55 protein-coding genes and 1 tRNA gene (2 of these 56 only partly in view) are annotated in these 56,525 nt (G+C 65.9%); 13 read left to right on the top strand and 43 right to left on the bottom strand.

The features are described 5' to 3' along the window. The 6 genes from FHY50_RS12350 to FHY50_RS12375 all read right to left on the bottom strand — a co-directional run. Window positions 1–1,134, bottom strand: partial view of an MFS transporter gene (locus tag FHY50_RS12350; RefSeq protein WP_243846643.1) — the 5' portion only. It extends 483 nt beyond the left edge of the window; only the first 1,134 of its 1,617 coding nucleotides appear in the window; its start codon is at window positions 1,132–1,134; its stop codon lies beyond the left edge, outside the window. Window positions 1,135–1,197: 63 nt separating this feature from the next. After that, window positions 1,198–2,106, bottom strand: coding sequence for a sulfite exporter TauE/SafE family protein (locus FHY50_RS12355; RefSeq protein ID WP_140231237.1), 909 nt, complete (start codon window positions 2,104–2,106; stop codon window positions 1,198–1,200). Between the two features lie 48 nt (window positions 2,107–2,154). After that, window positions 2,155–4,749, bottom strand: a complete 2,595-nt coding sequence (metH, locus tag FHY50_RS12360) for a methionine synthase (protein ID WP_140231238.1) — start codon at window positions 4,747–4,749, stop codon at window positions 2,155–2,157. 37 nt (window positions 4,750–4,786) lie between these two features. Further along, entirely contained in the window at window positions 4,787–5,833 is a 1,047-nt protein-coding gene (locus tag FHY50_RS12365; protein ID WP_140231239.1) for a homocysteine S-methyltransferase family protein, read from the bottom strand. A 12-nt stretch (window positions 5,834–5,845) separates the two neighbouring features. Then, a complete protein-coding gene (gene metF / locus FHY50_RS12370; RefSeq protein WP_140231240.1) occupies window positions 5,846–6,814 on the bottom strand; it encodes a methylenetetrahydrofolate reductase [NAD(P)H] in 969 nt (322 codons plus the stop codon). Continuing rightward, window positions 6,811–7,794, bottom strand: a complete 984-nt coding sequence (locus FHY50_RS12375) for an ArsR/SmtB family transcription factor (protein WP_140231241.1) — start codon at window positions 7,792–7,794, stop codon at window positions 6,811–6,813. Before FHY50_RS12375 ends, metF begins: the two co-directional genes overlap by 4 nt. 149 nt (window positions 7,795–7,943) lie before the next feature. Between FHY50_RS12375 and FHY50_RS12380 the strand changes: the two genes are divergently transcribed. Then, a complete protein-coding gene (locus FHY50_RS12380; RefSeq protein WP_140231242.1) occupies window positions 7,944–8,255 on the top strand; it encodes a hypothetical protein in 312 nt (103 codons plus the stop codon). 74 nt (window positions 8,256–8,329) lie between these two features. Then, window positions 8,330–8,506: a hypothetical protein gene (locus tag FHY50_RS14255; protein ID WP_166745441.1), complete on the top strand. Its 177-nt coding sequence runs from the start codon at window positions 8,330–8,332 to the stop codon at window positions 8,504–8,506. A gap of 6 nt (window positions 8,507–8,512) precedes the next feature. On the opposite strand, the gene nadA is transcribed toward FHY50_RS14255, so the two are convergent. From nadA to leuC, 13 genes are all read right to left on the bottom strand, one after another. Continuing rightward, window positions 8,513–9,523, bottom strand: coding sequence for a quinolinate synthase NadA (gene nadA / locus FHY50_RS12385; RefSeq protein WP_140231243.1), 1,011 nt, complete (start codon window positions 9,521–9,523; stop codon window positions 8,513–8,515). A 54-nt stretch (window positions 9,524–9,577) separates the two neighbouring features. Further along, on the bottom strand, window positions 9,578–10,282 hold the full coding sequence (locus tag FHY50_RS12390) for a DUF4230 domain-containing protein (RefSeq protein WP_140231244.1): 705 nt from the start codon (window positions 10,280–10,282) through the stop codon (window positions 9,578–9,580). Further along, window positions 10,279–11,139: an MBL fold metallo-hydrolase gene (locus tag FHY50_RS12395; protein ID WP_180345149.1), complete on the bottom strand. Its 861-nt coding sequence runs from the start codon at window positions 11,137–11,139 to the stop codon at window positions 10,279–10,281. Before FHY50_RS12395 ends, FHY50_RS12390 begins: the two co-directional genes overlap by 4 nt. A gap of 127 nt (window positions 11,140–11,266) precedes the next feature. Then, window positions 11,267–12,736, bottom strand: a complete 1,470-nt coding sequence (locus tag FHY50_RS12400; RefSeq protein ID WP_140231245.1) for a M56 family metallopeptidase — start codon at window positions 12,734–12,736, stop codon at window positions 11,267–11,269. Then, window positions 12,733–13,101, bottom strand: a complete 369-nt coding sequence (locus tag FHY50_RS12405; protein WP_140231246.1) for a BlaI/MecI/CopY family transcriptional regulator — start codon at window positions 13,099–13,101, stop codon at window positions 12,733–12,735. The genes FHY50_RS12400 and FHY50_RS12405 overlap by 4 nt, the downstream gene beginning before the upstream one ends. Before the next feature lie 264 nt (window positions 13,102–13,365). After that, window positions 13,366–14,667, bottom strand: coding sequence for a glycosyltransferase (locus FHY50_RS12410; protein WP_244935367.1), 1,302 nt, complete (start codon window positions 14,665–14,667; stop codon window positions 13,366–13,368). A 28-nt stretch (window positions 14,668–14,695) separates the two neighbouring features. Beyond that, window positions 14,696–15,025, bottom strand: coding sequence for a Grx4 family monothiol glutaredoxin (gene grxD, locus FHY50_RS12415; RefSeq protein ID WP_140231247.1), 330 nt, complete (start codon window positions 15,023–15,025; stop codon window positions 14,696–14,698). Between the two features lie 5 nt (window positions 15,026–15,030). Next, window positions 15,031–15,285 (bottom strand): BolA/IbaG family iron-sulfur metabolism protein, encoded by a 255-nt coding sequence (locus tag FHY50_RS12420; RefSeq protein WP_140231248.1) that lies wholly within the window; start codon window positions 15,283–15,285, stop codon window positions 15,031–15,033. Between the two features lie 4 nt (window positions 15,286–15,289). Further along, window positions 15,290–15,613 (bottom strand): DUF1476 domain-containing protein, encoded by a 324-nt coding sequence (locus FHY50_RS12425; protein WP_140231249.1) that lies wholly within the window; start codon window positions 15,611–15,613, stop codon window positions 15,290–15,292. 67 nt (window positions 15,614–15,680) lie between these two features. After that, a complete protein-coding gene (locus FHY50_RS12430) occupies window positions 15,681–16,682 on the bottom strand; it encodes an NADPH:quinone oxidoreductase family protein (RefSeq protein ID WP_180345150.1) in 1,002 nt (333 codons plus the stop codon). Beyond that, window positions 16,645–17,274, bottom strand: a complete 630-nt coding sequence (gene leuD, locus FHY50_RS12435; protein ID WP_140231250.1) for a 3-isopropylmalate dehydratase small subunit — start codon at window positions 17,272–17,274, stop codon at window positions 16,645–16,647. Before leuD ends, FHY50_RS12430 begins: the two co-directional genes overlap by 38 nt. Next, a complete protein-coding gene (locus FHY50_RS12440) occupies window positions 17,274–18,098 on the bottom strand; it encodes an N-acyl homoserine lactonase family protein (protein ID WP_140231251.1) in 825 nt (274 codons plus the stop codon). The genes leuD and FHY50_RS12440 overlap by 1 nt, the downstream gene beginning before the upstream one ends. A gap of 176 nt (window positions 18,099–18,274) precedes the next feature. Further along, complete coding sequence (leuC, locus tag FHY50_RS12445) at window positions 18,275–19,714, bottom strand: 3-isopropylmalate dehydratase large subunit (RefSeq protein ID WP_140231252.1); 1,440 nt, start codon at window positions 19,712–19,714, stop codon at window positions 18,275–18,277. A gap of 209 nt (window positions 19,715–19,923) precedes the next feature. On the opposite strand from leuC, the gene uxaC reads away from it, so the two are divergent. Then, complete coding sequence (uxaC, locus tag FHY50_RS12450; RefSeq protein ID WP_140231253.1) at window positions 19,924–21,372, top strand: glucuronate isomerase; 1,449 nt, start codon at window positions 19,924–19,926, stop codon at window positions 21,370–21,372. Next, window positions 21,369–22,805 (top strand): mannitol dehydrogenase family protein, encoded by a 1,437-nt coding sequence (locus FHY50_RS12455; protein ID WP_166745442.1) that lies wholly within the window; start codon window positions 21,369–21,371, stop codon window positions 22,803–22,805. Before uxaC ends, FHY50_RS12455 begins: the two co-directional genes overlap by 4 nt. A 6-nt stretch (window positions 22,806–22,811) precedes the next feature. On the opposite strand, the gene FHY50_RS12460 is transcribed toward FHY50_RS12455, so the two are convergent. The 5 genes from FHY50_RS12460 to dapB all read right to left on the bottom strand — a co-directional run bounded on the left by FHY50_RS12460 (window position 22,812) and on the right by dapB (window position 25,958). Then, window positions 22,812–23,873 carry a LacI family DNA-binding transcriptional regulator gene (locus FHY50_RS12460; protein WP_244935368.1) on the bottom strand — a complete coding sequence of 354 codons (1,062 nt, stop codon included), beginning with the start codon at window positions 23,871–23,873 and terminating at the stop codon, window positions 22,812–22,814. 176 nt (window positions 23,874–24,049) lie between these two features. Continuing rightward, window positions 24,050–24,126 (bottom strand) — tRNA-Arg (locus FHY50_RS12465). 44 nt (window positions 24,127–24,170) lie between these two features. Then, window positions 24,171–24,551: a hypothetical protein gene (locus FHY50_RS12470; RefSeq protein ID WP_140231255.1), complete on the bottom strand. Its 381-nt coding sequence runs from the start codon at window positions 24,549–24,551 to the stop codon at window positions 24,171–24,173. Between the two features lie 4 nt (window positions 24,552–24,555). Further along, the gene (gene nth, locus FHY50_RS12475; protein ID WP_140231256.1) at window positions 24,556–25,233 is read right to left on the bottom strand and encodes an endonuclease III; all 678 of its coding nucleotides are present in this window, start codon (window positions 25,231–25,233) and stop codon (window positions 24,556–24,558) included. Continuing rightward, window positions 25,230–25,958 (bottom strand): 4-hydroxy-tetrahydrodipicolinate reductase, encoded by a 729-nt coding sequence (dapB, locus tag FHY50_RS12480; RefSeq protein ID WP_140231257.1) that lies wholly within the window; start codon window positions 25,956–25,958, stop codon window positions 25,230–25,232. The genes nth and dapB overlap by 4 nt, the downstream gene beginning before the upstream one ends. A 230-nt stretch (window positions 25,959–26,188) precedes the next feature. On the opposite strand from dapB, the gene FHY50_RS12485 reads away from it, so the two are divergent. After that, the gene (locus FHY50_RS12485) at window positions 26,189–28,474 is read left to right on the top strand and encodes a glycoside hydrolase family 3 N-terminal domain-containing protein (RefSeq protein ID WP_140231258.1); all 2,286 of its coding nucleotides are present in this window, start codon (window positions 26,189–26,191) and stop codon (window positions 28,472–28,474) included. Between the two features lie 6 nt (window positions 28,475–28,480). Here the strand turns inward: FHY50_RS12485 and FHY50_RS12490 are convergent, their stop codons facing one another. From FHY50_RS12490 to FHY50_RS12505, 4 genes are all read right to left on the bottom strand, one after another. Then, complete coding sequence (locus tag FHY50_RS12490) at window positions 28,481–30,307, bottom strand: family 43 glycosylhydrolase (RefSeq protein ID WP_244935369.1); 1,827 nt, start codon at window positions 30,305–30,307, stop codon at window positions 28,481–28,483. Between the two features lie 25 nt (window positions 30,308–30,332). Continuing rightward, window positions 30,333–31,013 (bottom strand): DUF6445 family protein, encoded by a 681-nt coding sequence (locus tag FHY50_RS12495; protein ID WP_140231259.1) that lies wholly within the window; start codon window positions 31,011–31,013, stop codon window positions 30,333–30,335. Window positions 31,014–31,064: 51 nt separating this feature from the next. After that, complete coding sequence (locus tag FHY50_RS12500) at window positions 31,065–34,004, bottom strand: TonB-dependent receptor (RefSeq protein ID WP_243846644.1); 2,940 nt, start codon at window positions 34,002–34,004, stop codon at window positions 31,065–31,067. A gap of 285 nt (window positions 34,005–34,289) precedes the next feature. Beyond that, entirely contained in the window at window positions 34,290–35,849 is a 1,560-nt protein-coding gene (locus FHY50_RS12505; RefSeq protein ID WP_140231261.1) for a tryptophan halogenase family protein, read from the bottom strand. A gap of 91 nt (window positions 35,850–35,940) precedes the next feature. Between FHY50_RS12505 and FHY50_RS12510 the strand changes: the two genes are divergently transcribed. The 3 genes from FHY50_RS12510 to FHY50_RS12520 all read left to right on the top strand — a co-directional run bounded on the left by FHY50_RS12510 (window position 35,941) and on the right by FHY50_RS12520 (window position 37,570). Beyond that, window positions 35,941–36,645: an NAD-dependent deacylase gene (locus tag FHY50_RS12510; RefSeq protein WP_140231262.1), complete on the top strand. Its 705-nt coding sequence runs from the start codon at window positions 35,941–35,943 to the stop codon at window positions 36,643–36,645. Window positions 36,646–36,726: 81 nt separating this feature from the next. Beyond that, entirely contained in the window at window positions 36,727–37,083 is a 357-nt protein-coding gene (locus tag FHY50_RS12515) for an ArsR/SmtB family transcription factor (RefSeq protein ID WP_140231263.1), read from the top strand. Next, window positions 37,067–37,570 carry an SRPBCC family protein gene (locus FHY50_RS12520; RefSeq protein WP_140231264.1) on the top strand — a complete coding sequence of 168 codons (504 nt, stop codon included), beginning with the start codon at window positions 37,067–37,069 and terminating at the stop codon, window positions 37,568–37,570. The genes FHY50_RS12515 and FHY50_RS12520 overlap by 17 nt, the downstream gene beginning before the upstream one ends. Window positions 37,571–37,864: 294 nt before the next feature. Here FHY50_RS12520 and FHY50_RS12525 read toward each other — a convergent pair whose 3' ends face one another. The 4 genes from FHY50_RS12525 to FHY50_RS12540 form a co-directional block, all read right to left on the bottom strand. Further along, a complete protein-coding gene (locus FHY50_RS12525) occupies window positions 37,865–39,139 on the bottom strand; it encodes a HEPN/Toprim-associated domain-containing protein (RefSeq protein WP_140231265.1) in 1,275 nt (424 codons plus the stop codon). Beyond that, window positions 39,139–39,696, bottom strand: a complete 558-nt coding sequence (locus tag FHY50_RS12530) for a hypothetical protein (protein ID WP_208402846.1) — start codon at window positions 39,694–39,696, stop codon at window positions 39,139–39,141. The genes FHY50_RS12525 and FHY50_RS12530 overlap by 1 nt, the downstream gene beginning before the upstream one ends. 405 nt (window positions 39,697–40,101) lie before the next feature. Further along, on the bottom strand, window positions 40,102–41,160 hold the full coding sequence (locus FHY50_RS12535) for a ribonucleotide-diphosphate reductase subunit beta (RefSeq protein ID WP_140231266.1): 1,059 nt from the start codon (window positions 41,158–41,160) through the stop codon (window positions 40,102–40,104). 51 nt (window positions 41,161–41,211) lie between these two features. Next, window positions 41,212–41,412 (bottom strand): hypothetical protein, encoded by a 201-nt coding sequence (locus FHY50_RS12540; RefSeq protein WP_140231267.1) that lies wholly within the window; start codon window positions 41,410–41,412, stop codon window positions 41,212–41,214. Window positions 41,413–41,468: 56 nt separating this feature from the next. On the opposite strand from FHY50_RS12540, the gene FHY50_RS12545 reads away from it, so the two are divergent. Further along, entirely contained in the window at window positions 41,469–41,744 is a 276-nt protein-coding gene (locus FHY50_RS12545) for a DUF2171 domain-containing protein (RefSeq protein ID WP_140231268.1), read from the top strand. A 44-nt stretch (window positions 41,745–41,788) separates the two neighbouring features. Here the strand turns inward: FHY50_RS12545 and FHY50_RS12550 are convergent, their stop codons facing one another. After that, the gene (locus FHY50_RS12550; RefSeq protein ID WP_243846645.1) at window positions 41,789–43,666 is read right to left on the bottom strand and encodes a ribonucleoside-diphosphate reductase subunit alpha; all 1,878 of its coding nucleotides are present in this window, start codon (window positions 43,664–43,666) and stop codon (window positions 41,789–41,791) included. Window positions 43,667–44,160: 494 nt separating this feature from the next. On the opposite strand from FHY50_RS12550, the gene FHY50_RS12555 reads away from it, so the two are divergent. Further along, window positions 44,161–45,762, top strand: a complete 1,602-nt coding sequence (locus FHY50_RS12555) for an amidase (RefSeq protein ID WP_140231270.1) — start codon at window positions 44,161–44,163, stop codon at window positions 45,760–45,762. A gap of 55 nt (window positions 45,763–45,817) precedes the next feature. On the opposite strand, the gene FHY50_RS12560 is transcribed toward FHY50_RS12555, so the two are convergent. The 4 genes from FHY50_RS12560 to FHY50_RS12575 all read right to left on the bottom strand — a co-directional run bounded on the left by FHY50_RS12560 (window position 45,818) and on the right by FHY50_RS12575 (window position 49,037). After that, window positions 45,818–46,207 (bottom strand): DUF4345 domain-containing protein, encoded by a 390-nt coding sequence (locus FHY50_RS12560; protein WP_140231271.1) that lies wholly within the window; start codon window positions 46,205–46,207, stop codon window positions 45,818–45,820. After that, entirely contained in the window at window positions 46,204–46,671 is a 468-nt protein-coding gene (locus FHY50_RS12565; protein WP_140231272.1) for a DUF2721 domain-containing protein, read from the bottom strand. Before FHY50_RS12565 ends, FHY50_RS12560 begins: the two co-directional genes overlap by 4 nt. A gap of 90 nt (window positions 46,672–46,761) precedes the next feature. Then, window positions 46,762–47,937 (bottom strand): acetyl-CoA C-acetyltransferase, encoded by a 1,176-nt coding sequence (locus FHY50_RS12570; RefSeq protein WP_140231273.1) that lies wholly within the window; start codon window positions 47,935–47,937, stop codon window positions 46,762–46,764. Then, window positions 47,934–49,037 carry an alpha/beta hydrolase gene (locus FHY50_RS12575; protein ID WP_243846646.1) on the bottom strand — a complete coding sequence of 368 codons (1,104 nt, stop codon included), beginning with the start codon at window positions 49,035–49,037 and terminating at the stop codon, window positions 47,934–47,936. Before FHY50_RS12575 ends, FHY50_RS12570 begins: the two co-directional genes overlap by 4 nt. A 13-nt stretch (window positions 49,038–49,050) precedes the next feature. On the opposite strand from FHY50_RS12575, the gene phaR reads away from it, so the two are divergent. Continuing rightward, window positions 49,051–49,605: a polyhydroxyalkanoate synthesis repressor PhaR gene (gene phaR, locus FHY50_RS12580; RefSeq protein ID WP_140231274.1), complete on the top strand. Its 555-nt coding sequence runs from the start codon at window positions 49,051–49,053 to the stop codon at window positions 49,603–49,605. Window positions 49,606–49,660: 55 nt separating this feature from the next. On the opposite strand, the gene FHY50_RS12585 is transcribed toward phaR, so the two are convergent. The 6 genes from FHY50_RS12585 to FHY50_RS12610 form a co-directional block, all read right to left on the bottom strand. Next, window positions 49,661–49,912 carry an ATP synthase F1 subunit epsilon gene (locus tag FHY50_RS12585; RefSeq protein ID WP_140231275.1) on the bottom strand — a complete coding sequence of 84 codons (252 nt, stop codon included), beginning with the start codon at window positions 49,910–49,912 and terminating at the stop codon, window positions 49,661–49,663. Window positions 49,913–49,959: 47 nt separating this feature from the next. Continuing rightward, on the bottom strand, window positions 49,960–51,435 hold the full coding sequence (gene atpD, locus FHY50_RS12590) for a F0F1 ATP synthase subunit beta (protein WP_140231276.1): 1,476 nt from the start codon (window positions 51,433–51,435) through the stop codon (window positions 49,960–49,962). Between the two features lie 4 nt (window positions 51,436–51,439). Next, window positions 51,440–52,030 (bottom strand): hypothetical protein, encoded by a 591-nt coding sequence (locus FHY50_RS12595; RefSeq protein WP_140231277.1) that lies wholly within the window; start codon window positions 52,028–52,030, stop codon window positions 51,440–51,442. Next, complete coding sequence (locus FHY50_RS12600; protein ID WP_140231278.1) at window positions 52,030–52,920, bottom strand: F0F1 ATP synthase subunit gamma; 891 nt, start codon at window positions 52,918–52,920, stop codon at window positions 52,030–52,032. Before FHY50_RS12600 ends, FHY50_RS12595 begins: the two co-directional genes overlap by 1 nt. 138 nt (window positions 52,921–53,058) lie before the next feature. After that, on the bottom strand, window positions 53,059–54,588 hold the full coding sequence (gene atpA, locus FHY50_RS12605; protein ID WP_140231279.1) for a F0F1 ATP synthase subunit alpha: 1,530 nt from the start codon (window positions 54,586–54,588) through the stop codon (window positions 53,059–53,061). 11 nt (window positions 54,589–54,599) lie between these two features. Then, entirely contained in the window at window positions 54,600–55,184 is a 585-nt protein-coding gene (locus FHY50_RS12610; protein WP_244935370.1) for a F0F1 ATP synthase subunit delta, read from the bottom strand. Window positions 55,185–55,380: 196 nt separating this feature from the next. On the opposite strand from FHY50_RS12610, the gene FHY50_RS12615 reads away from it, so the two are divergent. Continuing rightward, window positions 55,381–56,319, top strand: a complete 939-nt coding sequence (locus FHY50_RS12615) for a hypothetical protein (RefSeq protein WP_140231280.1) — start codon at window positions 55,381–55,383, stop codon at window positions 56,317–56,319. A gap of 49 nt (window positions 56,320–56,368) precedes the next feature. Next, window positions 56,369–56,525, top strand: the 5' end (the start) of a protein-coding gene (ada, locus tag FHY50_RS12620; RefSeq protein WP_140231281.1) for a bifunctional DNA-binding transcriptional regulator/O6-methylguanine-DNA methyltransferase Ada. The gene runs 881 nt beyond the window's last position; only the first 157 of its 1,038 coding nucleotides appear in the window; the start codon lies at window positions 56,369–56,371; the stop codon falls past the right edge of the window.

Below are 56,525 nucleotides of genomic sequence, written 5' to 3' on the forward strand. Positions count from 1 at the left end.
CCCGTCGCTCTGGCGTGCGGCGAACGGTTCATAGCTGCACGCCGGTCCCGCCACGACGACCGGCGCACGGCGCGCCGATTCGGCGAGGCCAGGATTCGCTGCCGAACCGATCAGCCAGAATAGCGGGAACAGCAGCAGCAGCGTCAGGAAATAGCCCAGCACGATCGGCGGCTTGCGGCCGACCCTGTCCGACAGCCTGCCGAACAGCACGAACCAGATCAGCCCCATCAGCGCCCCGCCTCCGGTAAGCAGCTGCGCGGTGGTCTCCTCCACACGCATCGGCCCCTGCAGGAACGACAGCACCGAGAACATCGCGGTGTACCAGATCACCGTCAGTCCGCCGGCGATGCCGAACAGCGCCACCAGCAGCCGTTTCCAGTTGCCCGGATAGGTAAAGCTCTCGACGAAGGGGTTGCCGGCGGTCTGGCCTGCCGCCTTCATCGCCTTGAACACCGGGCTCTCGCTTAGCTTCAGCCGCATCCACAAGGACACGGCGAGCAAGATGATCGAGAACAGGAATGGAAACCGCCATCCCCAGTCCTGCCAGGCCGCGTCCGACATCGCTCCCTTGGTCGCCAGGACGACCGCGAGGCTCAGGATAAACCCGCCCGCCACGCTCGCCTGGATGAAGCTGGTGTGGAAGCCGCGCCGGGCGGGCGGCGAATGTTCGGCGACATAGATCGCCGCGCCGCCATATTCGCCGCCGAGCGCGAGGCCCTGCAGGATGCGCAGCGCGATGATGAGCGCGGGCGCAGCCACGCCGATCGCTGCCGCCGACGGCACCAGCCCGACGCCGGCGGTCGCGACTCCCATCAGCGTGATCGTGACGAGAAAGGTGTATTTACGCCCGAGCTTGTCGCCGAGATAGCCGAACAGGATCGCGCCGAGCGGCCGGAACCCGAACCCGACCGCGAACCCGGCCCAGGCGAGCAGCGCCTGCATGACTTCGGACCCGGCCGGAAAGAAGGTGCGCCCGATGATCCCGGATGCCGCCAGCGTGCCGTAGATGAAGAAGTCGTACCATTCGAACACCGTGCCCAGCGACGACGCGGTGATGACGAGGCGCATGTCCTTGGACGAAGGTTCGGCTGCCGGCGGGCCGTCAGTGTCGGTGATCGCGTCGATACTCGCCATTGCCCCTCCCAAGGCATTGTTTCCCTGTTGGTGTAGCCGCTGGGTCTGGCGCGGCAAGCCGCCTTACCGGTTGACCCAGATCAGATAGCAGCTCGATAGCACGATCCACGCGCCGTCGAGCGTCTTGAGCCGCAGCGATCCCAACCACAGCGCGATCGGGCGCGCGATGAACCCGCCGACCAGCGCGCCCGGCGCGGCGAGCGCGACGACTTCCCACGGCACCGTCCCCGCCTCGATATGCCAGACGGCGCCCATCAGGCACGACAGCGCCGACAGCACGGTGGCGGCGCCGGTCGACAGCAGGATCGGATAATGGCGGATGAACAGATAGAGCGCGACCATCTCGCCGATACCGACCGAGAACAGCGCGGTGATGAACCCGCCCACCGGTGCCATCGCCAGCAGCACGATCAGGTCGATGCGCTTGAGGCTGGGCTGTTCGGGCAGCTTGCGGTTTACCGTCCATGCCGTCGCGATCAGGGTCAGTCCCAGCAGGATCGAGAACGCCTTGAACGCGATCAGCACGTTGTGCGGCGCGAAATGGGCGAGACGCTGCGTCGCGAGCATCACGGGCGCCGAGATCGCGATCACCGCGCCGACGATCGTCCAGAAATCACGGATGCGGACGCGGACATGGTGGTCGTCGGCGGGCGGCAGCTGGGCGTGGACGCGCAATCCCCAGCGCAGCGACCCCATCGACATGCCGAAGCACTGGATCAGGAAGCTCGACGCGGTGATCGCGACCGGCGCGAGCGCGATCACGCCTTCGATGCGCAGGATGTTGAAGACAGGAATGAACACCACGCCGCCGCCCGTGCCCGACGTATTGGCGATGGTGGCGCCGAGCACGCCGATCGCGGGCATGAACCAGATCCGGCGCAGGACATCGCCGTCGATCGGCGCGAATGCCCATAATGCCGCATACATCGCCGCGAAACAGGCGATTCCTGCCCAGAATATCCGACCCGCCATCACCTGCCCCCCGCTGTGCCGCTACGCGCCGGGACGGGGTTGGGCAAGTCAGTCGAGATTGGGCCGCAGCCAGCGTTCGGCCTGCGCCACATCGACGCCGCGACGCCCCGCATATTCCTCCAGCTGGTCGCGCCCGATCCGCGCCACTCCGAAATAGGCAGCGTCCGGATGGCCGAAATAGAAACCGGACACCGCCGATGTCGGCCACATCGCGAAACTTTCGGTCAGCGTGAGGCCAGTATTGGTTTCGGCATCTAGCAGCTCGAACAGCATCGGCTTGGCACTGTGGTCGGGGCAGGCGGGATAGCCGGGCGCGGGGCGGATGCCGCGATACTGCTCGCGGATCAGCGCCTCGTTGGTCAGCTGCTCGCCCGCGGCATAGCCCCACAGCTCGGTGCGCACATGGCGGTGCAGCGCTTCGGCGAACGCCTCGGCAAAGCGGTCGGCGAGCGCCTTGAGCAGAATATCCTGATAATCGTCATGTTGCGCCTTGAACCGGGCGATATGGTCGTCGATGCCGTGAATGCCGACCGCGAACCCACCGATCCAATCGCCCGCGGGATCGACGAAGTCGGCCAGGCACATGTTGGCGCGCCCCTCACGCTTGGCGATCTGCTGGCGCAGGAAGGGGAAGCGCGTGGTTGCGCCGTCGGCATCGACAACCACGTCGTCGCCGTCGCGCCGGCACGACCACAGCCCGGCGACCCCGCGTGCGGTCAGCCACTTTTCGGCGATGATCGTGTCGAGCATCGCCTGAGCATCGGCGAACAGCGACCGCGCGCTCTCACCGACCACGTCGTCGTCGAGGATCGCGGGATAATTGCCCGCCAGCTCCCATGAGCGGAAGAACGGCGTCCAGTCGATCAGCTCGCGAAGCTCGGCCAGGTCCCAGTCGTCGAACACGTGCAGTCCCGGCTGCTTCGGCGCGTCGGGCTTGAGCGCGAAGTCGGCCGCGAAGCCGTTGGCGCGCGCCGCCTCGATCGGGATCAGTTCGCTCTGGCCCTTGTTCGCGCGCGCGATCCGCACCGCTTCATATTCGTCAGCGATCTTGCTCACATACGCGTCGCGCTGGGTATCGCTGACCAGCGTCGTCGCCACCCCGACCGCGCGGCTGGCATCGAGCACGTGGACGATCGGACCGTCATAGGCGGGCGAGATGCGCAGCGCGGTGTGGACCTTCGACGTCGTCGCGCCGCCGATCAGCAGCGGCATCGTCATCTTCGCGCGCTTCATCTCCTCGGCGACCGTCACCATCTCGTCGAGGCTGGGGGTGATGAGGCCCGACAGCCCGATCATGTCGGCGTCATTCTCGTTCGCCGCGGCGATGATCTTCGACCACGGCACCATCACGCCCAGATCGACCACCTCGAACCCGTTGCACTGGAGCACGACGCCGACGATGTTCTTGCCGATGTCATGGACGTCGCCCTTGACGGTCGCCATGATGACCTTGCCCTTGCCCTTGGCGCCCGGCTCCTTGGCGGCCTCGATATAGGGGAGAAGGTGCGCGACTGCCTTCTTCATCACCCGCGCCGACTTGACGACCTGCGGCAGGAACATCTTGCCGCTGCCGAACAGGTCGCCGACGACGTTCATGCCGTCCATCAACGGGCCCTCGATCACCTCGATCGGGCGCGCATATTGCAGCCGGGCTTCCTCGGTATCCTCGACGACATGCAGGTCGATGCCCTTGACCAGCGCGTGTTCCAGCCGCTTGGTCACGTCCCATCCGCGCCATTCGGCCGCGGCCTTTTCCGCGACGACATCGGTGCCCTTGAACGTCTCGGCAAGCGCGATCAGGCGTTCGGTCGCGTCGGGATCGCGGTTGAGGATGACGTCCTCGCATGCGGTGCGCAGCTTGGCGTCGATCTGGTCGTAGATGTCGAGCTGCCCGGCATTGACGATCGCCATGTCGAGCCCGGCGGGGATCGCGTGATACAGGAAGACGCTGTGCATCGCCTTGCGCACCGGCTCGTTGCCGCGAAAGCTGAACGACAGGTTCGATAGCCCGCCCGAGATATGGACGTGCGGGCAGCGTGCCTTGATCTCCCGGCACGCTTCGATGAAGTCCACCCCGTAATTATTGTGCTCCTCGATCCCGGTCGCGACCGCGAAGATGTTGGGATCGAAGATGATGTCCTCGGGCGGAAAGCCGATGCCGACGAGCAACTTGTAGGCGCGTTCGCAGATTTCGACCTTGCGCGCCTGGGTGTCGGCCTGGCCAACCTCGTCGAACGCCATCACCACGACGGCGGCGCCATAGGCCATGCACTTGCGCGCCTGTTCGAGGAACTGGTCCTCGCCTTCCTTCATGCTGATCGAATTGACGATCGGCTTGCCCGACACGCATTTCAGCCCGGCCTCGATCACCGACCATTTCGAGCTGTCGACCATCACCGGCACCCGCGCGATGTCGGGTTCGGCCTGGATCAGCTTGAGAAAGGTCGTCATCGCGTGATGCGCGTCGAGCAGCCCTTCGTCCATGTTGACGTCGATCACCTGCGCACCGCTCTCTACCTGCTGGCGGGCGACCTCGACCGCGGCGGCATAGTCGTCGGCCATCACCAGCTTCTTGAAGCGGGCCGATCCGGTGACGTTGGTGCGCTCGCCGATATTGACGAACTGGGCGGTAGTCTGATTCACTAGGATTCCGTTCGTGGTAAGTAAGGTGGATGGGGCGTCACGCCGCCATCGTGAACGGCTCCAGCCCGGCCAGTCGCGTTACCACCGGCGGCTTTGGCAGCGCCCGCGGCGGCAATCCGCGCACGGCATCGGCGATCGCCTTGATATGCGCCGGCGTCGAACCGCAACAGCCGCCGAGGATGTTGATCTGTCCTGCATCCGCCCATTCCTTGACCAGTCCGGCGGTCGTCGCCGGCATCTCGTCATATTCGCCCAGTTCGTTGGGAAGGCCTGCGTTGGGATAGACCATGATCAGCGTATCTGCCGCAGCCGACAGCGTGCGCACATGCGGACGCAGCTGTTCCGCGCCGAACGAGCAATTGAGCCCGATCGTCAGCGGCCGGGCGTGACGCACCGCGCACCAGAACGCCTCGACCGTGTGCCCCGACAGGTTGCGCCCCGACAGATCGGTCAGCGTCATCGACAACATGATCGGCACGTCGCGGCCAAGATCATCTGCGGCCTCGATCGCGGCCATGATCCCGGCCTTGGCATTCAGGGTGTCGAACACCGTCTCGATCAGGATGAAGTCGGCGCCGCCCTCTAGCAGCGCGTCGATCTGTTCGCGGTACACGTCCTTGAGCGTATCGAAGTCGATCTCGCGAAACCCGGGATCGTTGACGTCGGGCGACAGCGACAGCGTCTTATTGGTCGGCCCGATCGCACCGGCGACGAAGCGCGGGCGCCCATCCTTCGCCGCATATTCGTCGGCGCAACCGCGCGCGATCCGCGCCGATGCGATGTTGATCTCGCGCACCAGGCCCTCCGCGCCGTAATCGGCTTGGCTGATCTTGTTGGCGCTGAAGGTGTTGGTCGATACGATGTCGGACCCCGCATCCAGATAGGCGCGGGTGATCGCTTCCGGCACCTCCGGCTTCGTCAGCGCGAGGATGTCGTTATTGCCCTTCTGGTCATGGCCCAGGCCAAGATCGCCGGCATAGTCGGCCTCAGACAGCTTCCAGTTCTGGATTTCGGTCCCGAACGCGCCGTCGGTGACGAGGATGCGCTGGGCTGCCTGGGCGAGCAGATGTTCGCGTGGGGTCATCTTAGAAAATCCTCAGGCCGCCACGCGCCCTGCCGCCGCCTTGGGCCGCAGCCCCAGCATATGGCAGATCGCGTAGCTCAGTTCGGCGCGGTTAAGCGTGTAGAAGTGAAGGTGCCGGACGCCGCCCGCATACAGCTTGCGGCTGAGTTCGGCGGCCAGCGTCGCCGCGACCAGCTGGCGGGCGGCGGGAAGCGCATCGAGACCCTCGAACAGCCGCCCCATCCAGTCCGGAACGTCGGTGCCGCACAGCTTCGACATGCGCTGGACTGCGGCGAAATTGGTCACGGGCATGATGCCGGGGACGAGATCGGCGTCGATCCCGGCAGCGGCGGCCGCGTCGCGGAAGCGAAAGAACGTCTCGGGCTCGAAGAAAAACTGCGTGATCGCGCGGGTCGCCCCGGCGTCGATCTTGGCCTTGAGGTTGTCGAGGTCGGTGGTCACGTCGCCCGAATCGGGGTGGCATTCGGGATAGGCGGCGACCGAGATCTCGAACGGGTGCAGCCTTCGCAGCCCCGCGACCAGCGCGGCGGCGTTGGCATAGCCGTCGGCATGCGCCTCGAACCTCGCGCCAGGCGTCGGCATGTCGCCGCGCAACGCGACGATGTGGCGCACGCCTGCGGCCCAATATTCCTCCGCCACCGCATCGATCTCGCTGCGGGTCGCCTCGACGCAGGTCAGATGCGCCGCGGCCGAAATTGCGGTCTCGCGCGCGATCCGGGCCACGGTGGCGTGGGTGCGCTCGCGCGTCGAGCCGCCCGCGCCGTACGTGACCGACACGAAGCTCGGCTCGAGCGGCTCCAGCATCCGCACCGCGTCCCACAGGGTCGCTTCCATCTTCTCGGTCTTGGGCGGAAAATATTCGAACGACACGCGGCAATCGCCTGCGACGTCGGCGAACAACGGCGCGGCGAGCGCCACGGCGCTGTCGTCGTCGGGTCGCACGCGCCGCGCCTCTTCGAGCTGTCCCAGCGATAGCGTCATGCCGCCTGTACCTCCAGCTTGGGCGGCGCGCTGCTGCGCGCCAGCCATAGTTTCACCGTCAGTTCGCCGCCTTCGAGCGTGTCGATCGACACCGGGGCGAGATTGTGCTGGTCGAACCAGCCCTGAATCTGGTCGTCCGAGAAGCCCAGCCGCGCATGTGCGTTCCGGCTGCGCAATTCCTCGCGCTCATGCGGCGCGAAATCGGCGATCAGCAGCCGTCCGCCGGGTCGCAGCACGCGTGCCGCCTCGGCGATCGCGGCGCCGGGCTGCTGCGCGAAATGCAGGACATGGTGCAGGATCGCGACATCGGCAGCGCCGCTTCCCATCGGCAGCGCGTAGAGATCTGCCTGGCGCAACTCGGCATGCGTCAATCCCTGTTCGGCGAGCTTGGCGCGCGCCAGCCGCAGCATTTCCGAACTGCGATCGATCCCCAGCGCGCGGGTCGCGCGCGGTGCGAATAATTCCAGCATCCGGCCGGTGCCGGTACCGATGTCGATCAATTGCGCGATCGGCTGGCCGCCGATCACCCGCAGCATCGCCTGTTCGACTTCGCTCTCGGCGATATGCAGCGACCGGATCGCATCCCATTCGTCGGCGTGCTGCTGAAACCAGTCGGCCGCAGCCGCGGCGCGATCGGCGCGCACAGCCGACAGCCGGGCGGTATCTGCGGTCGCCCAGGGATCGGGTGCATCGGCCTGCCAGCGATCGAGCGCCGCCAGCACCGGCTCAACGCGATCGGGCACGCCGAGCGCCACGAACACCCAGCTGCCTTCCTTGCGGCGCTCGGCAAGGCCGGCATCGCACAGGATCTTGACGTGACGGCTCACCCGCGGCTGGCTCTGACCCAACACCTGCGCGAGTTCACCGACCGAAAGCTCCATCGACCGCAGCAACGCGACGATGCGCAGGCGCGTCGCATCCGCAAGCGCGCTGAAGATCTCGGTCGCATCAGAGGGGGCGGTGGATGTCGAGGACTGCATTGGATCAAGATATAAAGATATCTTTATATGAGGTCAATGCGATTGCCATGCGTCGCAAATATGCTTGCGCTACCGGGTTTGATGACTAGCTTCTCGGGTCGCGTCGGCATTGGCCGGCGTGTGTGGATTAACGGGGTGAAGGAAACATCATGAAGAAATCAATCCTGCTGCCGTTCGCCGTCGCCGCCGCGTTCGGCCTCGCTGCCTGCTCGGAGAATGCGCAGAACGAGACCGGTGAAGCCGCCGACGCGATCGCTGCCGACACCAACGCCGCGGTCAGCGAAGCCGCCTCCGACGTCGAAGCCGCGACCGACAGCGCGCTTGGCGAGGCCGAGCAGGCCGCCGACCAGCTCGGCCAGTCGACCGAGAATGCGGTCGAGGGCACCGATGAGGCCGTCGGCGGCGCGATGCAGGAAGCGGGTCAGGAACTGCAGGAAGGCGGCCGCGACGTCGCCGACTGATTTTCCTCTACCCTAGCGCAGCGGGTCGCCTTCCGGCATGGAAGCGCGGCCCGTTGTCGTTTCAGGACCCCGTCATGCGCCTCACGCCGATCCTCGCCGTCCTCTTGCTTGCGGGATGCGGCTCCGACGACGAACTCGCGCCGGGCGGCGTGACCGAAAGCGAGGCCCGCGTGCTCAACGATGCCGCCGCGATGCTCGACGCCAATGCGACCATGCCCGAGGCGGTCGGAATCGAAAATGTGGCGGACTGAGCGGCGTCAGCTTCCGCCGATCGCCAGCGGTCCGAGATCGCCCAGGCCCACCGTTCCGCCCGCCATCGCCAGCATCCGATCAAGCGACGTGCGCGCCTTGAGACGCAGTCCCTCCTCGATCTCGATGCGCGGTTCGAGGTCGCGTAGCGCCACGTACAGCTTTTCGATCGTGTTGAGCGCCATGTACGGACAGATGTTGCAGTTGCAGTTGCCGTCGGCGCCCGGCGCGCCGATGAAGTTCTTTTCCGGCACCGCCTTTTCCATCTGGTGGATGATATGCGGTTCGGTCGCGACGATCATCGTGTCGCCGGGAAAGCTCTTGGCGAAATCAAGGATTCCGCTGGTCGAGCCGACATAATCGGCGTGGTCGAGCACGTGCGGCGGGCATTCGGGATGCGCGGCCACCGGCGCGCCGGGATGCTGCGCCTTGAGCTTCAACAGCTCGGTTTCGCTGAACGCCTCATGGACGATGCACACGCCGGGCCACAGCAGCATGTCGCGGCCCATCTTGCGGTTGATATATCCGCCGAGATGCTTGTCGGGGCCGAAGATGATCTTCTGGTCATGCGGGATCTGGCTGAGGATCTTCTCGGCCGACGACGATGTGACGATGATGTCCGACAGCGCCTTCACCGCCGCCGAGCAGTTGATGTAGGTCAGCGCGATGTGGTCCGGATGCTGCGCGCGGAACGCGGCGAACTGGTCGGGCGGGCAGCTGTCCTCGAGGCTGCAGCCGGCGTCCATGTCGGGCAGCACGACGATCTTGTCGGGCGACAGGATCTTGGCGGTCTCCGCCATGAAGCGCACGCCGCAGAACGCAATGACGTCGGCATCGGTTTCCGCCGCCTTGCGGCTGAGGTCGAGGCTGTCTCCGACGAAATCGGCAAGGTCCTGGATTTCGGGCTTCTGGTAGTAATGCGCCAGGATGACGGCGTTGCGCTCGGTGCGCAACCGATCGATCTCCGCGAGGAGGTCGATGCCCGAAAGGCTGCCGCCGATGCCACCACGTGCGTCCATATACCTGTTCCCTACGATCGTCTTGCCGCTAGATAGCGATCCTGGCCCGCGTTGCTAGCGCGCGTTGCCGACCACGTCCGCCGGCGCGCGCGACACGTCCCAGCGTTCGCGGCTGCGCGACGGGCGCTCGGCGGGAAACGTCACCACCACCCGCGCGTCGCCATAACCGAGCGTGCCCAGCGGTGCGCCCAGCAGCGAGGCCAGCGCGCGCCGCCCGTTCTCGCGCGCCTGCGCCAGGCGCTGGGGTGAGGCGGCTTCCGACCGCGCCTTGGCCTGCGCCGCCTGTGAGGTGCGCTGGCTCAGCTGCTCGCCCGCCTCGCGCGTGACGAACACGCCCTTGGTGCGCACCAATGTGCGCGCGCTTTCGTCGACATTGGGCTTCGCCACGGTGACGTCGGGCGCGTTGACGATCAGCGTGCGCGACGCTTCGACCCATTCCAGGTCGTCGGCGCCGATCGCCGAGGCATCGATGAAATAATCGACCGAGAACGGCGCCTTGACCACCTGGTCCGAGCGTAACATGCCGAAGCCGCGGACGTCGCTGGCGACGCTCTGGATCGTCCCCGACAGCTCCGCGACCTTGAGCGCGCTCGCCCCCGACAGCCGCGCGGCGACCACTTGCGTGACCGCCTCGCCCGTTTCGGGTTCGGGAGTGACGACATATTCCTCGGTATAGCGCTGATAGAGCGCGAACGCGGCGAGGCAGACGGCGATGGTGATCGCGACCGCGACCAGCGTCTGGATCAGCGACCGGTTCATCCTGCCTGCCATAGCCCCTCCGAGCGCCGTTCTGCCAGCCCGCGCCGCGCCAAATCGATCAGATGGGCCAGCACCGATCGCTCGGCCGCTGGCACCAGGCGCGGATCGAGCCCGACATACATCCTTGCGACCAGATCGGCGACGCTCGCCTCCCCGGTGGCGAGCAGCCGGACGATCTGACCCTCGCGCTGCTTGCGATGGCCGAGCATGCTGCGCGCCAGCCGCTGCGGATTGTCGCGCACCGCTTCGCCATGCCCTGGATAGTAGACCGCGTCGTCGCGGCCGATCAGCGTGTCGAGGCTGGTCATGTACGCGCCCATGTCGCCGTCGGGCGGCGAGACGATGCTGGTCGACCAGCCCATGACGTGATCGCCGGTGAACAGCGCGGCCTCCTGCGGCAGCGCAAAGGCGAGGTGGTTCGAAGTGTGTCCGGGCGTCGCCACCGCTTCCAGCGTCCAGCCATCGCCCTCCAATCCATCACCGTCGCCCAGGATCCGGTCGGGAACATAGTCGAAATCGAACGCCGCGTCGGACCGCGTTTCGGGATCACCCAGCGCCAGCGGCGCGCAGCCGATGATCGGCGCGCCCGTCGCGGCCGTGAGCGCACGGCTGAGCGGGCTGTGGTCGCGGTGGGTATGCGTGCAGACGATCGCGACCGTCTCGCGCCCGTCGATCGCGGCGAGCAGCGCTTCCAGATGCGCTGGGTCGTCGGGTCCGGGATCGATCACCGCCACGCGTCGGTCGCCGACCAGATGCGTCTGCGTTCCGGTGTACGTGTAGGGCGACGGGTTGGGGGCCAGCACCCGGGTGACGAGGGGGCTCAGGAGGACCGCCTGCCCGGTGGGCGCTTCGTTCATAACGGATGAAATGGCGGGCGATCGCACGATGCGCAAGGCGGGGCCGGCCCGAAGGAGAAGGCCAGCCCCGCGCTCACCGGACTGCACGGCGGGTAGCCCGCCTACGCCGTCCGCTCCTCCCCAGGAGTCAGTCGATGCCTTCGGCTTCGATCTCGGCGATCGCCTCGTCGAGCCCTGCCAGCGCTTCTGCGCGATCTTCGGGGCTCAGGCTGGCTTCGTTCTCGATCGTGGTGCGCGCCATCGCGATGCTCGCCCTGGCGCTGGCGAGTGCGGTCGCTTTGGTCGCCTCCGCGAATTTGGCATGCTGCATCGCCATTGCCGTCGCCTGTTCGACCTGCGCCTCGATGCGATCGGTACAGATCACCATCCGCTTCTTGCCGCCGGCACCCTGTTCGTGGATGACGTGCTGGCTACCGGCGCCGCATGTACGCTCCTCGACGTCGGGGACGTTTTCCAGCGCGCGCAGCTCGGCCAGCTCGCCCGGACCCGGCTGGATCGGGGGCTGCGGGGGCGCGATGGCAAGGTCATCGACCGGTGCAGGCGGGGCGGGCGACGCAGCCGGCGCCGCGTCCTGCGCCGCATTTGGGGCGATCGGCGGGAGCGGCGGCAATGGCAGCTTGATATCGTCGAGCTTGACGCCGATCGAGCCTTCGACACGGTCGCGGAAGGTTTCCGCGGCGTGCGTCCCCGATGCGGTAAGTCCCAATGCGGCAAGCGTCAGTGCAGCGACGCCTGCGGTTCCTCCCGCCATCTGGCCACGCGACGCGCGGCGGTGCTTTGTCAGCATCTTCAACCTCCCTTTGATCTCGTTGATGGTGTGCAGATGGCACGCGGCGGAGACCGCGCCGCCATGCGCCGATTTGACGATGGCGCGGCCATAGGCGTGGCGCAGCGCCGCCGGGCGATTGCCGAGCACGAGCGCGTCGCACGCCATTTCCTGATCGGCGCGGAATGCCCGGAATGCGCGCCACGCGATCGGATTGAACCAGTGCAGCCCGAGCATCGCCAGCGCGATCCAGTTGGCGATCAGGTCGCCGCGGGCGTGGTGGCCGAGTTCGTGCGCCAGCGCCAGGTCGCGCTCGGCTTCGTCGTAGCGTTCGGCAAAGTCGCTTGGAAAGGCGACATGCTTGCGCCAGATGCCGAACGCCATCGGCCCTGCCGCGGCGTCGCTCTCGACCACCGCGACGCGGCCGCCGGCAACCCGGTAGCTGCCCTGCGCCTGCGCCCGGATGCGGCGGCAGAAGCGAATGTACGACACCAGGTGCCAGCCGACAAAGCCAAGCGCGCCGATCACCCACAGGCCGATCACGATCGCGGGGACGTCGCTCATCCCCCATCCTTGCGGCACTGCCGGAATCGTTGCGACCGGCACGCCCAGCGAGATCGTGCCGGGCGGAATGGCGGCGCCGATGGGCGCGATCTCGGTCAGCCGCACCGTTTCGGGCAGCGGCGGAAGCAGCATGCGCAGCGCGGGAATCGCCCATAGCGCATAGGCCATTGCCGGTCCGAACGCCCGCCGCACCGGCGCGCGCAGCGCCAGCACCACCAGCATCAGCACGCTCGACGCGACCAGCGTCTCGACTGCCCAGCCGATCATTGCTTGAGGTCCTTGAGCAGCGCCTCAATCTCGGCGATGTCCTCGCCGGTCAGCGCGTCGCGCTCGGCGAGATGTGCGACCAGCGGCGTCAGCTTGCCGCCGAACAGCCGGTCGATCAGGCGCTGGGATTCGCCGACGACATATTCGCCGCGTTCGATCAGCGGGCGATACAGATAGCGGCGCCCATCGGCCTCGTGCGCTATGACGTTCTTGGCGAGCAGCCGCCCGATCAGCGTCTTGACGGTATTGGCGCTCCAATCGCGTTCGGCGGGGATGCGTTCGACCACGTCCTGGGCGGTGAGCGGGCTTTGCTCCCACAACACCTCCATCACGGCATGCTCGGCATCGCTGATACGTTCGGGCATCGACTCGCTCTCCTGGACTACGACTGTAGTCGCACTGATTACGAGTGTAGTCAATAGCGTTTCCCTGCGCCACGCAAGCTGCCATTTTCGTCGGAATATTTTACAGCCGTCGGTGCGTGGCCGCGACGCCGATAGAGAAAACGCACCTGTTCGCGCGTGTTCCGGAAAATGGCACGATCAGTGCATCGCTACGAATACCCCGAGCGCGTTGCGCTTCGTAGGGCGGGTTGCCAGCTAGCTTTCCGGTCTCGCGGCGACCCGCCCTCACCCGGCCACCACGTCCCCCACCGCCCGTTTGCGCCGGAACCAGCGTCCGCCGCGGCCGTCCCGGCGCGCCCGAGCATTGGCGATCGCCTGCGGATAGAGTTCCCCCAGCAGCCGGTCGAAGGTTTGCCTCCAGCCGAAGCGTTCGACGACCATCGCCCGCGCCGCGGCGCCGATTGCGGCGTGGTCGGCGCGCCACAGCCGTTCGACATTGGCAGCCATCGCCGCGGTGTCATCGACTGGTCCGAGCAGACCCAGGCCCGGCGGCACGCGGTCGGGCATCGCTCCGCTGGCGACACCGACCACCGGTAGCCCGCTCGCCTGCGCTTCGAGCACCGAGATTCCAAACGTCTCGTCAGCCATCGCCGACACGTACAGGTCGCTCGACGCCAGTGCCCGGGCGAGCTCGGCGCGATCATTCTCGAAGCCGGGAAACGCGATCGCCAGATTGTCGGCGCGCGCCTCCGCGACCAGCGGCTCGCGCAGCTTGCCGTCACCGATCAACACCATCGCGGCGCCCAGCTCGGGCGGCAGTGCCCGAAACATCGCCAGCAGACGATCGGCGCGCTTTTCGTGGTCGAGGCGCCCGGCATAGACCAGCAGCGGACCGTCGCCCGCGAGCCCCAGCTGCGCGCGATAGCCGGGATCGCGCCGCGTCGGCGAGAACAGTTCGGCATCGACGCCGAGCGGCAGCACCGCCGTCTGGTCGATCCCGCGCCGGGCCAGCGCCTCGCGCGCATCCTCGCCGAGCGTGTAGACGAGGTCGAACTCGCGATAGGTGATTTCGGCATAGCCGTAGCTCAGCCAGCGCAGCGCTCGCCCGGCGGTGGTGCCGAACAGGTCGCGCCCGACGCGATAGACATGCGCATTGGGAAAATCGGTGCGATAGCCCGCGACCAGCACGGTGTCGGGAAAGGCGCGGCGGTGCTGGATCGCGGTCCAGGGCAGCACCCACGGGCACAGCGATTCAATCACGTCGGGGCGATGTTGCTCGAGCAGGGCGCGAACCGCCCTGGTGCGCAGGATGAACCGGTAATTGGGGCTGCCGCGCACCGGGTCGGCACCAACCTCCGCAAAGATGTGTCGCCCTTTGACCGTCACCTTGTCGTACGGGCCGGGCACGATCTGGAGCAGGCTATGCGGCGTATGCGCCAGCACATGGTCGCGCTTCTCGCGCAGATAGGTGCTGATGCCGCCGCCGCCATGCGGAGAATAGCTCTGCGTCAGATCGCAGAGCAGCTTCGGGGCCATGTCGCGTACGGCGAACCCATCGTCCGCCGCGGCACTCGATCGCAGCAACATCGCCAAACCTCTCGAACGCAGCGCGCGATCAGGCGGCAGCGACGCCCTTTTCCGACATCAAGGTGCCGAGCTCACCGCTTTCGTACATCTCCATCATGATGTCCGATCCGCCGACGAATTCGCCCTTTACGTAAAGCTGCGGGATGGTGGGCCAGTCGGAGAATGCCTTGATCCCCTGGCGCACCTCTTGATCCTGAAGCACGTCGACGCTTTCGAACGCGACACCGAGATGGTTGAGGATGGCGATCGCGCGGCTCGAAAAGCCGCATTGTGGAAACAGCGGGCTGCCCTTCATGAACAGCAGCACATCGTTGCTGTCGACCAGTTGTTGAAGGCGGTGCTGGGTGTCGTCGGTCATCGTCTCTACTCCTGAACAGGCATTTCGGCAGCGGGGACGGCCGTAGTCAGTTGCAGCGCGTGCAGCACGCCGCCCATACGATCGCCCAATGCGGCATAGACCGCGCGCTGCTGCTGCAGGCGCGATAGCCCGCGAAACCCCTCGCTGGTCACGCGCGCGGCATAATGGTCGCCATCGCCGGCAAGATCGGTGATCTCGACCACCGCATCGGGAATCGCCTCGCGGATCAGCGCTTCGATTTGGTCGGCCGCCATTGCCATGGGATCAGCGTGCCTCGAGCATCTGGCGGCGCGCCTCGACCATTTGCTCGTCGAGCGCGCGGCGCACTTCGGCTTCGTCGGTATCGATGCCGGCAGCAGTCAGGTCGCCGACCAGCTTGCGGATCACGTCCTCGTCGCCGGCTTCCTCGAAATCGGCCTGGACGACCGCCTTGGCATAGGCATCGGTCTCTTCGGGTGTCAGCCCCATCCGCGCCGCAGCCCATCCCCCGAGCAAGCGATTGCGCCGCGCGATGACCCGGAACGCCATCTCCTCGTCGCGCGCATATTTCGCCTCGAACGCCTTCTCGCGATCGTCGAAACTGGTCATCGGCCCTGATCCCCTTGATATCCTGAGCGTCAGATAGGGCGCGGGCCGGAGCGGCGCAACGGGCGGGTCAGCCGCCGATGCGCACCACCAGCTTGCCGATCGCACCGCGTGCCGCCATCTTCGCGATCGCCGCGCCGCCCTGCTCCAGCGGGAAGGTCTCGGTGACGCGCGGCGCGATGCTGCCGTCCGCCCACAGCGCGAACAGCCGCTCGACATGCGCTGCGTTCGCCTTCGGGTCGCGCGCCGCGAACGCGCCCCAGAACACGCCGCATACGTCGCAGCTCTTGAGCAGCGTCAGGTTGAGCGGCAATCGGGGAATGCCCGCCGGGAACCCGACCACCAGATAGCGCCCCTCCCAGCCGATCGAGCGCAGCGCCGGTTCGGCATAGTCGCCGCCGACCGGATCGTAGATCACGTCATATCCATCCGCGCCGCCCGCCGCCTTGAACGCCTGTGCCAGCGCCTTGGACTGATCCTTGTCGAACGGTGCGCGGCCATAGACGATCGCCTCGTCCGCCCCCGCCTCGCGCACTGCGGCTGCCTTCTCCTCCGACGACACCGCGCCGACGACGCGTGCGCCCAGCGCCTTGCCGAGTTCGACTGCCGCCAGCCCGACCCCGCCCGCAGCGCCGAGCACCAGCAACGTCTCCCCGGCGGCGAGCCGTCCGCGATCGAGCAGCGCGTGGATGGTCGTGGCATAGGTCAGGAGCAGCGCCGATCCCTCCTCGAAACTGCGTCCTTCGGGCAGGCGGAACAGCCGCGCGGCCGGGATCGAAACCTTCTCGCTCATCCCGCCATGTCCGGTGGTGGCGAGGACGCGGTCGCCCGGTGCCCACCCGGTGACATCGGGCCCGACGCTCTCGATCACGCCGGCGATCTCGCTGCCCGGCGCGAACGGCCGGGGCGGTTTGAACTGATAGCGATCCTCGATGATCAGCACGTCGGGATAGTTGACCGAACAGGCGCGGATGGCGACGACGACCTCTCCCGAACCGGCGACGGGATCGGCCATATCGGCCAGTTCCAGTGTTTCAGGTCCGCCCGGCGCCCTCGACAGCAATGCCTTCATTCCGGCTCTCCCGCTTGAGCCACGGGCGATACAGGTCGGCCGCGGCTTCGAATTTCGAAATCGCGGTATCCTTTGCCAGCGTCAGGCCGACTTCGTCCAGTCCCTCGATCAGGCAGCGGCGGCGGAAGGGGTCGAGTTCGAAGCCGAACCGGTCCTGGAACGGCGTCGTCACGGTCATGCTGTCGAGATCGATGCTCACCGGATGCTCGCGCGCGACCGCGATCAGTCGGTCGATCGCATCTTGCGGCAGCACCACGGGGATGATCCCGTTCTTGATGGCGTTTCCAGAAAAAATGTCGGAAAAGCTCGGTGCGATCACGGCGCGCACGCCCATGTCGGCCAGTGCCCAGGCAGCATGCTCGCGGCTCGATCCGCAGCCGAAATTCTCCCCCGCGATCAGGATCGGCGCGCCTGCGTAGCGCGGATCGTCGAACAGGTTGCCGGGTTCGGCGCGGACCGTTTCGAATGCGCCGCGGCCAAGTCCGCTGCGCGTGATCGTCTTGAGCCAATGCGCCGGGATGACGATGTCGGTATCGACGTTCTTGGCGCCCCACGGATAGGCGCGACCATCGACGCGCGTGACCGGGCGCATCACTCAAGGCTTGCGGGGAAGGGGGGAAGCGCCGCCATGTCGCGTGGGTCATGCTGGATAACGACCCGCGCGCCCAGCGCGCGGGCAATCCCCTCGAACCGGTCGTGCGACGCGAGCGTGTCGGTGCGATCGACGTTGAACGTCGGCACGCCGCCGACCTCTCGATTTTCGCGGAAATGGAACTGGTCGCCCGAAATCAGCACCGGTCCTGCATCTGGCAGCCGCACCAGCAGCGCGCTGTGCCCGGGGGTGTGCCCAGGCATCGCCAGCATCACCGCGCTGCCGTCGCCGAAAATGTCCCTGTCACCCTCGACCGGCGTCACTGCGCCGCCGGCAAGCCAGGGCGCCAGCTGGTCGCGTTGCGGATCGCCGCGCTTGAAGCTACGCACGCGATCCCAGTCGGCCTTGCCGATCAACAGCTCCGCCTTGGGAAAATCGGCGGCGCCGCCGGTGTGGTCGGCATGATAATGGCTGATCCCGACATGGGTGACGTCGGCCGGGGCCAGTCCCAGCGCCGCCAGCCGCTCGGCGATGCGCGTCGTCAGCGTCATGCCGTCCTGCGGCTCGCGCTGGATCGCCGGGGAAAGCCCGGTATCCCACAGCAGCACCCCCTTGGAATGACGGATCAGGAAACATCCGGCGATCAGTTCGCGGCGCTCGCCAGCGAAGCGCATCGTATCCGAAAAGCGGCCGAGGTCGGGCTGCACCAGCGTTCCGCACTCGAACGCGGTCAGCGTCGGCCCGCTCGGCGCTTCGGCTTGCTGCGCACCGACAGGCGTCGCCGCCATCGCCAGCAGGGCCAGCATGTTCCGCAGACGCTTCATCGATGCGCTTCCCTGTAGCTTGATATTCGGCCGGTTACCCGGCGGCGGGCGCTGGCGGCGCTGCGACCGCTGCGCTCCCCGCCTTGGTCGTTCCCGCATAGGCAGCGGCCAACCCGGCCAGAACGGTTCCCACCATCAACATCATCATAGCACGCTTCATACCAACCAACCCCCAATCAGCCCGCGCCCATCAGGTCCCTGACGTCGGTGAGCCGTCCCGTCACCGCAGCGGCTGCAGCCATCGCCGGTGACACCAGATGCGTCCGCGCACCCGGGCCCTGCCTCCCTACGAAATTTCGATTCGAAGTGGAAGCGCAGCGTTCGCCGGGCGGCACCTTGTCCGGATTCATCGCCAGACACATCGAACAGCCCGGTTCGCGCCATTCGAAGCCAGCCTCGACAAAGACGCGGTCGAGCCCCTCCGCTTCGGCCTGGCGCTTGACCAGCCCCGACCCCGGCACGATCAGCGCCTGGCGGATGCCGCCCGCGACATGGCGTCCGCGCACCACCGCCGCCGCGGCGCGCAGATCCTCGATCCGGCTGTTGGTGCACGATCCGATGAAGATGTGCTCGACGGCGATGTCCTGCATCCGCATGCCCGGGACGAGGCCCATATAGGCAAGCGACTTGCGCGCCGCGGCCTGTTTCGATGGATCGGCGAACTGGTCGGGATCGGGAACCGATCCCGTGATGGCGACCACATCCTCGGGGCTGGTGCCCCAGGTCAGCGACGGCGCGATATCGGTCGCGTCGAGCCGGACCGTCCGGTCGTACGTCGCGCCGGGATCGCTCGGCAGCGTGCGCCAATAGTCGACCGCGCGCCGCCAATCCGCGCCGCCGGGCGCCATCGGCCGTCCTTCGAGATAAGCAAAGGTCGTCTCGTCCGGCGCGATCAGCCCGGCACGGGCACCGCCCTCAATCGACATGTTCGATACGGTCAGCCGCCCTTCGATCGACAGCGCCCGGATCACCTCGCCGGTATATTCGACGACATGCCCGGTCCCGCCCGCCGCGCCGATGCGGCCGATGATCGCCAGGATCACGTCCTTGGCCGACACGCCGAAGCCCAAGGTGCCGTCGACGCGAATCTCCATCGTCCTGCTTTGCTGGAGCAGCAGTGTCTGCGTCGCCAGCACATGCTCGACTTCGCTGGTGCCGATCCCGAATGCGAGCGCACCGAGCGCGCCGTGCGCCGAAGTATGGCTGTCGCCGCATACCAAGGTGGTGCCGGGCAGGGTGAAGCCCTGTTCGGGGCCGACGACATGGACGATGCCCTGGTCGATCGACGTGGCGCCGATATAGTCGATGCCGAATTCGCGCGTGTTGCGCTCGAGCGCGTCGAGCTGCGCCGCGCTTTGCGGGTCGGCGATCGGCAGCATATGCCCCGCCGCGTCGCGCCGCGGCGTGGTCGGCAGATTATGGTCGGGCACCGCCAGGGTAAGGTCGGGGCGCCGCACCCGCCGCCCGGCGACGCGCAGCCCCTCGAACGCTTGCGGGCTGGTGACTTCGTGGACGAGATGGCGGTCGATATAAATCAGGCACGTGCCGTCGTCGCGCCGCTCGACGACGTGCGATGCCCAGATTTTTTCGTAAAGCGTAAGCGGTCGCGATGCCATGCGCCGCGCTTAGCGCCGCGGGTCGCGTGTAACAATAGTGTGCAAAGCGGCAAGCAACGCGCAGCATTCGATATGGCCGGACTGCGCGACATTGCCTCGGCTCCATTGCCGGCGTTTGCCGGGCCCCAAACGCAACCGTCGCAAAACACGGGTGTTGGCCGGTTGCCAGCGCTGGCAGCCTATGCTCTATCCCTGCCGAGGAGTCCGAGATGGCCGTGCTGCAGAATCATCCAGACCGTCTGTTTCCCGCGGACGCCGATACAAGGGCGATCGCGCGGCGGCTGTATGCACAGGTCGGTGCTCTGCCGATCGTAAGCCCCCACGGACATACTGATCCGGCGTGGTTCGCGACCGACGCCGCCTGGTCGAACGCCACCGAGTTGCTGCTCTCGCCCGATCACTATCTGTACCGGATGCTCTACAGTCAGGGTATCGCGCTCGATGATCTGGGCGTTCCGCATCGCGGCGGTATGCCGGCGACCGACCCGCGTGCGGCGTGGCATGTCTTCGCCGCGAACCAGCATCTGTTTCGCGGGACGCCGTCGCGGCTGTGGCTCGATCACGTCTTTGCGGAAGTCTTCGGGTTTGACGTGGCGCTCGACCGCGACACCGCCGATTTCTACTTCGACGCGATCGGCGAAGCGCTGGCGACCCCGGCATTCCGGCCGCGCGCCTTGTATGAACGGTTCGGCATCGAACTGCTCGCGACGACCGAGGGCGCCGACGATCCGCTGGCGCACCATGCGGCGATCCGCCGCTCGGGCTGGGGCGGGCGCGTCGTCACGACCTATCGCCCCGATGCGGTGATCGACGTCGAGCATGAAGGGTTCGCCGCAGCCCTTGCCCGGTTCGCCGACCTTACCCGAGAAGACGTGCAGTCGTGGCAAGGCTATCTCGCCGCGCATCGCGCGCGCCGGGCCGATTTCCGGGCCGCGGGTGCGACGGCGACCGACCACGGCCATGCCACCGCACAGACCGCGAACCTGACATCTGCCGAAGCCGAGGCGCTGTTCGCCAGGATCGTCGGCGGTCGCTGGGATGCGGCCGATGCGGAACTTTTCCGCGCGCAGATGCTCACCGAAATGGCCAGGATGTCGGTCGACGACGGGATGGTGATGCAGATCCATCCGGGATCGCGGCGCAATCACAATGCCGGACTGTTTGCCAGCCATGGCCGCGACAAAGGGGCCGACATCCCGGTGCGCACCGATTACGTCAATGCCTTAAAGCCGATGCTCGATGTCGTCGGCAACCAATGCGATCTTTCCATCATCCTCTTCACGCTCGACGAATCGACCTACACGCGCGAGCTGGCGCCGCTGGCCGGGCATTATCCCTGCCTCAAGCTGGGTCCGGCATGGTGGTTCCACGACAGCCCTGAGGGCATGCGCCGCTACCGGGAAATGACCACCGAAACCGCGGGCTTCTACAACACCGTCGGGTTCAACGACGACACCCGTGCGTTCCTGTCGATTCCGGCGCGGCACGACATGGCGCGCCGCATCGATTGCGGCTTTCTCGCGCGGCTGGTCGCGGAACATCGGCTCGACGAGGATGCCGCGGTCGAGGTCGCGCACGACCTTACCTATCGCCTGGTCAAGCGCGCATACCGCATCGACGCCGCCGCGCCGGTTGCGTCTACCGCCAGCGCGGCATGAGCGGATTGCCGCGCCTGTCCGAAGCGACGCTCGATCGGCTTCCCGGCGCGGTCGCACGCCCCGACTATGATCGCGCGAAGACCGAGATCGGCGTCGTCCATTTCGGCCCGGGCGCGTTTCACCGCGCACATCAGGCGGCGGCGTTCGACGCGGTGCTCGCCGAGGATCCGCGCTGGGCGATCTCGGGCGTCAGCCTCGCATCGACCGGCATCGCCGACGCGCTGCGGCCGCAACAGGGTCTTTACACCCTGGCGACGCTCGACCGGCGCGCCGATCTGCGGGTGATCGGGTCGCTCAAGCAACTGCTCATCGCCGCCGACCGCGCGGCAATCCTGGATCGCATCGCCGCACGCTCGACGCGGCTGCTGACCGCGACGGTAACCGAAAAGGGCTATTGCCTGGCGAGCGACGGCACGCTCGACTGGGACCATCCGGCAATCGCGCGCGACCTGACGCACGATACCGCGCCGACGTCGCTGGTCGGCTGGATCGTCGCCGGGCTTGCCGAGCGCCGTCGGCGCGGGGGCGGGCCGCTGACCGTGCTGTCGTGCGACAATCTTGCCGCGAACGGTCGCAAGCTCGGCGCGGCGGTGCATGCGTTCGCGATGCGCAAGGACGCCGCCACCGCGCAGTGGATCACCGACATGGTCCGCTTTCCGTCGTCGATGGTCGATTCGATCACGCCGGCGACCGACGACGCCCTGCGCCACCGCGTCGCAGCGGCGATCGGGCAGGAGGACGCCTGGCCGGTGCAGCGCGAACGCTTCATGCAATGGGTGATCGAGGACGATTTTGCCGGGGAGCGGCCGCCGCTCGAGGCTGCAGGCGTGACCTTTGCAAACGATGTTCGCCCGTTCGAGGCGGCCAAGCTGCGCCTCGTCAATGGCGCGCACTCGTCGCTCGCTTATCTCGGGCTGCTGCTCGGCCATGCGACCGTGGCGGATGCGATGGCGGACCCGAGGCTGGCGGCGTTTGTCGAACGCCTGATGCGCGAAGATATCGCGCCGTCATTGGAGACCCCGGCCGGCCTGTCGCTGACCGATTATATCACCTCGATCCTGGCCCGGTTCGGCAATCCGGCGATCGAGCATCAGCTGTCGCAGATCGCCTGCGACGGTTCGCAAAAGCTGCCCTATCGCTTGCTCGATGCGGTGCGCGATGCGCGCGCGGCCGGTCGTCCGACCGCGCGCCTCGCCGTTCCGGTCGCCGCCTGGCTGCGCTTCGTCGAGCGCGCGGGGCGCGGCGACGGGCCACTGATCGATCCGCTGGCCCGGCGCCTGCTGGCGTGCGCCGCCGACCCGCTGGCGATCCTCGACCTGCCCGAGGTCTTCGGAACGCTGGTCGACGACCGCGTTTTCCGGGACGAGGTCGGCAGCGCCTTCGCAGCGTTGCGCGACGCGCCGACGGCCGCTGCGCTGCTGACCCGGCGCTGAGGCGGGTCACGTTTCGCGAGGAGCCGGACCGGTCGATTCGCGGATCTCGATGGCAAGATCGACCAGCCGGTCCGGCCTCGGGCCGCGCGCCGCATCCTCGATCATGTCGATCAGCAGGGTGGTCGCGTCGCTGGCCATCGTGCGCAGCGGACGATGGACGGTGGTGAGCGCTGGCGACACCATCCGCGCAAGGACGCTGCCGTCGAAGCCCGCCACCGACAGGTCCGCCGGCACGGCGATGCCCCGGCGGGTCGCCACCTTGAGAACGCCCGCGGCCATGATGTCGTTGCTGGCGAAGATGGCGGTAGGGCGCCGGTCGAGGGCAAGCAGCGTCTCCGCCGCCGCCACGCCGGAATCGAAGCCGTAATCGCCTTCGCGGACATACGCCGCCGTGAGATCGATGGCCGCCGCCTGCAACGCGGCGCGAAACCCCTGCTCGCGCTCGGTCGCCGAGTGGAACGCGCGCGGGCCGGTGATGATGGCGATGCGGCGATGGCCCAATGCGATGAAATGGTCGGCGATGGCGTGCGCCCCGCGCCGCTCGTCGGACACCAGCATCGCCGGATAGGACGGGATGCGCACCGCGGCGAGGCCGACCACCGGTACCTTCAGGTCCGCAAGCGCCCTGGGAATCGCCGGCTGTTCGGAAACCGGTGGCAGCACGACCAGTCCGTCGACGCGCGACCGGCGCACGAAGGTGAGGATTTCCGATACGACATCGGCGTCGTCATGCACGGCCGGATGGACCACGAGTTCATAGCCGCGCCCGACACAGGCATCGACGATGCCGCGCTGGACGGTATCGAGCACGAGCGCATTGGGGTCGTCGTGCACCATGCCGATCAGCGACGACCGCCCGACGGCAAGCGCGCGCGCCCGCAGGCTCGGGCTGAACCCCATCGCATCGATGACGCGCTGAACCTGCAGCCGCGTCTCGGCATTGACCTTGGGCGAGCGGTTGAGCACCCGGGACACCGTACGGATCGATACGTTCGCCGCCGCGGCGATGTCGTTGATCGTGACCCCGCCGGGATACGTGGACGAGGTGCGATCGGGTTCTTCGTCCACGGTCGCGGGTCCTCTGTTGCAAAGCGCCGCGACCGTCCTACGCATCGCTGCGGAAGAGGAAAAGCGGCCTTCCCGCGACCGGGTAGGATTTATCCGCCGCAGAACAGCGGGGCGAGAGGGCGCCCCGGGCCCGGTCGCCGCGACGCCGATTGGATTCAGGAGATATACGTCGATGCTGGCGCACCCGACAGGATTCGAACCTGTGGCCTCTGCCTTCGGAGGGCAGCGCTCTATCCAGCTGAGCTACGGGTGCCTGAGTGATCGGGTAGCAGAGCCTCTGCACGGTTGCCAGTCGAATTAGCCGGCCGGCAGGTCGATCGGCTGGAACGTGCCAAGGCCGCAGGTCGGGCCGGGAATGCCGCCGCCCGTCGGCCGTACCTGTACGGTGTCGATCGAGCAGAGTTGGCCGCCATCGGTGCGATAGGTGAAGCTGCGGCTGATGGTCAGCATCGAGCAGGCAATGGGCAGCGTATTGCGATAGGTGACGCCGTCGCGCGTGCGGAAATCGACGATGGTATCGCTGCGCACCTGAGTCTCCCGGATGCGGCTGGATTCGATGCAGTTTACTGCCGGCCCCACCGGTGCGGCATCCGCCCATTGCGATGGCGTCGCGCCGTCCTGAACACAGCCGCACAGCATGGCTGCCAGCACCATAGAAGCGATCAGCGGGATGCGCATGGCGTCATGCCTTCAATGTCGCGGATCGCCGCCGGGCGGCGGCCGCGGGCTGCGGGGTCTTGGGCTTGAACACACAAAGGTCGGCAACGCTGCATCGCCAGCATTCGGGCGTCCGCGCCTTGCACACATAGCGGCCATGCAGGATCAGCCAGTGATGCGCGTGCAGCCGAAAGGGCTGGGGCGTCGCCTTGTCGAGCGCTTTCTCGACCGCCAGCACGGTCTTGCCACGGGCGAGGCCGGTGCGGTTGCAGACGCGGAAGATGTGGGTATCGACCGCAAAGGTCTCTGCGCCGAACGCGGTGTTCATCACGACGTTGGCGGTCTTGCGGCCGACACCGGGCAGCGCTTCGAGCGCATCGCGGTCGGCCGGGACGGTGCCGCCATGGTCGGCGATCAGCGCTGCGCTGAGCGCGATGACGTTCTTCGCCTTGGTATTGAACAGTCCGATCGTGCGGATGTGCTGGCGCAGCGCCTCCTCGCCCAGCGCCACCATCTGCTCTGGCGTACCGACCTCAGCGAACAGGGCGCGGGTCGCCCGATTGACGCCGGCGTCGGTCGATTGCGCCGAAAGCACTACCGCCACCAGCAGCTGGAAGACATTGTCCGATACAAGCTCGGTTTCGGGGTGAGGGTTGTCCTGCGCCAGCCGCGCATAGAATTCGACGACGTCCGCTTTCTTCAAAGGCCCAGCACCTGATCCATCGTGTATCGGCCCGCCGGCTTGCCCGCGAGCCACTGTGCCGCGCGCACCGCGCCGCGCGCGAAGATCGCGCGATCCTCGGCGCGATGTACGAGCTCGATCCGCTCGCCGTCGCCGGCGAAGACTACCAGGTGATCTCCGACGACCGAGCCGCCGCGCATGCTGGCAAACCCGATCGTCCCGCGCGCACGCGATCCGGTCAGCCCGGCACGGCCAACCACGCCCGATTCGGCAAGCGTCGAGCCACGGCCGGACGCCGCCGCCTCGCCCAGCATCAGCGCGGTTCCCGACGGTGCATCGACCTTTTCGCGGTGATGCATCTCTGCGATCTCGATATCCCAGTCCGCGCCGAGCCGAGCGGCGGCATCGCGCACCAGGGCAAGCAGCATGCCCAGGCCCAGCGAGGTATTTCCAGTCTGCAAAATGGCGATTTCGGTGGCCGCGGCGTCGATCAGCGCATGATGGCTGGCGCCAAGCCCCGTGGTCCCGACGACGATCGGCGTGCGCGCAGCCCGCGCGGCGGCGAGATGTGCCTCCAGCGCCGCGGGTGCCGAAAAATCGACCAGCACGTCGCAGGCTTGCGCAAGTTGCCTCGGGTCATCGCCGACATCGCACCCGCCCGCAGGGACAGCATCGAGCGCGGGCATCGCCGCGACGATCGCCTGACCCATCCGCCCTTCACTGCCGTAGATTCCGATCCGCGTCATCGCGATCCCCTCATTGTATCGATGCAGTGATGGCAGAAAGGGCCGCGCTCCAACAGGTCTTACAAATAGGCAGCGGTCGCGTTCTGCCAACAGGACAAGCGCTCCCGTTTTCCGATCGCACCCCGGTGCGTAACCGGTTACACAAAGGCTGGGCGCGGGGTTCCGCAGCAGTGGTCGAGCGATCGCGCGCTGCGCCGCGGCGGGGCAGGAAAAGGAAGGGACTTCGAAAAGTGCACGACGGGTCGATTTCGCGCCGTGCTGCGCTGTTGGGCATCGGACTCGCCAGTGCGTGGGCGGCGAGCCCGGTGCGCGCGCTGCTGCGCAGCGCCGATACCCGGACGGCGCCTGCTTTCGTCGAAGCGCTGATCGCGCGCATGACGATCGCCGAAAAGGCCGGGCAGCTCAGCCTGATGTCGGCGGCGTGGGGCGGCGGCAACGCCGCCGCGCTCAATCCGCCGAGCGGTTCCGATTTCCCGCAACAAATCGAGGACGCGGTCGCGGGCAGGCTGACCGGCGTGTTCAACGGCAACGGTGCGCGCATGGCGCTGGCGATGCAGACCGCCGTAATGGAGCGGTCGCGGCTGAAGATCCCGCTGCTGTTCGCGGCCGATGTCATCCACGGCCATCGTACCGTATTCCCGATGCCGGTGGCCGAAGCCGCGACGTTTGAGCCTGCCATCGCCGAGGCGACCGCACGGATCGCTGCGTTCGAGGCGGCAGGTGCGGGGATCGACTGGACCTTTGCGCCGATGGTCGATGTTTCGCGCGACCAGCGCTGGGGCCGCGCCGCCGAGGGGGCGGGGGAAGACGTTCTGCTCAACCGGTTGTTCGCTGCCGCGCGCGTGCGCGGGTTCCAGGGGAACGATCTGGCGTCGCCCGACACGATGATGGCGTGCCCCAAGCATCTCGTGGCCTATGGTGCGGCCGAGGCGGGGCTCGATTACAACAGCGTCGACCTGTCCGAACGCACGCTGCGCGAAGTCTATCTGCCGCCGTTCGAGGCCGCCTATGCCGCGGGCGCGATGTCGACGATGGCGTCCTTCAACGAAATTGCCGGCATCCCGTCGACGGCGAATGACTGGTTATTGACGACGGTGCTGCGCGAGGAGTTCGGGTTCGCGGGCATCGTCGTGTCGGATTACACGAGCGACGAGGAATTGGTCGCGCATGGCTTTGCCGCCGATCGCCGAGAGGCGGCGAAACTGGCGCTGCTCGCCGGGGTCGACCTCAGCATGCAGAGCAATCTCTATACTTCGTATCTGCCCGATCTGGTGGCGAGCGGCGAGGTGCCGATGGCGGTGGTCGACCGGTCGGTGCGCCGGATACTGACGGTCAAGGCGATGCTGGGGCTGTTCGAGGATCCGTTCCGGCGGATCAGCGTCGCGCGCGAGGCGCAGCGGTCGCGATTGCCGAGAAACCTCGCGGTCGCTCGCGAGGCAGCGCGCAAGTCGATCGTGCTGCTGGAGAATCGTGACAACCTGCTGCCGCTCGCCAAAACGGGCCGGATCGCGTTGATCGGTCCATTCGCGGGATCGAAGGCCGACTGCAACGGACCGCAATGCGTCTATGCCGACAATGCCGATGCCGTCGATCTGGCGACCGGCGTGCGTGCTGCCATCGGCGAACGGGCAAGCGTGACGGTTACGCCGGGGACCGGGATCGAAGACGCGCTGCCCGGCGGGATCGACGCGGCGGTGGCGGCGGCGAACGCGGCCGATGTCGTCGTCCTCGCGATCGGGGAAGGAACGGCGATGGCGGGCGAGGCGCAGTCGCGCACCGACATCCGTATTCCGGAACCGCAACAGGCACTCGCCGAGGCGGTCGCCGCGACCGGCACGCCGATCGTCGTCGTGCTCAAGAACGGGCGCGCGATGGCGCTGCACGGGGCCGTGCGCGACGCGCAGGCGATCCTCGTGACGTGGTTTCTGGGATCGGAGACCGGCCATGCCATCGCCGACATCCTGTTCGGCGACCATGCGCCATCGGGCCGCCTGCCGGTCAGCTTCCCGTATGAGAGCGGGCAGCAACCCTATTATTACGATCGCAAGGCGACGGGCCGTCCCGCGCCGGTCAGTACCGAGCGTCCATCCTATCGCACCTACTGGCGCACCGTGCCGAACGCGGCGCTTTGGCCGTTCGGGCACGGCCTGACCTATGGCAAGGTCGCCTATTCGGCCCCGTCCATCCCGGCGACGATGGGGTGGAACGGGTCGGTGGAAGTCGCCGCGACCGTGACCAACACAGGCCGGCGGTCGTGCGAGGAACTCGTCCAGCTCTATATTCGCGACCGCGCCGCCAGCGTCACCCAGCCGGTGCGCAAGCTCAAGGCGTTTCGCAAGGTCTGGCTGGCTCCGGGCGCACGGGAAATCGTGCGGTTCACGCTGCGCCGCGACGACCTGCTGTTTCGGGGCCGCACGCTGGAGGCGACTGTCGAGCCGGGCGATTTCGACGTCTGGATTGCACCCTCGGCGCAGGACGAGGGCGCATACGGGGTTTTCAGGCTGGAACCCGCGTGATCGACGTCATTCAACCGCCACCGTTCTGCTGAGCGCTGACACGCCGCTTTCGTTGAACGCCTCGACCGCGACGTGATAGCCCTGACCCACTGTGAGCGCGCGCAGTTCCTTGTTCAGCACCGGCCCGTCGCCCAGCTCGTCCGCCCATAGCTGATAGGTCAGCGCCAGCCGGTCGGGGCGGATACCCCAGCGGATGTTATAGCCGACCGCACTGGGTACCTTCGCCCAGGATATCAGCGCGTTGCGCGGGTCGCTGTCGCGCTTCGCCATCACCCGCTGCGGCGTTGCCGGATCCTTGCCGCCCGCACTGCCGAACACGCGCAGGTCGCTGATCGCCAGATACGCCGCGCCGACATGGCCGTGGACATAGCGGACATAGCGCGCGGTGACTGGAGCGGGGAGCTGCAGATAGGCGTTGGCGCGATCGCGGCGGTCCGGCCCGGTGTCGGCCAGCGGGGTCCATGCCTTGCCGTCCAGCGAGGATTCCAGCTTGAACTCGGTATAGACATCGGGACCGTCGCCATAGAGCCCGGCCTTGTAGTCGGCGAAATTGACCTGCACCGCGCGCACCGTCTTGGCCGCTCCCAGATCGAGCGTCAGCGTCTGGCCCGGCGCCTTGTCGGTCGCGACCCAGAAGCTGCGCGGATCCTCGTCGGTCGCGCGATCGGGCGTGAACTCGCCGAGCGTCGTCGATGCGGTCGCGGGCTTGCGATACGACAACAGCATCCAGCCGGTGAACAGGTCGTCGATATCCTCGACTTTCCCGGTGGGCATGATGTGCGGAAAGTCGCCGAAGCGCGACGAGACCATCATCTGTCCATCGTCGGTGAACGTCGTCGGGAACAGGTTGATGCGGCGTTCGAAATCCCAGTTATAGCCGATCCAAGGCGTTCCCGAGTTCCACCAGTTTCCGTATTTGTCCTCGACCGTCGAACCATGCCCCGCACCCTCGACGAACCCGCCGGGCTTGTAGGCAATCGGATTGTACGGGGCATAGGTGAACGGCCCCAGCGGCTTGTCCGAGACATAGGTGCCGTTGGCGTAGGCGTTGAACTCGGTACCCGGCGCGCCGTATTGGAGATAATATCTGCCGCGGACCTTGGTCATCCACGCGCCTTCCATGAACGGCGTGGTTGCGGCACCGGCCTTGTTCAGCCCGTCATGATCCTGGCCAAATCGCTCCCATCCGTGGCGATCGGGATGCAGGCCGAGCATTTCGACCGGCTTGCCCTTGTACGTGAAGCGCCCGTCCATCCCGATCTCGATGCCGTAGAGCGGGAACACGTTCGACGAATTCCAGTACATGTACCATTTGCCGTCATCGTCCTTGAACAGCGCAGGGTCCCATGGCCCCGGCGGCACGCGGCCGTCGCCCGATCGGATCAGTTCCTCTTCGAACGGCCGCACCGCCCCGGGCAGCGGCGGCATCGTGCGGTCGAACCATTCCAGATTGCCGCTGGCGGGATCGGTGGTGACATAGACCTGCTCGGGCGCGGTCATCGACGGCATCAGGTAGAGCTTGTCGCCGTCGACCCATGCGGCGGGCGCAATGACGCTGTCATACGGCCATTTGCTGGGTTTGATGAACTGCCAGTCGACCAGGTCGGCCGAGCGCCAATAGCCGTCGGCGAGTGTCTGGAAGAGGTAATATTCGTCCTTGTAGCGCACGATCGCCGGGTCGGCCCCGGTGCGGAACGAGATGCCGCGATCCTCCTGCTCGAAATTATAGCAGTAATCGATATCGATCGGATTGGCGTACGTTTTCACCGCCTGTGCCGATGCAGGGGGGGCGAGCACGAGGCTGGCGGCGGCGAGGCCGATCCGGAACGACACTGGACTTCTCCCGATGGTCGGTGCGTCAGCGCACCTGGATGAACAGATTGGCGGTCAGCCGCCCGCGCCGGGGATCGGCGCTCAACTCCATATCCGCCGGGATGACCCCTGAATGGAGGAGCGCGCCGCGATACATGACGAGCCGGTCGGGAACGGCCTCGACCGCGGCGATCGCTTCATAGGCGGCGTTCGACCCTGCGATGTAGCCGGGCGCGGTTGCCTCGGCCTCGGCTCGCGCACGCGCCAGATACGGCGCAAGATTGGCGTCGGTCAGCTGCTCGATTCCGCTAGCGCGGTGGCGATAGAAGGAGGTGCCGGTACCGGGCGCGACCGAGAGGTAGTGCAGGATCGCGATCGTCCTGAGATCGGTCGAATCGAAATGCGGCGCGCGCTGCGCGGGCGCCAGTGTCGCAGGATCGGCGGTGACCATCGAGAAGCTGGCCTCGATCAGGTCGAATGCGTCGGTCGCGAACGCGCCGCCGATATAGGGGGCAAGCGCCTGGAGCAGCCGATCGACATACCCGCTGGCGGCAGCGTCCTCCTTGCCGATCACCCGGCGCAATCCGGGATACAGCGTCTTCTGCGCCGGCGGATAAGGCTGCATGGCGTCGGCGATATCGATGATCGCGCCGACGTCGCCGGTCATGTCGTCGACCAGGACGAGAGGATGCTCGCCATGTCCGAACCTGCGCAATTCCGGCTTCATACCATTCCGCCTCGGCCTACTCCGCCCCTGTGACGGTTCGACGGCACGCTATCAGAAGTCGTATTTCAGACCGACCTGGAATGTGCGGGCATAGCCAACCGTGGCGTTTTCCTCGAGTGTCGGATTGGGGCCGCTGCCCGCGCCCCACGTCGAATAGTTGCGATTGACCCAGTCGAACACATTGAACACTTCGAAATCGGCGGTGACCTCGTGCCCCCAGGGCAAGGTGAACGTCTTGGCGAGGCGGACGTCGAGATTCTTGTACGCGATCGTATCCTTGGGCGTGAAGACGCCGCCGTCATTATAGTAGGAACAACCGGTGCAATTGGGCGGCGGCGTCCGCGTCGAATCGACGTTGCCGAAACTGGGCCCCGACGCGAGCGTCAGCGTGCCAGATGCTTGGAAACCCCATGCAATGTCGGCGATCCCGGTAGTCACGAACCGCCAACTTTCCAACCCGCGCGTGCGTTGCCAGCCATAGGCATCCTGGCGCCCCGCATTGAACATCTGCGCTTCGTTGAAACCGATGCCCTGATTGGATTTGGCATCGGAAATGGTGAGAGACGCCGTCGCGCCCCAGCCTGATACTTCCGAATACGGCTTGTCCGCGTTCAGATAGACCGCGGTGTAGCGCTGTTCGCCGTTGCTCGATCCGATATTGAGACGGCCGGTATAGCCTGTCGGACGCCCTTCTTCGGGAAAGTTGTCGCGGATCCATGCGTCGCCGCCCTCGGTATAGTTGCCGTCAGGCATGCGGTTGCCGCGCACGAAGATGAATGCGTCGTGCGATCGGTTGTGCGCCAGGGCGATCGAGGTTTGGACCTCGCCGAAGCGCTTGCGAACGCCGAAATTGAACTGATCGGTGTACGGAACCTTCGCGTCATTGTTGATGACCCAGATATCACCGCTCAACCCTTCCAGGGCGATCGCGTCGCGCAGCGCCTGCGGATCGCGATAGGCGGGGTTCCACTGCAGCTGGTTGGCACCGCCCGCACATGCCGGCAGGCCTTCCGCTCCGCAGAAGTCGATCGTCGCATCGCTGCGGACATTGTTGAACAGCGGTTCGAGAGATGCGGTGTAGAAGATATTGCGGTCGTAATAGCGGCCGCCGCCCGCGAACAGGATCAGGTCGCGGTCCCCGAAGACGTCGTACGACACACCGATACGTGGCTGGAACGCACCGAGAAACGGATCGCGCTTCGTACCGTCGGTGATATAGTCTTCGGGATCGATCCCGGCCGCTTCCCAGGGCTGATAATTGCGCAACGCATTGGCGACTTTGGTCGGCGTTACATAGTTATTGTTGAAGTTGTTCGATTCATAATCCCACCGCAGGCCGAGGTTGACGGTCCAGTGATCGTCAATCGTCCAGTCATCCTGCAGGAACATGCCGACCTGGGTGTTGTCGGCCTCCAGCGGCGTCGCCGGCAGCAACGAGATGACCGCGCGGAACGGCACGCTGTTGTCGACGTCCGAAAAGCGCTGGAAGGCATAGCGGTAGGAGCCGTTGGCGTTGGCATCCTCGATGCGCGTCAACTTGGTCTGGGATACCCGCAGCCCGTATTTGATCACGTGGTCGGTCAGGCCGGTATAGGTGAAGTTGTTCTTGAACGTATATGCGGACTGGTCGTTGGCCTGCTGGAACGAATTGGCGCCGAAGAAGAACAGGTCTGCGCCGGTGCCATCGCCTTCGTTGTCGATGATGCCGTCGCCGTCGTCATCGACGCCGGGCGCACCGTTGGTCAGGACATATTCGGGCCCGACCGTGATCGTCGGCGTGCCGGTGAAGCTGGAAAAATAGCTGAGCGTCATTTCGTTCAGCCAGTTTTCGTCGCGGTGGTTCCATTCGAACTGGACGTTTTCGCTGCGCGTACCGACGTTGCGGCCGTTCTCGAATGCGCGATTGCCGCCATAGTCGCGCAGATCGCTCTCTTCGCGCAGGAAATAGCTGGCATTGAAGGTATCGTCGTCGGTCGCGAACAGCGTGAGCTTGCCGAAATAAAGGTCCTGCTTGAACTCGGCGGCGAAGTTGCCGGATTGCGCCTGACGGATCGGATCGGGCAGCAGCGGGTCGACATTGACGACGATCGACGGGTTGGTCTGTCGTGTGCCTTCATACGCGGCGAAGAAGTGCAGCTTGCCGGGGATGATCGGCCCGCCAAGATTGGCGCCGAACTGATACCGCTTATAGTCGGGTTTCTCGTTGTAGCATGTCTCGCTGGCGTCGTCCGGGCATGGAAAGCCGGCGTTGTTCGCCTCACCTTCGCGATCGAAGAACGGGCGGCCGAACCAGGGCTTGGGGACGAATTCGACAAAGGCGCCGCCGCTCAGCCGATCGCCGCCGGTCTTGGTGATCGCCGTGATGATCGCCGACCCGGCCTGTTCATATTCGGCCTTGTAGTTCTGCGTCTCCACGCGGAATTCCTGCACCGCCGATTGCGGGAAGGGATTGCCCTGCGAAAAATTCTGCCCGGCGACGCCGCCGAAGCCGACCTGATTCTTCTGACTGGAGCCGTCGATATAGACGTTGACGTTCTCCGAGCTCGCGCCGCCCGCCTGGATGCGCTTGTTGTTCGGATCGCTGGATACCGTGACGCCGGGCGCAAGCGCCGCGAAGTTCAGGAAGTTGCGATCGTTCTGGGGCAGGTTGTTGATCTGGTCCTGCGACACGCTGACGCCGATCGTGGCCGTGCGCACCTCGGCGATCCCGCGCCTGCCGGTTACGACGATCTCGCCATCGGCGCCCGCCACGTCTGCTTGCGGGCTGAGGTCGATCGCCACCGTCTGGCCGACGGGCAGCACCACTTCCTCGGTCTGGCCAGCCCCTTCGATGCGATAGGTCGAGGGACGCAGGCCCGCGATGACGAAATTACCGTTGGCGTCGATCGTCGTCGATGTGCTGCGGCCGGTGACGGTATCGGTCACCGTCACCGCAGTGCCGGCTTGGGCGCCATCGATCCGGCCCTGCAGCGTGCCGGTCGTTTGAGCCATTGCGGGGACGCTGGTGACCAGCACGATGGCGCATGCCAGAGACGAAGCGCCGACCTTGAAACGCGACCGCCTCGTCCCGCGGTTCGTCAACTTGCGCTCGCTCCATCCCGTCATCGCAATCCTCCCCTTGCGCCGTCCGACATCGCGGCTCGCACTGCCCTTCCTTGGCGGGGGCAGTGTCGATCACGGTCGCTTTCCATCCAATACCGAAACATGGAACCGGTTACAACTGGTGTACGGAGAACGATTTCAAGATTCCGGTGAAAGGCGATCCAATCTTGCGTGTTATGCCGAAAAGCTTGCAGAAACAGCGCGATAGAGTGTTGCATTTGCGCAACGAAACCGGGTGATGAATTGGGAATGCGAGAGCATTCCGCTGGCGACGTCGGCGATGACCTCTTCCACGTCGCCGAGAAACGCGCCGAGTTCGTCGTCGCTCAGCATGTCGACCATCGGATCGTGCCGCATCGGCAGGCCCTGGCCGATCAGCACCTGAACCCAGCTTTCCTCGCGGAACAACTCGGCCTTGTTGTGGAGGAAGAACCGCGCCGAGGACCGGAACAGGTCGAGCCGTTCGTCCAGGCTGTCGGGTACCGGCATGTGCCTGACGTGCCGCCAGAACGGCGTGTCCTCGCGATCGGTCACCTTGTAGTGCGCGATGATGAAATCGCGGATGTCGCGCATTTCGAAATCGGTCTGGCGGTTATATTCCGCGACGTCGGCCGTCCGGATACCGTCGCCCGGAAACAGCGCGACAAGCCGAAGGATCGCCGTCTGGATGAGGTGGATGCTGGTCGATTCGAGCGGTTCGAGAAAACCGCTCGCCAGTCCGATCGCGACGACATTCTTTTCCCACGCGCGATGCCGCTTGCCGGGGCGGAAGCGCACCGGGCGCGGGTCGGCGAGCGGTCGGCCGTCGAGGTTGGCGAGGAGCGTATCGGCGGCGGCCTCGTCCGACATCAGCGCACTGGCATAGACATGCCCGTTGCCGATGCGGTGCTGAAGCGGAATGCGCCATTGCCAGCCGGCGTCGCGCGCGGTGGCGCGGGTATAGGGCGTCAGTTCGGGCGCACTTTCGCACGGCACCGCCAGCGCGCGATCGCATAGCAGCCATTCGCTCCAGTCCTCATATCCGACGCCGAGCGCTTCGCCGATCAGCAGCGCTCGCATTCCGGAGCAATCGACGAATACATCGCCCGCAACCTCGCGGCCATCGGCCAGCACGACGCGATCGACATGGCCGTCCTCGCCGCGCAGGCGGACGTCGGTGATGCGGCCCTCGATCCGCTCGACGCCGCGCGCCTCGGCCTGGGTGCGCAGGAACGGCGCGAACAGGCTGGCGTCGAAATGATAGGCATAGTCGATATCGGCGAGCGGCGATCCGGGCTGGCGCGGATCGGGCAGCGCAAAGCGATTGGTGCGCGCCATTACGCAATTGAGGGCGTAGTGGTCGAAATGCCGGGTAATGCCGCGCGTCCGTGCCTTGAGCCACAATTGATGGGTGTGCAGCCACCACAGGTCCTGGCCGATCTTGCCGAAGCCGTGGATGTAGCTGCTGCCCTTGGCCTGCCAGTCGACGAACTCGATGCCCAGCTTGTAGGTCGCCTGCGTCGCCTTCATCAGCGCGGCTTCGTCGATGCCGGCCAGCTGGCAATAGGTGCGGATCGCCGGGATCGTGGCCTCGCCGACGCCGACGATGCCGATTTCGTCGGATTCGATCAGGGTGATGGCATAGCCGCGCACCAGCAGCTTCGACAGCAGCGCCGCGGTCATCCAGCCCGCGGTGCCGCCGCCGACGATGGTGATCTTGCGGGGATTGGGGCCGGGGTTGAGGCGCAGGTCCATCGCTTCGATCCTCTCTTGGCCTGCTTATGCCGCGGCCGCGCGTGCGTGCAAGCGGTTCCAAGCGCGCCACCGCCACGCTAGAAGCACGGCCATGACCATCGGCAGCATCGTCGTCCTGACCGGCGCCGGCATCTCGGCCGAGAGCGGCATCGCCACCTTTCGCGGCCCTGGCGGGCTATGGGAAGGACACCGCGTCGAGGATGTCTGCACACCGCAGGCGCTGGCGCGCGACCCGGCGCTGGTCCACCGCTTCTATGACCTGCGCCGCGTCGCGCTGGCGGGGGTCGAGCCCAACGCCGCGCACCGCGCGCTCGCCCGGCTCGACGCCGCATGGCCGGGCGAGTTGCTGATCGTCACGCAGAATGTCGATGACCTGCACGAACGTGCCGGGGCCCGGCGGCTGATGCACATGCATGGCGAGCTCAAATCGGCGCTGTGCGCGGCATGCGGGGCGCGAGAACCGCGTGGCGGCGATCTGCCGCCTGGCAGCGTCTGCGCACGCTGCGGCGCGGCGGCGCTGCGCCCCGACATCGTGTTCTTCGGCGAGATGCCCTATGCGATGGACGCGATCGACGCGGCGCTGGCGGGGTGCGACCTGGTCGTGTCGATCGGCACGTCGGGCGCGGTCTATCCGGCCGCGGGCTTCGTCGAGGTGGCGCGCCAGCACGGCGCGGCGACGCTCGAGCTCAACCTGGAACGATCGCAGGGCAGCGCGCGGTTCGACGCCAGCCGGATGGGCAAGGCGGCGACCCTGGTGCCGGAATGGGTCGACGAAATGCTGGGCGCGTCCACCTGAGCAGTCGTCGTCGTCGCGGAGGAGCGGCGGCGAATTGCATCGCTTGCGCATATTCCAACTCTTCACTAGACACTGAACCATATGGTTCAGTGTTCAAGTCCTCGACTCGATCGTTCGTTCGCCGCGCTGTCGGATGCGACGCGGCGCGGGATCATCGTTCAGCTGGGTCAGGCCGACGCGTCGATCACCAGCCTGGCCGACCGGTTCGAGATGACGCTGACCGGCATGAAGAAGCATGTCGACGTGCTCGAGCGCGCGGGGCTGGTCGTCACGCACAAGGCGGGGCGGGTGCGGACCTGCCGGCTCGGGCCCCGCGGTCTGAGGGCGGAGGCGGAGTGGATCGAACTGCACCGCACGCTGTTCGAGGACCGCTACGCCGCGCTCGACGCCGTCATCAGCGAAATCAACCAGGAGGGAAGCGATGGATCAGCAGGATAAGGATACAGGCAGCGCGCGCAATCGCACGGTGGTAGAGCGCAAGGGGGATCGCGAACTCGTCGTGACGCGGACCTTCGATGCTCCGCCGGGCGTGGTGTATCGGGCATGGAGCCAGCCCGAGCTGTTCCGGCGCTGGTGGATGCCGCGATCGGTCTCGGGCGTCGCGCTCGTCGCATGCGACATGGATGTCCGCACCGGCGGCAAATACCGGCTGGAGTTCAGCGCGGGCGATGCCGGGACGATGGCGTTCTACGGCAAGTATCTGGAGGTGGTACCCAACGAGCGCATCGTGTGGACCAACGACGAAGGCGAAGCAGGCGCGATCACGACCGTGACCTTCGAGGAGCAGGATGGAAAGACGCTGCTGCGCTTCCACGAAGCCTATCCGTCAGAGGCGGCGCTGGAGGAAGCGTTGCAGGGATCGGCGGCCGGGTTGCCGGAGCAGTTGGATCAGCTTGAGGAGTTGTTGGCGGGCGGGGGTGGGTAGCGGGGGTTAAGGTGATCAGCTCGGTGACGGAATGTTGGTCGGCGGTTTCCAAACATCGCGGCACGCCGGTGGCGGTTGTTGGGCCGCTGGCGGCTAGTCCGCTTTTGTACAGAGCGGGTGCGATAACGGACAGTTGGACGCCAAGCGGCTCCAACTCGCAGGGTGCTGGTGGAACGCTTTAAACCATGCGGCCACCACTTCCGGCGCGGCCGATACGCGGTGGCGGACGGCGAGGTTATCGCGTCCTCTAAACCAAGCAGTGGCCGCAGATCATGTCGCATTTCTCGCAAGAACTCAGATGGATGGCAACACCAAGGCCGCTTGGTTGATCAAGGCATCCAGCAATTTCAGCAGCTTGGAAGCGTCGTAGAGGCCTTCGCAGAGCGTCTCAGGGGGCTGATCGTAAAAATGTCTGTGATAGGATTCCTTGAATTCCAAGGCTCCATGCCAGGCGTCGATGTCCTTCTTGTAGTTGCTCCAGAGTACCTGCGCGGGCGGACAGTTGGGCAAGTTCAGATCGAGATAGCACTCGATCGCCGCGGCCCGCCCGTTAATGTCGGAAACGCTTACGCCCTCGGGACCGCGCGCCCTAAACCGCCGGAACTCATCAAGGTTGGGCAGCAACATTGATCTCATGTTGGGCGGTAGGTTCAGAGCTTCGAGCTTCCGATAGGCGTCCACGCCTTCCGCGTCGTTGTCGAGAACGAAGAGCACCTTGTTGTGAATGTCGATGCGAAGAAGCCCTTCCGCAAATTTGACGAGGTTGCCCGTTCCCCAAAAATGGTGCCGCTCGTCTACATCCACGAAATTGAAGAAGTCGGTGACATCGGCGCGCAAGATGTCGAGGGCGCGCTTGATGATGCGGGCATCCGACGCGCCCTCGGTAGCGATCAGAACCTTTTGCTTCCGCCTCGCGCCGGGGTGGAAAAGGGCGCGAGGTTCCCAACCTGAATGGACGAGGGGGCCGAATTCCCACACAACATCGACATTAAGATTGGCGGAATTGAGGGCGAAAACCTGAAGCATCGACTCTGCACTGAGAATAGCTACTTTCGCGCCCAAATAGCTCGTCTCTGACCAAAAGCTGTTGGAGTTATCCGTCCAAGGGAGGCGTTGGAAATCCTCGTCGGACACTAGCTTACCCTTGGCCTTTTCTCTGTCTTCAAATTCGGTTCCGCCGCCCAGGGTCCCCAGCGGATAGCGACACGCCAGAGAACAAAATTCTTCGAACGTCAGAAGGTTAGGTTCCCCCGGAGGCGTGCTATACGAGCCGATTTCCAGCGCGTCGGCTATTATCGCTTCGTACTCAGCACGCGCACTCTCAATCGTAGATCCCAGGAGAAGTAAGCGCGGCAATACACGCGCCAGAGGCCTTGCGAACACGGCTTCGTGCTCGGCGAGATCGGCGTTCTTGTCAGGATGCTCGTCGTAGTACTCGTAGTTAATTCCATCCAGCTTGCGCCGCGCTTCGTCGCCGTCCTGAAACAGGAAGCCGAAGTCTAGTCCCATGTTATTCTTGGAATAGGATAACGAGATACCGGCGATAGTAAGTTCGATCGAGGTTCCCATCAATCGACGGCCTGCTTAGGAGGAACGCTCCATTTCATTTCGCCCGTATGTGGATCGCGCCATAACTTGAATCCCGACGGATAGTCATTCCCAACGACCTCGAAGACATGGATTATCTCCTCCGTGTTCAGGAAATTGAGTCGAGATTCTTTGTCGCGCTCGCTCGTGAAGAACGCTCCGTGCCCGTCGCCGTCACCCGATAGGGTAAAGATGAAGCTATGGACCATGCGATGCGCCACATAGAGGAGGTCACGTGTCTCTTTAACTGGCTGCTCAAGGTCGTAAAGCTCCCAAAATTCATTGCGATTGTACCAATCGACAATAGGTTGACCGAGCCGCTTAGGGTACCATTTCAAGGCAATTTTCATGTCGCGCGTTTCCGCGCTCACCTTTGCTGTCGCCTCTAACAATTTTCGGATCGAGTAGAAGCCGATGAATATCTCGCGCTCAATCTGGGCAAATTGCGCGTCGGTTGTATTCTCAGCATCCATATATTTTCGGATGACTTTCGCGCCGGTCAGAAGCGGTTTTTTCCAGCAGTAGCTCTCGGTTATCATGGCTCGCCATTAGCATGAGCGTCTCTACAAGTCAGTGATCCCGAATTCGGTGGCAATCCGCAGCGCGGCGGTTGAAGCCTGCGCGCCGAGTTCCCTGCTCTGCCCAGGATCTCGTCCCTTCTGGCCACCATCCCTATCGCCAGGCTAAGGGGAACTGCCCCCTTAGCGCACCACTAGCCCGAGCCTTCGGGCCAATCCCAGTATCATCGAAGGGATGATCACTATTGGTGAGCGCGACGATTCATCAGACTGGCGCAATATCCTTCATCTAATCGAAGCACGAGCTAGCGGCGGCTTTTGGGTAGCGTAGTCACGTTGCTCGATGACCGATTATGAGGCGCAAAGCTGCCGTCAGCCAAGCGGACCGCTGGGTGCGGATCAGCTCTCGCCAATCCGCCACACAACTCACTCCGCCGCTACCCCAGCCGCCGAGAACATATCCCGTCCCTCGCCCGCATCCTCGTTCGCCGCCGGCGTCCCCTTCTTCGCGCTCTGCCGCTTGTCGAAGCTGCCCCACACGTCGTTCCAGTTGCCTTTCGTGGCGCCCTTCGAATATTCGGTCGCGCGGGTTTCGAAGAAGTTGGCGTGCTCTACCCCGTTGAGCATCGGCGCGAGCCAGGGGAGCGGGTGTTCGTCGATCATGTAGATCGGCTTCAGCCCCAGCTGGTTCATCCGCCAGTCGGCGATGTAGCGGATATACTTCTTGATCTCCTTGGCGGTCATGCCGTTCACCGGGCCCATTTCGAAGGCGAGGTCGATGAACGCGTCCTCCAGCCGGATCGTCGTCTGGCACACGTCGGCGATGTCGTCCTTGACCGCCTTGGTCAGACAGCCGCGTTCTTGGGTGAAGGCGTGGAACAGCTTGATGATGCCTTCGCAGTGCAGGCTCTCGTCGCGGATCGACCAGGTGACGATCTGGCCCATGCCCTTCATCTTGTTGAAGCGCGGGAAGTTCATCAGCATCGCGAAGGATGCGAACAACTGCACGCCTTCGGTGAAGCCGCCGAACATCGCCAGCGTGCGGGCAATATCCTCGTCATTGTCGACGCCGAACTGCTGCATGAAATCATGCTTGTCCTTCATCTCGCCATATTCGAGGAAGGCGCCATATTCGCTTTCGGGCATGCCGATCGTGTCGAGCAGGTGGCTGTAGGCGGCGATGTGGACCGTTTCCATGTTGCTGAACGCGGTCAGCATCATCTTGATCTCGGTCGGCTTGAACACGCTGCCGTACTTGTCGTGATAGCAGTCCTGCACCTCGACATCGGCCTGGGTGAAGAAGCGGAAGATCTGGGTGAGCAGGTTGCGTTCGTGGTCGGACAGCTTCTGCGCCCAGTCGCGGCAATCCTCGCCCAGCGGCACTTCCTCGGGCAGCCAATGGAGCTGTTGCTGGCGCTTCCAGAAATCGAACGCCCAGGGGTATTCGAACGGCTTGTACTGCTTGCGGGCTTGGGTGAGCGACATGGGATTACTCCGGGTTAGACTGGATCGGGGAAAAGGCGGAGCGCAAGACGGTCAGGGCGGCGACGCCCATGACCATTGCGCGGTGGCGAAGATGGCGAGGATGAGGCCCAGCGCGCTCGCCATCGTGCCGACCATGCCGTGCGCATAGCGTGCCTGCGGAGTGGCGCGGCCGCGCAGGCGCAGCAACAGCCACGCTCCCGTCGCGGCGGCGAGTGCGGCGACGGCGTACATGATGGCGACCGCGAGCGTCATGCGACCAACCCGCGCGGCATGCGTTGAGCGAGCGGAACCATCCAAGGAGAACGCACATGGCCGATCTGAGCAACATCCGCGAGCATATGGAGGTCATCGGCGCCGACGGCGTCCATGTCGGCACCGTCGACCGCATCGAGGGAGACCGCATCAAGCTGACCAAGAAGGACAGCGGCGCGGATATCGAAGGTGCCGCGGGCAAGCATAGCGGGCATCACCACTTCATCGCCGGCGGCTTGGTCGCCGAGGTCGAGGGCGACACAGTGCGACTGTCCGCCAACGCCGACGTCGCGGTGGCGATGGAAGAGGAAGAAGGCGGCGAGGCGGCCTGAACCGCGCGGCCCGCGCCCGGACGCGAATCCGGGCGCGGCGCTGTTCACTGACACGCCAGGCATTCGTCGTAATCGGTCGATTCGCCCATATCGAACTTGGCGAGCTCGGAAGTGTTGTCGGCCTCCACCCCACCCGCGAAGCCTGCGCGCTGCACCGATTTCGAACGCAGATAATAGAGCGACTTGATGCCGAGTTCCCAAGCGCGGAAATGGAGCATCAGCAGGTCCCACTTCTCGACATCGGCGGGAATGAACAGATTGAGCGACTGTGCCTGGTCGATATACGGCGTGCGGTCGCCGGCGAGTTCGAGCAGCCAGCGCTGGTCGATCTCGAAGCTGGTCTTGTAGCAGTCCTTTTCTTCCTGCGTCAGGAAATCGAGATGCTGGACGCTGCCGGTCTTTTCGAGGATCGAGTTCCACACCGCTTCGGAATTCTTCGACTTGGCGATCAGCAGCTTTTCCAGATACGGATTGCGCACCGAAAAGCTGCCCGACAGCGTCTTGTGGGTATAGACGTTGCCCGGGATCGGCTCGATGCACGCCGACGTCCCGCCGCAGATGATCGAGATCGACGCGGTCGGCGCGATCGCCATCTTGCACGAGAACCGTTCCATCACGCCCATGTCGGCCGCGTCGGGGCATGGCCCGCGCTCGACCGCGAGCTGCATCGACGCTTCGTTGACCTGGGTCGAGACGTGGCGGAAGATCTTGAGGTTCCACGACTTCGCCATCGCGCCTTCGAACGCCAGCCCGCGCGCCTGCAGGAACGAGTGGAAGCCCATCACGCCGAGCCCGACCGAGCGCTCGCGTGCCGCCGAATAGGCGGCACGCTCCATGCCGGGTTCGGCGCGGTCGATATAGTCCTGAAGGACGTTGTCGAGGAAGCGCATCACGTCCTCGATGAAGCGCTTGTCGCCGTTCCACTGGTCCCACGTCTCGATGTTGAGCGACGACAGGCAGCACACTGCGGTGCGATCATTGCCGAGATGGTCGCGCCCGGTCGGCAGCGTGATCTCGCTGCACAGGTTCGACGTCGATACCTTGAGGCCCAGATCGCGGTGATGCTTGGGCATCGCCGAATTCACGTGATCGGAAAAGACGATGTACGGCTCTCCGGTCGCCAGCCGCGTCTCGACCAGCTTCTGGAACAGCGCGCGCGCATCGACGGTGCCTCGGACCGAGCCGTCCTTGGGCGATTTCAATTGCCATTCGCCGCCGTCGCGCACCGCTTCCATGAACGCGTCGGGGATCAGCACGCCGTGGTGGAGATTGAGCGCCTTGCGGTTGAAATCGCCCGAAGGTTTGCGGATTTCGAGGAACTCCTCGATCTCGGGATGCGACACGTCGAGATAGCAGGCGGCCGACCCACGCCGCAGCGAGCCCTGGCTGATCGCCAGCGTCAGTGAATCCATGACGCGGACGAACGGGATGATGCCGCTGGTCTTGCCATTGAGGCCGACCGGCTCGCCGATGCCGCGGACATTGCCCCAATAGGTGCCGATCCCGCCGCCGCGCGAGGCGAGCCAGACATTCTCGTTCCACGTCTCGACGATGCCTTCGAGGCTGTCGGGCACCGAGTTGAGATAGCATGAGATCGGCAGGCCGCGCCCGGTGCCGCCGTTCGAGAGAACGGGCGTGGCCGGCATGAACCACAGCTTTGAGATATAGTCGTACAGCCGCTGCGCATGGCCTGCGTCATCGGCATAGGCAGACGCGACGCGGACGAACAGGTCCTGATAGGATTCGCCCGGCAGAAGGTAGCGGTCCTTCAGGGTTTCCTTGCCGAAATCGGTCAGCAGCGCGTCGCGCGAATGATCGACCTCGACTGCGTAGAGCTGCGCATCGACGGTCTTCGAATCGCGCGGCGCCCGCGTCTCGCTCGCCGTGGCGGCGGCGTCGATCGTCTCGACGGTGTCGTTCATACGCGCATCTTCCCTGAAATCCATGACTCGCCCCGTTCCTCAATTCATCCGACTCGGGAGCAGCGTCCCGATGGTACGCGCTGGAGCGCCGAGTGCGAGAACAAAAAGTGATCGCACCCCGTTTGCTCCCAGGCGGCAGCGGGTCGATCGATATAGCATCGATCGATGGTCCCTACCAGCGCTTGGGGTCAGCCCCCCGACCGTACCACTATAGATTGTGCTCAATCGCCCCACGGCACAAGTCGGTAAATGACGCTTTAGGGACTCGGTTCGTCGATAAAACGAGTCACTTCGCCGGGCGCCGCCGATGCCAGATCGGGCACGACGCGTGGATCGCCGCGCCTCTTGCGAAACGCAAGGGAACAGAAATCGAACGGGCGAAAGAATGGCGGGGACGACTCGCCGGCGGTGCCATTCTGCCCGCATCGCCAATCCGCTTGAGCAAAGCGCCCGGGCCGCATAGCGTCGCGCATCGATCATCCGGGGGGACGACCATGCACCAGCGCCTGCTATCTGCTTTTACCGCCCTGAGCGCGGCTGTCGTCACGCCCGCCGCCGCGCAGGAGGCAGGCGGCGCGCCAGCCGCGGTCGAGGAAGTGTCGCTGGCGCAACTGGCCGCCGACATGGCGGCGGGGCGGGTGTCGAGCGAGGCGGCGACGCAGGGCTATCTGGCGCGGATCGCGGCGATGGATCGCGCCGGGCCGACACTGCGCAGCGTGATCGCGCTCAATCCGCAGGCGCTGGAACAGGCGCGCGCGCTCGATGCCGAGCGCAAGGCGGGACAGGTGCGCGGGCCGCTCCACGGCGTGCCGATCCTGGTCAAGGACAATGTTGAGACGCGCGAGCTGCCGACGACGGCGGGCAGCCTCGCGCTCAAGGACAACGCCACTGGCCGCGACGCGCCGGTGATCGCGCGACTGCGCGCGGCAGGCGCGGTGATCCTGGGCAAGACCAACCTGTCCGAATGGGCCAATATCCGCTCGACCGCCTCGATGAGCGGGTGGAGCGCGGTCGGCGGGCTGGTGCGCAATCCCTATGCGCTCGACCGCTCGGTGTGCGGATCGTCGAGCGGTACCGGGGCGGCGATCGCGGCAAGCTTCGCCGCGGCCGGGATTGGCACCGAGACTGACGGCTCGGTGGTGTGCCCGTCGTCGATGAACGGGCTGGTGGGGCTGAAGCCCACCATCGGTCTGGTCAGCCGCACGCATATCGTGCCGATCAGCCACAGCCAGGATACCGCCGGCCCGATGGCGCGCAGCGTGCGCGACACCGCTCTGCTGTTCTCCGGCATGGTCGGAAGCGATCCGGCCGATGCGGCGACCGCAAAGGCGGACGCGTATCGCAAGGACTATGCGGCGGGCCTGTCGGCCGACGCGCTGCGCGGCAAGCGCGTCGGCGTGGTGCGGCCCGACATGTCGTCCGACCTGACCACCCGGTTCGACGCCGCGCTGGCGGTGCTCAAGGCCGCGGGCGCCGTGCTGGTCGAGGTCGAGCAGCCCGAGCTCGAAGGCATGGGCGATGCCGAGTTCGACGTGCTCAAGATGGAATTGAAGAGCGACCTGAACGCGTATCTGGCGACCACACCGGCCAGCGTGAAGACGCGCACGCTGGCCGATGTCATCGCCTTCAACGATGCCAACCGAGCCGCCGAGATGCCCTATTTCGGGCAGGAAATCTTCGTGATGGCTGAGAAGACCGGCGGCGTAGACGACCCCAAATACAAGCAGGCTCGCGCCAAATCGCTGCGGCTGGCGGGGGTCGAGGGGATCGACGCGATGCTGAAGGCAGGAAAGGTCGAGCTGCTGGTCGAGCCGACCTACGGCGCGCCGTGGCTGTCCGATCCGGTGCATGGCGACCAGTTCTCCGGCCCATCGGCAAGCGCGCTCCCGGCAATTTCGGGATATCCGCATCTGACCGTGCCGATGGGACTGGTCGACGGCTTGCCGGTCGGGCTGTCGTTCATCGGCACGGCCTATTCGGACGCGATGTTGCTGAACGCGGGCTACGCGTTCGAGGCGGCGGGCAAGTTGCGCGTGAAGCCGGGCTATGCCGCGACTGCGGATGCGGGAGCGGGGATGGAGGGCATCGCCCAATAGGCAGCCGAGGTACCGAAGGGATCTCTTGCGCTCCTGCTCGGGAGCATTGCTGCGTTTAGCGGGTCCGCCGCGCCACCCGCGCCTGCCACAGCGTCAGAAGCGGGACCACGCCCAGCTCGATCCCGAGCCCGATCAGATGCCCCTGCGACGGCGCGCCGACGATTAGCAGTGACGCCAGCCGCGCCAGCCCGCCCGTCACGACCATCGCCGCGAGCAGCCGGAAGCGACCGGTCTTGTCCTCGATACCGGGGATGCAGGTGACGAAGCCGATGCCCATCGCCAGGAAAATGCCCGACAGATAGCGGAAATGGCTGTCGAGATCGGTCGGCACGTCGGTGACGCCGCCGATCCATGCCGGGCCGCGGATCAGGCTGAGAATCGACGCCGACAGCGGCACGAAGCAGGCGGCAGCGACGGCGAGCTGGAGCCAGCGCTTCTCGGTCACGGCCGGTCGCGCTCGAGCAGTTCGGCGCGGATGTGCGATGCCTTGAGCGACAGCCGCACCTCGATCAGGAAACAGGCGAGCCCGCTGGTCAGCAGCAGCATCGACAGGATGAACGCGACCGCGACGACGGTGCCGATCTGCAGCGCGGAGAGCTCGGCGATGAACAGCAGCGCGACCACCACGCAGATTGCTACTGCACTCGCTGTCACCAGCGTGATCGCGGCGTTGATGATGGTGATGCGCTTGTCGATGCGGCGCAGCTCCCAGACGTGGCGATCATGCTCCGGCCCGGTCGAGCGCGGGTGCAGCGCCTCGATGCTGCGCGCCCGGTCGATCACCCGCGCCAGCCGCCCGGTCATAACGTTGAGGATGCCGCCGATCCCGGCAAGCAGGAACACCGGCGCGATCGAGATCTGGATGGTCTCGGCAACGGTGGACAGGACGGGAGCGAAGCTGGTGGCCATGGCGCGGCTATGCGGGCTCGCACGGGCGACGGGCAAGCGGTTTCACGCCGCTTCGCCCACCTCGATCCCGCCGCACGCATCGGCCGGGCGTCATCCCCGCTCGACGCACATGGCGATGCCCATGCCGCCGCCGATGCAGAGCGTCGCCAGACCCTTTTTGGCGTCGCGCTTTTCCATCTCGTAGAGCAATGTCGTAAGGACACGCGCTCCCGATGCGCCGATCGGATGGCCGATCGCGATCGCGCCGCCGTTGACGTTCACCTTTTCCGCATCCCAGCCCATGTCCTTGCCGACCGCAAGCGCCTGCGCGGCGAACGCCTCGTTGGCCTCGATCAGGTCGAGGTCGGCGACCGTCCAGCCTGCCTTTTCGAGCGCGCGGCGGCTGGCGGGGACGGGGCCGATGCCCATGATCGACGGATCGACACCTGCCGATGCCCAGCTGGCGATGCGTGCCAGGATCGGTGCGCCGCGCTTCTCGGCTTCCTCGCGCGACATGATGACGAGCGCGGCGGCGCCGTCGTTGAGGCCCGAGGCATTCGCGGCGGTGACGCTGCCGTCCTTCTTGAACGCGGGCCGCAGTCCCGACACGCTGTCGACCGTCGCGCCGGCGCGGATATATTCGTCGTCGGACACGGTGGTATCGCCCTTGCGTCCCTTGATCGTCACGGGCGCGATCTCGTCCTTGAACCGGCCCGAGCCGCGCGCTTCTTCGGCGCGGTTCTGCGAGCGGACCGCGAACGCGTCCTGGTCGCCGCGCGTCACTTGATATTGCTCGGCGAGATTCTCGGCGGTGATGCCCATGTGATAGCCGTTGAACACGTCGGTCAGGCCATCCTTGACCATGGTATCGACCAGGCTGACGTCACCCATCTTGGTGCCAGGGCGCAGCGACTGGGCATGCGCCGACATCGACATCGACTCCTGACCGCCTGCGACGACGATCGCGGCATCGCCGGTCGCCACCGCCTGCGCTGCCAGCGCCACCGCCCGCAGGCCGGACCCGCAGACCTGGTTGACGCCCCAGGCCGGAACCTCCTTGGGCACGCCTGCCGCCATCGACGCCTGGCGGGCGGGGTTCTGGCCCTGCGCCGCGGTCAGCACCTGTCCCATGATCACTTCCGACACCTCGTCGCCGCTGACGCCTGCCTGCGCGAGCGCGGCCTCGATCGCGACGCGGCCGAGTTCATGGGCCGGGGTCGCGGCAAAGGCGCCCAGGAAGCTGCCGACCGGGGTGCGCTTGGCGGCGGTGATGACGATGTCGGTCATGGAAGTGTCTCTCCTGCACAAGATGGGGTTGATCTAGGGGCTGCAAGCGGATCGCACCAGCGCGCCAGCGGTTCCCACAATTGCGTGCGGGCGCGGCTGCCGACGATCATGCCGACATGCCCGGCCGACAGGGTCGTGGTGTCGCCGACGGGCGCGGCGGTCGCGGCGGGGACGATGCGGTCGTGCGCCGACACGAACTGCCGGATCGGGCAGGAAAGCGACGCAGGATCGATGGCAATGCCGCCGACGCGCCAGCCGCCCGATCCCGGTGCGTCGTCGGCGACGAAGCGTTCGAACAGGTCGCGGCCTGCCGCCAGCGTCAGCGGCGCGCCGCCATTGGCCCAATCCTCTAGCGCCACGAATGCCCGCGCCTCGGCACTGGCCGGATCTAACGCGGCGAAGCGCTCATACTTGCCGATCGTGCGCGCCGGGTCGAGCCGCCAGAAGCCCGATTGCAGTACCTCGACCGGAACCGCGCCGATCGCTTCGCACGCAGGGCGTGCGGTTGCCCACAGCGCGGCGATGTCTGCGCGCGCAGCGCGGCCGAACCCGGAGAAGCGCCACGGCGTCGCGATCAGCGCCAATCCTGCCACCGGGACATGCTGCGCGGCGGCAAGTGCGAGGGTTCCGCCCAGGCAATAGCCCGCCAGCAGTGCGCCGGAACCGATGCTGCGCAGCAACGGCAGCAACAGGTCGCCGACATGGTCAGCCATCGTCATGGCCGCATCGGCAGGCTCGGGAATGCCCCAGTCGAGCAGCAGCGGCCGTACGCCGCGCTTCGCCAACCAGCGCAGCAGCGACGTCTCGGGAGCGAGATCGAGAACGATCGGCGGGTTGATCAGCGACGGAACGACCAAGGTTGGTCGTCCCGACCCGCCATAGTCGATCACCCGGGCGCGGCCGTGCCGTGCCGCAATCTCGGCAGGCGCAGCATGCGGCATCCGCGATGCGCTCTGATACGCGTGAAGCCCCGCCAGCGCTGCAGCGCGGCGATGAGGCGCATTTGCGGTCTCGCGCTGCAACATATCGAGGAACAACGGCAGCGGCCGCGGGCCTTGTTGCGGTGCAGTATCAAAGCGTGTAGCCTTCGCATCAGCCATTTGCGAGGTCGCCATGAAGAAGACGCCGAACGACGGTCCGGTCATCATCAAGAAATACGCGAATCGCCGACTCTATAATACCGAGACCTCGTCCTACATAACGCTCGACCATCTCGCCGCGATGACGCGCGAAGGCCGCGATTTCAAGGTCGTCGATGCGCGCAGCGACGACGACATCACCCACAATGTGCTGACTCAGATCATCATGGAAGAGGAAGCGCGCGGCCAGACGCTGCTTCCGGTCAGTTTCCTGCGCCAATTGATCGCCCTCTACGGCGATTCGATGCAGGCGATGGTGCCGGGTTATCTCGAGGCGTCGATGGACAGTTTCCGGCGCAATCAGGAACAATTCAAGACCGCGGTCGAAGGCGCATTCGCGCATTCGCCGTTCGCGGAGATCGCCAAGCGCAACATGGCGATGTTCGACGCGGCAACCTCTGCGTTCAAGGCACCGGGCATGGCCGGGGCGGCAGGCGACGTGCCCGCCGCGAGCAAGGATGACGAAATCGCCGCGCTGCGCGCCGAACTCGCCAAGCTGCAGGACAAGGTCGAGAAGCTGGGGCAGTAGCGAGCCGCCAGCTACCAGTCGCGAACGGTCGAGCGAGCAGCCCGGACCGCGCGGCTTACTCCGCGTGTTCGGCCAGGACCGTCAGTCCGCGGGCGTTGACCTCGGCAAAGCCGCCTTCGACCCGAATCAGTTCGGGCTCGCCCTTTTCGGTGCGGTGTACCGCGATCGCGCCGTCGCGGATCATCGACATCAGCGGGGCATGCCCTTCGAGAACGCCGAAATCGCCCTCCGTGCCGGGGACGACGACCATGTGGACGTCCTCGGAGCGGACGAGCTTTTCAGGCGTGACGAGTTCGAAATGCAGCATGGTTCAATCCTTCAACTCCTCCCCACCAGGAGAGGGGCTGCGAAAAATTACGCCTCGTCGGCCATCTTCTTGGCCTTGGCGACCGCTTCCTCGATGCCGCCGACCATGTAGAAGGCGCTTTCGGGAAGATGATCATACTCGCCGTCGACGACTGCCTTGAACGACTTGACCGTATCCTCGAGCGCGACGAACTTACCCGAAATGCCGGTGAAGACCTCGGCGACGTGGAAGGGCTGGCTGAGGAAGCGCTGGATCTTGCGCGCGCGCGCGACCGTCAGCTTATCCTCTTCCGACAGCTCGTCCATGCCGAGAATGGCGATGATGTCCTGCAGCGACTTGTACTTCTGAAGGATCGACTGGACTGCGCGGGCGGTATCGTAATGTTCCTGCCCGACGATGCGCGGTTCGAGCACGCGGCTGGTCGAATCGAGCGGATCGACCGCCGGATAGATGCCGAGTTCCGAAATCGCTCGGTTGAGCACGGTGGTTGCGTCGAGATGCGCGAACGACGTCGCCGGGGCCGGATCGGTAAGATCGTCGGCAGGCACGTAGATCGCCTGGACCGAGGTGATCGACCCCTTGTTGGTCGAGGTGATGCGCTCCTGCAGCGCGCCCATGTCGGTCGACAGCGTCGGCTGATAGCCCACCGCCGAGGGAATGCGGCCGAGCAGTGCCGACACTTCCGAACCCGCCTGGGTAAAGCGGAAGATGTTGTCGACGAAGAACAGCACGTCCTGGCCTTCGACGTCGCGGAAATATTCGGCGATCGTCAGGCCCGACAGCGCGACACGCGCGCGCGCGCCGGGAGGCTCGTTCATCTGGCCATAGACCAGCGCGACCTTGGATCCCTCGCTGACCGGATTTCCGTCGGCGTCCTTGGCGATGACGCCTGCGTCGAGGAATTCGTGATAGAGGTCGTTGCCCTCACGCGTACGCTCGCCGACGCCGGCAAATACCGACGTGCCGCCATGGCCCTTGGCGATGTTGTTGATCAGTTCCTGGATCAGCACGGTCTTGCCGACGCCGGCGCCCCCGAACAGCCCGATCTTGCCGCCCTTTGCGTACGGCGCGAGCAGGTCGATCACCTTGATGCCGGTGACGAGGATCGCGCTCTCGGTCGACTGGTCGACGAACAACGGCGCCGGCGCGTGAATCGGCATCGTGTCGGCGTGGCCGACCGGACCGCGCTCGTCGATCGGCTCGCCGATGACGTTGAGGATGCGGCCCAGCGTCTTGGGGCCGACGGGGACGCGGATCTGCGATCCGGTGTCGGTGACACGCTGGCCGCGGGTCAGACCCTCGGTCGCGTCCATCGCGATCGTGCGGACCGTGTTCTCGCCGAGATGCTGCGCGACTTCGAGCACCAGGCGGTTGCCGTTATTGTCGGTTTCGAGCGCCGAGAGGATCGCGGGCAGCGCGTCGTCGAACGTCACGTCGACGACGGCGCCGATCACCTGGCTGATGCGTCCGACATTGTTGGTGGTCGCCTGCGGCGGGGCGAGGGTGTCTGCGGCGGTTGCCATGCGTCTATCCTTGGGCTTGCGGGTTGCCCGGCGTGCTAGCGGCCGGGCGGGTGAATGTCACGGTGATGGTACGGTTCTCGCCGTCGCCGGGGGCGACCGCGATGCTGACCGGAACGGCGTCGATCACGCCGTCGGCGCTCTCCTCGGCAGCGATCGCGTCGAGCGCGCCGCCGTCCTTGATCGCATATTGCGACAGGAATTGCCGGACGATGTCGGCAAAGCGCGTCTTGGCGGTGTCGGCATTGGCGGGATCGGTGATCGCCAGCGTAAAGACGATGCGGTCGAGCGCGTTCGCCGATATGCCCGCACCTTCGAACGTGGCGGTGTTGGGCATGGTCGCGTCGGATTGCGATACGGTCACCGGGCTGCCGGTGGTCAGCCAGCTACTGCCGTCCTGCGCATAGTCGCCGGCGCGAAAGCCGAACTGGTTGGCGTGGCCGACCGCTTCCTCGGGCACGCCGAACAATCGGTCCCAACCCTTGAGGTCGGCGACCGCCGCAGCGCGATCGGCCTCGTTCTCGATCACCGTCGGTTCCGGCGAACCGCAGGCCGCAAGCGCAAGGCAAAGCAGTGGCAGGGCGATGCCGAACCGCATCAGAGCGCCTCGGCTCCCGAGATGATTTCGACCAGTTCGGTGGTGATCGCAGCCTGGCGGGTGCGGTTATATTCGATCGTCAGGCGGTTGATCAGATCGCCGGCGTTGCGCGTGGCATTGTCCATCGCGGTCATCTTCGACCCCTGCTCCGACGCCGCATTCTCCCGCATCGCGCGGTAGAGCTGGACGGCGATGTTGCGCGGCAGCAGGTCGGCGAGGATCGTCTCCTCGTCGGGTTCGTAGGTGACGACGGCGCCGTCATTGGCCGCAGCCAGCGCGCCGGGCTCGACCTTCGGCACCGCGACCGGGATCAACTGCTGCTCGGTCGGCTCCTGCGTCAGGACCGTCTTGAACGACGCGTAGAACAGGTGCGCGACATCGAATTCACCCGCCTCGTAGCGGGCGACGAGATCGTCGGCATAGCCGCGCGCATCGTCGAACTTCAATTTGCCGAGATCGCCCGGCTCGACCGAATGCAGCATCTGGTCGCGATACAGGCGCGCGAGCACCGCGCGGCCCTTGCGGCCGATGGTGTAGAATTTGACCGTCTTGCCCTGCGCGATCAGTTCCTGCGCACGGCGGCGGGCGAGGCGCGCGATGTTGGTGTTGAACGCGCCCGCCAGCCCCTTGTCGGACGTCGCGACGACGAACAGGTGGACCTGATCGCGACCGGTACCGGCGATTAGCTTCGACGACTGATCGCTCAGCACCACGCGCGACGCCAGCCGCGCCATCACCGCCTCGAGCCGCTGGGCATAGGGACGCCCGGCCTCCGCCGCCTCCTGCGCGCGTCGCAGCTTCGCGGCGGCGACCATCTTCATCGCCTTGGTGATCTTCTGGGTCGACTTGACCGACCCGATCCGGATTTTCAGCGCCTTGAGAGAGGCCATTCCTGTTTCACCATGTCCCTAGCCATCATGCTGAACTTGTTTCAGCATCCACCCATCCCCAAGCAACGGCGGGGACGGTTGCACGGTGGACCCCGAAACAAGTTCAGGGTGACGACCGTGTGTTGTCAGCCCGCAGCCTTACGCAAACGTCTTCGCGAACGCCGCCAGCGCGTCCTTCAGGCGATCGCGCACGTCGTCCTTCAGGTCCTTGCTGTCGCGGATCGCGGCCAGCACGTCGGCGTGGTTCGATCGCATGTCGGCGAGCATCGCCTGTTCGTAGCGCACGACGTCGCTTGCCGCGACCGCATCGAGATAGCCTTGCGTGCCGGCAAAGATCGACACGACCTGCTCCTCGAACGGCATCGGGCTGAACTGAGCCTGCTTGAGCAATTCGGTCAGCCGCGCGCCACGGTTGAGCAGTTTCTGCGTCGAGGCGTCGAGGTCCGATCCGAACTGCGCGAACGCCGCCATTTCGCGATACTGCGCCAGCTCCAGCTTGATCGAGCCCGCGACCTTCTTCATCGCCTTGGTCTGCGCGGCCGAGCCGACGCGCGACACCGACAGGCCGACGTTGATCGCCGGGCGGATGCCCGCGAAGAACAGATCGGTCTCGAGGAAGATCTGGCCGTCGGTGATCGAGATCACGTTGGTCGGAATGTATGCCGAAACGTCGCCCGCCTGCGTCTCGATGATCGGCAGCGCAGTCAGCGAACCGCCGCCCATCGCGTCCGACATCTTGGCCGCACGCTCAAGCAGGCGGCTATGGAGATAGAAGACGTCGCCGGGATAGGCTTCGCGGCCGGGAGGACGGCGCAGCAGCAGCGACATTTGGCGGTATGCCACGGCCTGCTTCGACAGATCGTCGAACACGATCAGCGCATGCATGCCGTTGTCACGGAAATACTCGCCCATCGCGGCGCCGGTATAGGGCGCGAGGAACTGGAGCGGTGCGGGCTCCGACGCGGTCGCGGCGACCACGATCGAATATTCCATCGCGCCGTTTTCTTCGAGCGTCTTGACCAGCTGTGCGACCGTCGAGCGCTTCTGGCCGACCGCGACATAGACGCAGTAGAGCTTCTTGCTCTCGTCGTCGCCCTGATGCGCGGCCTTCTGGTTGATGAAGGTGTCGATCGCGACGGCGGACTTGCCGGTCTGGCGATCGCCGATGATCAGCTCGCGCTGGCCGCGGCCGACGGGGACGAGCGCGTCGATCGCCTTGAGGCCAGACTGCATCGGCTCGCTGACCGACTGGCGCGGAATGATGCCGGGTGCCTTGACCTCGACGCGGCTGCGCTGGTCGGAGGCGATCGGGCCCTTGCCGTCGATCGGGTTGCCGAGGCCATCGACGACGCGGCCGAGCAGCCCGCGGCCGACGGGCACATCGACGATCGTGCCGGTGCGCTTGACGACATCGCCTTCCTTGATCTGCGAATCACTGCCGAAGATCACGACGCCGACATTGTCGGCTTCGAGGTTGAGCGCCATGCCCTGCACGCCGTTGGAGAACTCGACCATCTCGCCCGCCTGGACGTTGTCGAGGCCGTGGATGCGCGCGATGCCGTCGCCGACGCTCAGCACCTGGCCGGTTTCGCTGACTTCGGCCTCGGTGCCGAAATTGGCGATCTGGTCCTTGATGACCTTGGAAATTTCTGCGGCGCGGATATCCATGATTCTAGCCTTCAGCCTTTCATCGCGTGGGCGAGGGTGTTCAAACGGGTCTTGATCGAGCTGTCGATGCGCTGGCTGCCGATCTTGACGACCAGCCCGCCGAGCAGCGAGCGATCGACCGAGAGATCGACCGCGACGTCGCGGCCGACGCGCTGGCGCAGCGCCTGGCGAAGCTCGGCGATCTGATCGTCGCTGAGCGGATGCGCCGAGACGACCTCTGCAGTCATCTCACCGCGATGGCGCGCCGCCAGCTCGCGGTACGAGCGGATGATCGCAGGCAGGTCGCGCAAGCGGCGATTCTGTGCGAGCACGCCGAGAAATTTGCGGGTCGTCGGATCGAGCGACAGCGCCTGTGCGACCGCGTCGACCGCCTTTACCGCATCGCCACGCGCGACGAGCGGGCTGCTGGTCAGCCGGGCAAAATCGTCCGATTCGGCAAGCGCCTCGCGCACGGTGCCGAGGCTCGCCTCGACCGCCTCGATCGAGCGGGCGTCGCGCGCCAGATCGAACAACGCCGTCGCATAGCGGCCGCTCAGGCTCGCCTGGATCCCGCCGGTTGCGGGATTGCCGCTCAAAGTACCGCCGGATGTCTCCACGCGATCGAATTCCTCATTCGGGCACAAATATTGGCCCCATACGAAAAGGGGGGCGCACGCATGGCGTCCCCGATGGGTTGGCGGGCTGCTAGCATCGGTGCACGCATCGCGCAAGCCGAGCGCGCTTCGGTCTTGCAGGCGGCGGGGCGGGCGCTTTATCCTCGCTGCGGGGATTCGATCGAAGGGGGGAAGGCGAATGATCGGGAAGGCTGTCAAGCCGTGGTCGGTTACGATCGCGGCGGCGCTGCTGTGCACTGGAGGGTTTGCGCATGCCGAAAGCGCGGCGGTCACCGCCGGCGCTCCGGCGCCCGCGCGCGAGGTGGCGATGACGCACTCGATCGCGATCGATCGGATCGGGGGCACCGACGGAATGCAGCTGTCGCTCGCGCTCGAACGCCTGCTGGCGCAGCCTGGCGCCAACGGGCAGCCCTATTTCGATCTGCTCGCCGGCCGGCGCGGTGCCGACAGCGCCGACGTCATCCTCGAAGGGGTCGTCACCACCGGCGTCGACGAGGGCCGCGTCAAGCTGACGCGCAACCGCTGCATCGACGAGCAGGACGGCAAGTGCGCCAAGCGCGAGGATGTCGAGCTCGATTGTCGGCGCCGGATCATCGACGTGCGCGCCGACGTCCGCGTGGCGACCGGCGAGGAAGGGCGCGTACTCTATTCCGAGGCCAAGCCGCAGCGCCGCGAGTCGAGCTGGTGCCCCGGCGATGACCGGCCCGCGCCTACCGAGCAGTTGGTGTCGGCGATGATCGAGACGATCGCTGCGCAGATCCACGCCGATCTGGTGCCGCGCGAATCGCAGGTCAACGTGCGCTTTCGCGAAGGGCGCAAGGGCATGGGCAAGAGTGAGGGCGAACGGTTCAAGCAGGCGATCCGCCTCACGCAGCGCGACCTGCCGGGCGCATGCGGCGAGTTCCGCGCGATCGAGGCGGCAATGCCCGGCCACCCCTCGACCGCGTTCAACCTGGCGCTGTGCGCGGAAGCGGCGGGCGACCTGGCGGCGGCGGAAGCGGCCTATCGCCGCGCGCAGGCGATCGAGCCGCGCGCCGGCGACATCCGCGAGGCGCTCGACCGGATAGCCGCGACCATGGCGATGCGCGCCGACCTGGCGCAACGCGCCGCACTTTGAACGCAAGCGGCAGGATGCCGCAGGCGGGCATCGCCGCTATATCGGAGGCATGAACACCCGCTTTCACATCACCGACGCGGTCGCCTGGGCGGCGTTCGAAGCCCGCGACCGCGCCTATGACGGGCGCGTGATCGGTGCGGTCACCACCACCGGCATCTACTGCAAGCCGAGCTGCCCCGCGCGGCGCCCCTTGCGCGAACATGTCG

It is taken from the genome of Sphingomonas japonica, assembly GCF_006346325.1.
Lineage (GTDB): Bacteria > Pseudomonadota > Alphaproteobacteria > Sphingomonadales > Sphingomonadaceae > Sphingomonas > Sphingomonas japonica.

Coding starts and splice junctions, on each gene's coding strand:
- FHY50_RS12355 (WP_140231237.1), bottom strand. CDS start 2,106: ATGGCGGGTCGGATATTCTGGGCAGGAATCGCCTGTTTCGCGGCGATG.
- FHY50_RS12365 (WP_140231239.1), bottom strand. CDS start 5,833: ATGACCCCACGCGAACATCTGCTCGCCCAGGCAGCCCAGCGCATCCTC.
- metF (WP_140231240.1), bottom strand. CDS start 6,814: ATGACGCTATCGCTGGGACAGCTCGAAGAGGCGCGGCGCGTGCGACCC.
- FHY50_RS12375 (WP_140231241.1), bottom strand. CDS start 7,794: ATGCAGTCCTCGACATCCACCGCCCCCTCTGATGCGACCGAGATCTTC.
- FHY50_RS12380 (WP_140231242.1), top strand. CDS start 7,944: ATGAAGAAATCAATCCTGCTGCCGTTCGCCGTCGCCGCCGCGTTCGGC.
- FHY50_RS14255 (WP_166745441.1), top strand. CDS start 8,330: ATGCGCCTCACGCCGATCCTCGCCGTCCTCTTGCTTGCGGGATGCGGC.
- nadA (WP_140231243.1), bottom strand. CDS start 9,523: ATGGACGCACGTGGTGGCATCGGCGGCAGCCTTTCGGGCATCGACCTC.
- FHY50_RS12390 (WP_140231244.1), bottom strand. CDS start 10,282: ATGAACCGGTCGCTGATCCAGACGCTGGTCGCGGTCGCGATCACCATC.
- FHY50_RS12395 (WP_180345149.1), bottom strand. CDS start 11,139: ATGAACGAAGCGCCCACCGGGCAGGCGGTCCTCCTGAGCCCCCTCGTC.
- FHY50_RS12400 (WP_140231245.1), bottom strand. CDS start 12,736: ATGATCGGCTGGGCAGTCGAGACGCTGGTCGCGTCGAGCGTGCTGATG.
- FHY50_RS12405 (WP_140231246.1), bottom strand. CDS start 13,101: ATGCCCGAACGTATCAGCGATGCCGAGCATGCCGTGATGGAGGTGTTG.
- FHY50_RS12410 (WP_244935367.1), bottom strand. CDS start 14,667: ATGTTGCTGCGATCGAGTGCCGCGGCGGACGATGGGTTCGCCGTACGC.
- grxD (WP_140231247.1), bottom strand. CDS start 15,025: ATGACCGACGACACCCAGCACCGCCTTCAACAACTGGTCGACAGCAAC.
- FHY50_RS12420 (WP_140231248.1), bottom strand. CDS start 15,285: ATGGCAATGGCGGCCGACCAAATCGAAGCGCTGATCCGCGAGGCGATT.
- FHY50_RS12425 (WP_140231249.1), bottom strand. CDS start 15,613: ATGACCAGTTTCGACGATCGCGAGAAGGCGTTCGAGGCGAAATATGCG.
- FHY50_RS12430 (WP_180345150.1), bottom strand. CDS start 16,682: ATGAAGGCATTGCTGTCGAGGGCGCCGGGCGGACCTGAAACACTGGAA.
- leuD (WP_140231250.1), bottom strand. CDS start 17,274: ATGCGCCCGGTCACGCGCGTCGATGGTCGCGCCTATCCGTGGGGCGCC.
- FHY50_RS12440 (WP_140231251.1), bottom strand. CDS start 18,098: ATGAAGCGTCTGCGGAACATGCTGGCCCTGCTGGCGATGGCGGCGACG.
- leuC (WP_140231252.1), bottom strand. CDS start 19,714: ATGGCATCGCGACCGCTTACGCTTTACGAAAAAATCTGGGCATCGCAC.
- uxaC (WP_140231253.1), top strand. CDS start 19,924: ATGGCCGTGCTGCAGAATCATCCAGACCGTCTGTTTCCCGCGGACGCC.
- FHY50_RS12455 (WP_166745442.1), top strand. CDS start 21,369: ATGAGCGGATTGCCGCGCCTGTCCGAAGCGACGCTCGATCGGCTTCCC.
- FHY50_RS12470 (WP_140231255.1), bottom strand. CDS start 24,551: ATGCGCATCCCGCTGATCGCTTCTATGGTGCTGGCAGCCATGCTGTGC.
- dapB (WP_140231257.1), bottom strand. CDS start 25,958: ATGACGCGGATCGGAATCTACGGCAGTGAAGGGCGGATGGGTCAGGCG.
- FHY50_RS12495 (WP_140231259.1), bottom strand. CDS start 31,013: ATGAAGCCGGAATTGCGCAGGTTCGGACATGGCGAGCATCCTCTCGTC.
- FHY50_RS12500 (WP_243846644.1), bottom strand. CDS start 34,004: ATGGCTCAAACGACCGGCACGCTGCAGGGCCGGATCGATGGCGCCCAA.
- FHY50_RS12505 (WP_140231261.1), bottom strand. CDS start 35,849: ATGGACCTGCGCCTCAACCCCGGCCCCAATCCCCGCAAGATCACCATC.
- FHY50_RS12510 (WP_140231262.1), top strand. CDS start 35,941: ATGACCATCGGCAGCATCGTCGTCCTGACCGGCGCCGGCATCTCGGCC.
- FHY50_RS12515 (WP_140231263.1), top strand. CDS start 36,727: ATGGTTCAGTGTTCAAGTCCTCGACTCGATCGTTCGTTCGCCGCGCTG.
- FHY50_RS12520 (WP_140231264.1), top strand. CDS start 37,067: ATGGATCAGCAGGATAAGGATACAGGCAGCGCGCGCAATCGCACGGTG.
- FHY50_RS12525 (WP_140231265.1), bottom strand. CDS start 39,139: ATGGGAACCTCGATCGAACTTACTATCGCCGGTATCTCGTTATCCTAT.
- FHY50_RS12530 (WP_208402846.1), bottom strand. CDS start 39,696: ATGATAACCGAGAGCTACTGCTGGAAAAAACCGCTTCTGACCGGCGCG.
- FHY50_RS12535 (WP_140231266.1), bottom strand. CDS start 41,160: ATGTCGCTCACCCAAGCCCGCAAGCAGTACAAGCCGTTCGAATACCCC.
- FHY50_RS12540 (WP_140231267.1), bottom strand. CDS start 41,412: ATGACGCTCGCGGTCGCCATCATGTACGCCGTCGCCGCACTCGCCGCC.
- FHY50_RS12545 (WP_140231268.1), top strand. CDS start 41,469: ATGGCCGATCTGAGCAACATCCGCGAGCATATGGAGGTCATCGGCGCC.
- FHY50_RS12550 (WP_243846645.1), bottom strand. CDS start 43,666: ATGAACGACACCGTCGAGACGATCGACGCCGCCGCCACGGCGAGCGAG.
- FHY50_RS12555 (WP_140231270.1), top strand. CDS start 44,161: ATGCACCAGCGCCTGCTATCTGCTTTTACCGCCCTGAGCGCGGCTGTC.
- FHY50_RS12565 (WP_140231272.1), bottom strand. CDS start 46,671: ATGGCCACCAGCTTCGCTCCCGTCCTGTCCACCGTTGCCGAGACCATC.
- FHY50_RS12570 (WP_140231273.1), bottom strand. CDS start 47,937: ATGACCGACATCGTCATCACCGCCGCCAAGCGCACCCCGGTCGGCAGC.
- FHY50_RS12575 (WP_243846646.1), bottom strand. CDS start 49,037: ATGGCTGATGCGAAGGCTACACGCTTTGATACTGCACCGCAACAAGGC.
- phaR (WP_140231274.1), top strand. CDS start 49,051: ATGAAGAAGACGCCGAACGACGGTCCGGTCATCATCAAGAAATACGCG.
- FHY50_RS12585 (WP_140231275.1), bottom strand. CDS start 49,912: ATGCTGCATTTCGAACTCGTCACGCCTGAAAAGCTCGTCCGCTCCGAG.
- atpD (WP_140231276.1), bottom strand. CDS start 51,435: ATGGCAACCGCCGCAGACACCCTCGCCCCGCCGCAGGCGACCACCAAC.
- FHY50_RS12595 (WP_140231277.1), bottom strand. CDS start 52,030: ATGCGGTTCGGCATCGCCCTGCCACTGCTTTGCCTTGCGCTTGCGGCC.
- FHY50_RS12600 (WP_140231278.1), bottom strand. CDS start 52,920: ATGGCCTCTCTCAAGGCGCTGAAAATCCGGATCGGGTCGGTCAAGTCG.
- atpA (WP_140231279.1), bottom strand. CDS start 54,588: ATGGATATCCGCGCCGCAGAAATTTCCAAGGTCATCAAGGACCAGATC.
- FHY50_RS12615 (WP_140231280.1), top strand. CDS start 55,381: ATGATCGGGAAGGCTGTCAAGCCGTGGTCGGTTACGATCGCGGCGGCG.